Annotated in this window: 44 protein-coding genes and 1 riboswitch; of the genes, 7 read left to right on the plus strand and 37 right to left on the minus strand. The window is 57.3% G+C overall.

What is annotated here, in order from left to right:
* From BUA65_RS11830 to nifV, 5 genes are all read right to left on the minus strand, one after another.
* A partial coding sequence (locus BUA65_RS11830) for a transposase zinc-binding domain-containing protein (protein ID WP_207543896.1) occupies positions 1-225 on the minus strand: 225 nt, incomplete at its 3' end.
* Between the two features lie 164 nt (positions 226-389).
* Entirely contained in the window at positions 390-1,394 is a 1,005-nt protein-coding gene (locus tag BUA65_RS11835) for an isocitrate dehydrogenase (NAD(+)) (RefSeq protein ID WP_072869918.1), read from the minus strand.
* Between the two features lie 32 nt (positions 1,395-1,426).
* The gene (locus BUA65_RS11840) at positions 1,427-1,927 is read right to left on the minus strand and encodes a 3-isopropylmalate dehydratase small subunit (protein ID WP_072869919.1); all 501 of its coding nucleotides are present in this window, start codon (positions 1,925-1,927) and stop codon (positions 1,427-1,429) included.
* A gap of 24 nt (positions 1,928-1,951) precedes the next feature.
* The gene (locus BUA65_RS11845; RefSeq protein ID WP_072869921.1) at positions 1,952-3,208 is read right to left on the minus strand and encodes a 3-isopropylmalate dehydratase large subunit; all 1,257 of its coding nucleotides are present in this window, start codon (positions 3,206-3,208) and stop codon (positions 1,952-1,954) included.
* 7 nt (positions 3,209-3,215) lie between these two features.
* On the minus strand, positions 3,216-4,382 hold the full coding sequence (nifV, locus tag BUA65_RS11850) for a homocitrate synthase (protein WP_072869922.1): 1,167 nt from the start codon (positions 4,380-4,382) through the stop codon (positions 3,216-3,218).
* Positions 4,383-4,819: 437 nt separating this feature from the next.
* On the opposite strand from nifV, the gene BUA65_RS11855 reads away from it, so the two are divergent.
* Positions 4,820-6,070: an L-lactate MFS transporter gene (locus BUA65_RS11855; RefSeq protein WP_072869924.1), complete on the plus strand. Its 1,251-nt coding sequence runs from the start codon at positions 4,820-4,822 to the stop codon at positions 6,068-6,070.
* Here the strand turns inward: BUA65_RS11855 and BUA65_RS19020 are convergent.
* The 4 genes from BUA65_RS19020 to BUA65_RS11875 form a co-directional block, all read right to left on the minus strand.
* A complete protein-coding gene (locus BUA65_RS19020; RefSeq protein WP_341349620.1) occupies positions 6,018-6,227 on the minus strand; it encodes a type II toxin-antitoxin system PemK/MazF family toxin in 210 nt (69 codons plus the stop codon). The two genes, BUA65_RS11855 and BUA65_RS19020, sit on opposite strands and share 53 nt — an antisense overlap.
* Positions 6,224-6,472: a toxin-antitoxin system protein gene (locus BUA65_RS11865; RefSeq protein WP_072869925.1), complete on the minus strand. Its 249-nt coding sequence runs from the start codon at positions 6,470-6,472 to the stop codon at positions 6,224-6,226. Before BUA65_RS11865 ends, BUA65_RS19020 begins: the two co-directional genes overlap by 4 nt.
* Before the next feature lie 244 nt (positions 6,473-6,716).
* Positions 6,717-7,673 (minus strand): Rpn family recombination-promoting nuclease/putative transposase, encoded by a 957-nt coding sequence (locus tag BUA65_RS11870; protein WP_072869927.1) that lies wholly within the window; start codon positions 7,671-7,673, stop codon positions 6,717-6,719.
* A 33-nt stretch (positions 7,674-7,706) separates the two neighbouring features.
* Positions 7,707-7,955: a hypothetical protein gene (locus tag BUA65_RS11875; RefSeq protein ID WP_072869928.1), complete on the minus strand. Its 249-nt coding sequence runs from the start codon at positions 7,953-7,955 to the stop codon at positions 7,707-7,709.
* A gap of 55 nt (positions 7,956-8,010) precedes the next feature.
* On the opposite strand from BUA65_RS11875, the gene BUA65_RS11880 reads away from it, so the two are divergent.
* Positions 8,011-8,394: a hypothetical protein gene (locus BUA65_RS11880; protein ID WP_131821492.1), complete on the plus strand. Its 384-nt coding sequence runs from the start codon at positions 8,011-8,013 to the stop codon at positions 8,392-8,394.
* A 126-nt stretch (positions 8,395-8,520) separates the two neighbouring features.
* Positions 8,521-8,880 (plus strand): winged helix-turn-helix domain-containing protein, encoded by a 360-nt coding sequence (locus BUA65_RS11885; RefSeq protein ID WP_072869931.1) that lies wholly within the window; start codon positions 8,521-8,523, stop codon positions 8,878-8,880.
* Positions 8,881-8,999: 119 nt separating this feature from the next.
* Here BUA65_RS11885 and gatB read toward each other — a convergent pair whose 3' ends face one another.
* The 26 genes from gatB to BUA65_RS12015 all read right to left on the minus strand — a co-directional run bounded on the left by gatB (position 9,000) and on the right by BUA65_RS12015 (position 37,433).
* Positions 9,000-10,445 (minus strand): Asp-tRNA(Asn)/Glu-tRNA(Gln) amidotransferase subunit GatB, encoded by a 1,446-nt coding sequence (gatB, locus tag BUA65_RS11890; RefSeq protein ID WP_072869933.1) that lies wholly within the window; start codon positions 10,443-10,445, stop codon positions 9,000-9,002.
* A gap of 15 nt (positions 10,446-10,460) precedes the next feature.
* Positions 10,461-11,918, minus strand: a complete 1,458-nt coding sequence (gene gatA / locus BUA65_RS11895; RefSeq protein WP_072869934.1) for an Asp-tRNA(Asn)/Glu-tRNA(Gln) amidotransferase subunit GatA — start codon at positions 11,916-11,918, stop codon at positions 10,461-10,463.
* 13 nt (positions 11,919-11,931) lie between these two features.
* The gene (gatC, locus tag BUA65_RS11900; protein ID WP_072869936.1) at positions 11,932-12,213 is read right to left on the minus strand and encodes an Asp-tRNA(Asn)/Glu-tRNA(Gln) amidotransferase subunit GatC; all 282 of its coding nucleotides are present in this window, start codon (positions 12,211-12,213) and stop codon (positions 11,932-11,934) included.
* Positions 12,214-12,283: 70 nt separating this feature from the next.
* Positions 12,284-14,290: an NAD-dependent DNA ligase LigA gene (ligA, locus tag BUA65_RS11905; protein ID WP_072869937.1), complete on the minus strand. Its 2,007-nt coding sequence runs from the start codon at positions 14,288-14,290 to the stop codon at positions 12,284-12,286.
* Positions 14,291-14,313: 23 nt separating this feature from the next.
* On the minus strand, positions 14,314-15,174 hold the full coding sequence (locus BUA65_RS11910) for a lipid II flippase Amj family protein (RefSeq protein ID WP_072869938.1): 861 nt from the start codon (positions 15,172-15,174) through the stop codon (positions 14,314-14,316).
* A gap of 84 nt (positions 15,175-15,258) precedes the next feature.
* On the minus strand, positions 15,259-17,463 hold the full coding sequence (gene pcrA / locus BUA65_RS11915; protein WP_072869975.1) for a DNA helicase PcrA: 2,205 nt from the start codon (positions 17,461-17,463) through the stop codon (positions 15,259-15,261).
* A gap of 119 nt (positions 17,464-17,582) precedes the next feature.
* Entirely contained in the window at positions 17,583-18,335 is a 753-nt protein-coding gene (hisI, locus tag BUA65_RS11920) for a phosphoribosyl-AMP cyclohydrolase (RefSeq protein WP_072869940.1), read from the minus strand.
* A 58-nt stretch (positions 18,336-18,393) separates the two neighbouring features.
* The gene (gene hisF, locus BUA65_RS11925; protein ID WP_072869941.1) at positions 18,394-19,158 is read right to left on the minus strand and encodes an imidazole glycerol phosphate synthase subunit HisF; all 765 of its coding nucleotides are present in this window, start codon (positions 19,156-19,158) and stop codon (positions 18,394-18,396) included.
* Positions 19,152-19,898, minus strand: coding sequence for a 1-(5-phosphoribosyl)-5-[(5-phosphoribosylamino)methylideneamino]imidazole-4-carboxamide isomerase (gene hisA, locus BUA65_RS11930; protein WP_072869943.1), 747 nt, complete (start codon positions 19,896-19,898; stop codon positions 19,152-19,154). Before hisA ends, hisF begins: the two co-directional genes overlap by 7 nt.
* A complete protein-coding gene (gene hisH / locus BUA65_RS11935; RefSeq protein WP_072869944.1) occupies positions 19,892-20,503 on the minus strand; it encodes an imidazole glycerol phosphate synthase subunit HisH in 612 nt (203 codons plus the stop codon). Before hisH ends, hisA begins: the two co-directional genes overlap by 7 nt.
* Positions 20,504-20,531: 28 nt before the next feature.
* Entirely contained in the window at positions 20,532-21,110 is a 579-nt protein-coding gene (hisB, locus tag BUA65_RS11940) for an imidazoleglycerol-phosphate dehydratase HisB (protein ID WP_165613246.1), read from the minus strand.
* Positions 21,111-21,137: 27 nt separating this feature from the next.
* Complete coding sequence (hisC, locus tag BUA65_RS11945) at positions 21,138-22,211, minus strand: histidinol-phosphate transaminase (protein WP_072869947.1); 1,074 nt, start codon at positions 22,209-22,211, stop codon at positions 21,138-21,140.
* Entirely contained in the window at positions 22,208-23,515 is a 1,308-nt protein-coding gene (gene hisD / locus BUA65_RS11950) for a histidinol dehydrogenase (protein ID WP_072869949.1), read from the minus strand. The genes hisC and hisD overlap by 4 nt, the downstream gene beginning before the upstream one ends.
* Positions 23,516-23,639: 124 nt before the next feature.
* On the minus strand, positions 23,640-23,951 hold the full coding sequence (locus BUA65_RS11955) for a YerC/YecD family TrpR-related protein (RefSeq protein WP_072869951.1): 312 nt from the start codon (positions 23,949-23,951) through the stop codon (positions 23,640-23,642).
* A 202-nt stretch (positions 23,952-24,153) separates the two neighbouring features.
* The gene (gene purD, locus BUA65_RS11960; RefSeq protein WP_072869953.1) at positions 24,154-25,431 is read right to left on the minus strand and encodes a phosphoribosylamine--glycine ligase; all 1,278 of its coding nucleotides are present in this window, start codon (positions 25,429-25,431) and stop codon (positions 24,154-24,156) included.
* A gap of 21 nt (positions 25,432-25,452) precedes the next feature.
* Complete coding sequence (gene purH / locus BUA65_RS11965) at positions 25,453-26,985, minus strand: bifunctional phosphoribosylaminoimidazolecarboxamide formyltransferase/IMP cyclohydrolase (protein WP_072869955.1); 1,533 nt, start codon at positions 26,983-26,985, stop codon at positions 25,453-25,455.
* A gap of 12 nt (positions 26,986-26,997) precedes the next feature.
* Positions 26,998-27,612, minus strand: a complete 615-nt coding sequence (purN, locus tag BUA65_RS11970) for a phosphoribosylglycinamide formyltransferase (RefSeq protein WP_072869956.1) — start codon at positions 27,610-27,612, stop codon at positions 26,998-27,000.
* Positions 27,613-27,629: 17 nt separating this feature from the next.
* Positions 27,630-28,676 carry a phosphoribosylformylglycinamidine cyclo-ligase gene (purM, locus tag BUA65_RS11975; protein ID WP_072869958.1) on the minus strand — a complete coding sequence of 349 codons (1,047 nt, stop codon included), beginning with the start codon at positions 28,674-28,676 and terminating at the stop codon, positions 27,630-27,632.
* Positions 28,677-28,689: 13 nt separating this feature from the next.
* A complete protein-coding gene (purF, locus tag BUA65_RS11980) occupies positions 28,690-30,111 on the minus strand; it encodes an amidophosphoribosyltransferase (RefSeq protein ID WP_072869959.1) in 1,422 nt (473 codons plus the stop codon).
* Between the two features lie 21 nt (positions 30,112-30,132).
* A complete protein-coding gene (purC, locus tag BUA65_RS11985; RefSeq protein ID WP_072869961.1) occupies positions 30,133-30,837 on the minus strand; it encodes a phosphoribosylaminoimidazolesuccinocarboxamide synthase in 705 nt (234 codons plus the stop codon).
* Between the two features lie 25 nt (positions 30,838-30,862).
* Positions 30,863-32,155: an adenylosuccinate lyase gene (gene purB / locus BUA65_RS11990; RefSeq protein ID WP_072869962.1), complete on the minus strand. Its 1,293-nt coding sequence runs from the start codon at positions 32,153-32,155 to the stop codon at positions 30,863-30,865.
* The gene (gene purE, locus BUA65_RS11995) at positions 32,152-32,685 is read right to left on the minus strand and encodes a 5-(carboxyamino)imidazole ribonucleotide mutase (RefSeq protein ID WP_072869963.1); all 534 of its coding nucleotides are present in this window, start codon (positions 32,683-32,685) and stop codon (positions 32,152-32,154) included. Before purE ends, purB begins: the two co-directional genes overlap by 4 nt.
* Positions 32,686-32,707: 22 nt before the next feature.
* Entirely contained in the window at positions 32,708-34,084 is a 1,377-nt protein-coding gene (locus BUA65_RS12000; RefSeq protein ID WP_072869964.1) for an NCS2 family permease, read from the minus strand.
* A 136-nt stretch (positions 34,085-34,220) separates the two neighbouring features.
* Positions 34,221-34,334: riboswitch (guanidine-I (ykkC/yxkD leader) on the minus strand.
* Between the two features lie 86 nt (positions 34,335-34,420).
* A complete protein-coding gene (guaA, locus tag BUA65_RS12005; RefSeq protein WP_072869965.1) occupies positions 34,421-35,965 on the minus strand; it encodes a glutamine-hydrolyzing GMP synthase in 1,545 nt (514 codons plus the stop codon).
* Between the two features lie 100 nt (positions 35,966-36,065).
* Positions 36,066-36,623 carry a hypoxanthine phosphoribosyltransferase gene (gene hpt, locus BUA65_RS12010; RefSeq protein WP_072869966.1) on the minus strand — a complete coding sequence of 186 codons (558 nt, stop codon included), beginning with the start codon at positions 36,621-36,623 and terminating at the stop codon, positions 36,066-36,068.
* A 108-nt stretch (positions 36,624-36,731) separates the two neighbouring features.
* A complete protein-coding gene (locus BUA65_RS12015) occupies positions 36,732-37,433 on the minus strand; it encodes a hypothetical protein (protein WP_084062347.1) in 702 nt (233 codons plus the stop codon).
* Positions 37,434-37,485: 52 nt separating this feature from the next.
* Between BUA65_RS12015 and BUA65_RS18300 the strand changes: the two genes are divergently transcribed.
* The 3 genes from BUA65_RS18300 to BUA65_RS12025 are packed head-to-tail and all read left to right on the plus strand — an operon-like array spanning position 37,486 to position 39,370.
* The gene (locus tag BUA65_RS18300) at positions 37,486-37,653 is read left to right on the plus strand and encodes a hypothetical protein (protein WP_165613247.1); all 168 of its coding nucleotides are present in this window, start codon (positions 37,486-37,488) and stop codon (positions 37,651-37,653) included.
* Between the two features lie 18 nt (positions 37,654-37,671).
* The gene (locus BUA65_RS12020) at positions 37,672-38,019 is read left to right on the plus strand and encodes a nucleotide pyrophosphohydrolase (RefSeq protein WP_072869968.1); all 348 of its coding nucleotides are present in this window, start codon (positions 37,672-37,674) and stop codon (positions 38,017-38,019) included.
* Positions 38,003-39,370, plus strand: a complete 1,368-nt coding sequence (locus BUA65_RS12025; protein WP_341349621.1) for a DUF1015 domain-containing protein — start codon at positions 38,003-38,005, stop codon at positions 39,368-39,370. Before BUA65_RS12020 ends, BUA65_RS12025 begins: the two co-directional genes overlap by 17 nt.
* A gap of 122 nt (positions 39,371-39,492) precedes the next feature.
* Here the strand turns inward: BUA65_RS12025 and BUA65_RS12030 are convergent, their stop codons facing one another.
* Positions 39,493-40,815 carry a YecA family protein gene (locus BUA65_RS12030; RefSeq protein WP_072869971.1) on the minus strand — a complete coding sequence of 441 codons (1,323 nt, stop codon included), beginning with the start codon at positions 40,813-40,815 and terminating at the stop codon, positions 39,493-39,495.
* A gap of 200 nt (positions 40,816-41,015) precedes the next feature.
* Positions 41,016-42,647, minus strand: a complete 1,632-nt coding sequence (gene murJ / locus BUA65_RS12035; protein WP_341349622.1) for a murein biosynthesis integral membrane protein MurJ — start codon at positions 42,645-42,647, stop codon at positions 41,016-41,018.
* A gap of 554 nt (positions 42,648-43,201) precedes the next feature.
* Between murJ and tnpA the strand changes: the two genes are divergently transcribed.
* The gene (tnpA, locus tag BUA65_RS18600) at positions 43,202-44,116 is read left to right on the plus strand and encodes an IS200/IS605 family transposase (RefSeq protein ID WP_242656321.1); all 915 of its coding nucleotides are present in this window, start codon (positions 43,202-43,204) and stop codon (positions 44,114-44,116) included.
* Positions 44,117-44,142: the final 26 nt, after the last annotated feature.

The following is a 44,142-nucleotide window of genomic DNA, read 5'->3' on the forward strand; positions in this document are numbered from 1 at the left end:
ACATGAGGGACAAAATCTGCTTTTGCAAGTAAATGGAACGATCTTTTTTTCTTTGCCCCCGCAATCTAAACACCAGTATTCAGCAAACCCGTTTTGGGGGTCCCCACATCCAAGGACCTTAGTGACAGCTTCCTTTTCGCATTCACGGATAGCCGCTGAATACTTCGCTTCAAACTCAGGCCATTTTAACTTCAGTATTTCTTTAATTTTCGACGAGTACCTCATGTCTAAATATTACCATAATATGGGCTCATTGGGTACCCCTATAAGAGCCCCCCAAAAAGTATACTTTCCTTAACAATAAAAAAAGCCCGCCAGGGGCCAGTGTTTCCGGCTCCGGCGGGTTTTTTCAGCTTCCTTAATGTCCTTAAAGTGCAGGACCCTGCGTTTTAAGCATGCATTTTACTTATAATTGCATCGGCCATATCACTGGTACCGGCATTGCCTCCCAGGTCGTAGGTCAGGGCACTGCCCTCCCGCAGTACGGCCAGCACGGCCTCGTATATGCGGTTGGCCGCCTCATCTTCGCCCAGGTGCTGCAGCATCATTATGCCGGACAGAATCATGGCCAGGGGGTTAATGCGGTTCTTACCGGCATGTTTGGGGGCACTGCCGTGGACCGGTTCAAAGACCGCTACCTCGTGGCCGATGTTTGCTCCCGGGGCGACACCCAGGCCGCCCACCAGGCCGGCGCAGAGGTCGCTGACGATATCACCGTACAGGTTGGGGAGCACCAGGACATCATAGTTTTCCGGGGCCTGTACCAGCTTCATGCACATGGCGTCGACAATCATGTCTTCAAAGATAATATCCGGGTATTCCCGGGCCACCTGCCGGGCGCATTCCAAAAACAGGCCATCGGTGAGTTTCATGATATTGGCCTTATGTACGGCGGTGACTTTTTTGCGCCCCTGTTTCCTGGCCAGCTCGAAGGCAAAGCGTGCAATGCGCTCCGAGGCCTGGCGGGTGATAATTTTAATGCTTTCGGCTGCATCCGTGCCCACCCGGTGTTCAATGCCCGCATACAGGTCTTCCGTATTCTCCCTTACCACCACCAGGTCCACGTTCTGGTAACGGGTAACTATCCCCGGCAGGTTGCGGGCCGGGCGCACGTTGGCGTAAAGATTTAATTCCTGGCGCAGGGTAACGTTTACGCTGCGGAAGCCACTGCCCACCGGGGTGGTGATGGGTCCCTTCAAAGCCACCCGGTTCCGGCGGATGGAGTCCAGTACATACTCGGGTAAAGGAGTGCCGTACCGGGGGATCAGAGCTTCCCCGGCTTCCACCACTTCCCATTCAATATTTGCACCGCTGGCGTCGATAACCCGGCGAGCGGCCTGGGCGATCTCCGGGCCCACGCCATCACCGGGGATCAGGGTTACTTTATGTGCCACCGCTTAGTACCTCCTAGTGCCTTACCTAATACCTAATCGAATTTAAATCCGCCGTATTTCCGGAAGTGGGCCACCAGGCCGCCGTCGTTGAGAATTTTAATCATTACCGGAGGAAGGGGTTTGGCCGCAATGGTTAGCCCTTTCGTTTTGTTGGTAATCACTCCGGTGCTTAGGTCTACCACCAGCTCATCCTCTGGCTCGATCCGGTCGGTGTCGCATTCCACGACGGGCAGCCCCGTATTGATGGCGTTGCGGAAGAAAATGCGGGCAAAGGATTTGGCCAGCACGGCGGAAATCCCGGCGTACTTGATGGCCAGGGGTGCTTGCTCCCGGGATGAGCCGCAACCGAAATTACGGCCGGCTACGATAAAATCGCCCGCGTTGATCTTCTGGTAAAAGTCGGGGTCCAGGTCCTCCATGACATGTTTGGCCAGCTCCCGCATGTCCAGGGTTTTAAATTTATATTTACCCGAAATAATGTAGTCGGTATTTACGTCATCGCCAAATTTATGGGCTTTTCCCTGTAAAAGCATCCCGTCACCTACTTTATGCTCAAGTTAACACAAAAACTCCCGGGGGTCGGTGATCCGTCCGGTGAGGGCCGAGGCCGCCACCGTGGCCGGGGAAGCCAGGTAAATAAAGGCTTTGCTGTTGCCCATGCGGCCTTTAAAGTTGCGGTTGGCGGTGGAAATTACATTTTCTCCGTCGGAAGGTACGCCGTTATGGGTGCCCACGCAGGGCCCGCAGCCAGGGGTGACTATAGCGGCACCGCTTTCCACCAGGGTTTGGATAACCCCTTCCTGCATGGCCTGCAAGTAAATGCGCTTGGAGGCAGGCGCGACAATCAGGCGCACGTCCCGGTGGATGCGCCTTCCGGCCAGAATTTGGGCGGCAATGCGCAGGTCCTCCAGCCGCCCGTTGGTGCAGGTGCCGATCACCGCCTGCTGGATGGGAGTTCCGGCCACCTCCGCTACCGGGCAGACGTTATCCACCCGGTGGGGCCGGGCCACCTGGGGTTCCAGGTTTGATACGTCATATTCCTTGATCTGCGCATAACGGGCGTCGGGATCCGAACTTACGGAGATGAACTGCCGGCGGGTGAACTGGGCCAGCCAGGCAAAAGTCTTTTCGTCAGCTTCCATTATGCCCGCCTTGGCACCCATTTCAATGGCCATGTTGGCCATGGTAAAACGCCCGTCCATGGACAGGTTGGCAATGGCTTCACCGGTGTATTCCGCCGCCATGTAAGTGGCGCCGTCGGCCGTTACATCACCGATGAGATACAGAATAAGATCTTTGGCGTAGACACCCCGGGGCAGGGTGCCGTGACAGACAAACTTGAAGGTTTCGGGCACTTTAAACCACATCTGCCCCGAGATCAGGGCACCGGCCAGATCGGTGGAACCCACGCCCGTGGAAAAGGCATTGAGCGCCCCGTAGGTGCAGGTATGGGAATCGGCGCCAATAACCAGGGTTCCGGGACCTACCCGCCCGCTCTCCGGCACTACCTGGTGGCAGACACCTTCTCCGATGTCGTAAAGATGAATGCCCTTTTCCCGAGCGAACTGGCGCATCAGCTGGTGCAAAGCCGATACCCCTTCATTGGGGCTGGGAGCGCTATGATCGATTACAAAGGCCACCCGTTCGGGATCAAAAACCCGTGTGCCCTCCATTTCCTGAAAGGCCCGGATGGCTAAGGGGGAGGTACCATCCTGACCCATGACGAAGTCAACCCGGGCTACCACAATATCGTTGGCATAGGCCTCCTGACCGCTGTGGCTGGAAAGAATTTTTTCAATGATGGTCTGGCCCAAGGCAAAATCACTTCTTTCCAAAGTAATCTTCGTAAATGTACATGAGCTCTTTGTCGAAGAGCGGTCGCTTTAAGGCCACACAATAAGAACGAACCTTGGCCAGCAATTCCTGGGCGCGGAATTCGCTCAAATGGATCCCGTACTCGGCAAACTTGGCCTTTAGGGCGGCGGTACCGGAGTGCTTGCCGATCACGATCTGGCGCTCCAGGCCCACCTCTTCCGGATGGAAGGCCTCGTAAGTCTTCGGGTTTTTTAGGGCGCCGTCGGCGTGGATGCCCGATTCATGGGCAAACATATTGGAGCCCACAATGGCCTTCCAGGCCGGCAGCTCCCGGCCGGAAGCCCGGGACACGTACTCGGCAATTTCGCGGAACATCTCAGTTTTGAATCCTAGATCAATGCCCATCAAATGTTTCAAGGCCATGACCACTTCCTCCAGGGCGGCGTTTCCTGCCCGCTCACCCAGCCCAATCACGGTCACCCCCACGTGAGTAGCACCGGCCTTGACACCGGCGAGGGCGTTGGCTGTGGCCATGCCGAAGTCGTTATGGGTATGCATCTCAATATCTATATCCACGTTTTTAAGTATGGTCTGGATACGTTCGTAGGTGGTAAAGGGATCTAGAATTCCCACGGTGTCGCAGTAGCGCAACCGGTCGGCGCCAGCCTCCTTGGCTGCCCTGGCAAACTGGATCAAGAAATCCATGTCGGTGCGGGAGGCGTCTTCGGCGTTAACCGAAATGTACATGCCTTCCTTCTTGGCGAACTCCACGGCCTTGACCATTTGCTCCAGCACCCATTCCCGGCTGGTTTGCAGCTTGTATTTAATGTGGATATCCGAGGTAGAGATAGAAATGGCCACGGCATCTACACCACAGGCCAGGGAGGCTTCGATATCTTTGATTACCGGGCGGTTCCACCCCATAATGCTGGCTTTAAGGCCCGCCCTGCAAATTTCCTTAATGGCTTCCATCTCATCGCCGCCCATTACGGGGATGCCTGCTTCGATTTGGTGCACGCCAATTTCATCTAAAAACTTGGCTATACGCACCTTTTCCCGGTTGGCAAAGACCACTCCTGCCGTCTGCTCGCCATCCCGCAGGGTGGTATCCACAATAATAATGTTCCTTTGCTCCGTTTTTCCGGTCGTAATTTCGGTTAGCTTTTCACTCATTTTTTCACCCCTTGTTATACCCTGTTTCCGAATAGCTTCGTAGCAAAATGCGACACAAAATTATACAGCTTTAATAATACCATGAAATTGATTAACTGAAAAGTATTATTTGGGACGGTCCACGCTATAACCCGGGTGCTTCCTCCGGTGGCTATTCTGTGGCACCCAGCGGTCAAAATCCGGCCGTGGGTAGAAAATCCGCGGGCAGTTGGGGGGGCTTTTGCTTTCTTTGAGTAAAGCGAAACCATTTAGTTGGTGGTTTTGTCTATTGCCGGAAAATTTATATTCTCGTCTGGTCAAACAAAATACAATAAAAGAAAAAGGCGGAGGGGTGCCCCGGGGAGGGATGCTATGATCAGCAGAAAGCCCCATGGTCTTTAAAAGAGAGTGCAGCAACAAGCCAGGCATTTAACCAAATATGACCGGAGGTGTATCCCATGAATCAGCCCAACCAGCCCAGTTTGGCCCGGGCATGGTCGGTTCCCCTTGCCGGCATGGGTATAAATCTGGCCCTGGGTGTGCTCTACACCTGGAGTGTTTTTGCCGCAGCCCTTATAGATCAGTTGCATTGGACCAAAACCCAGTCCCAGTTTCCCTATACCCTGGCCTGTGTGATGTTTGCCCTGTTCATGGTTCCGGCGGGGCGTATGGTGGATAAATTTGGTCCCCGGTTGGTGGCTACCATTGGCGGTATCCTGGCCGGTGCGGGTATGATCATTTCGGGAGTTACCCAATCCCTGGCAGGTATAACCATTGGTTTTGGGCTTATCGTTGGTGCGGCCCTGGGGTTTGGATATGGCGCCCCCACGCCGGCGGCGGTGAAATGGTTCCAGCCCCATAAAAAGGGACTAATTGCCGGTCTGGTGGTGGCCGGATTCGGTCTGGCTTCGGTTTATACCGCTCCCATGACCAAGTACTTCCTGGCTAATTACGGTATTTCCAAAACCTTTATCTATGAGGGAATTATTTTCTTAGCCGTTATCGTTATCCTGGCCCAGGTGCTTGCCTTCCCGCCTCCGGGTTATGTGCCTTACGGAGGTCCGCCTCCCGCCACCAGGGCGGCTACCGCGGCCAGCTCCAAGCATGACTTCAGCCCCCGCGAGATGCTGGCCACACCCCAGTTTTACCTGCTCTGGTTGATGTTCTGTTTCGCCGCTTCGGCAGGGCTATTGGTCATCGGTCACCTGGCCAAGATAGCCCAGATTCAAGGGGGGATCAACTGGGGCTTCGTGTTTGTGGCGGTGCTGGCCGTAGCCAATGCCGGCGGGCGCGTACTGGCCGGATGGTTAAGCGACCGGCTGGGCAGGACCAATACCATGCTTTTGGTGTTTGCCATTCAAGCGGCCAACATGCTCCTGTTTGCCTCCTACAAGAGTGCGGCAACCCTGTTTATTGGTTCGGTTCTCACCGGGATAGCTTACGGGGCCAACCTTTCCCTCTTCCCGTCGGCTACTTACGACTACTTCGGGTTGAAAAATGCCGGTATCAACTACGGCCTGGTCTTTACTGCCTGGGGTGCCGGTGCCCTTATCGGGCCAATCATTGCAGGGCGGGCGGCGGACCTTACCGGCGGCTATAATGCCAGCTACCTGATCTCCGCCGCCCTGCTGGTGGTGGCCGCCATCCTAAGCTTTGTCACCAAGCCACCCACGAAGCCGGTATCGGACGGGCAGGCAGTAAAAGTCTAGATTGGGGCGGGTTTTCCACCCGCCCCTTGCCATCGGGGTGAGCCTTGAACAGGTCGATCGAAATCACCAGGGCGGGGCGCTTGCCCGCCTGTTCGTGCCCGCGGACAGGGTTTAGGTCGACAAGCCATATCTCCCCACGCTTCGGTTTAACCATCATTCATCACTACCCAGACCATCGCCCAAAACCACGTCCCACTCCTTACGCTCGGCAATTTCTTCCTGCCACTTGTCCCGGTCGTTCCTTAAGCCGGCGTAGGCTTTGTTGGCCCTTTTCAGCAGCCACTGCCTGCGGTACGCCCCGATAGCCCGGTCAAGGACGGCCTGCATCGTTTCACCCGCGCAGTCAGCTATTTCTTTTAAAGCTTTCCATGAGTTCGGGCTGATCCTTACGCTTGCTGGCATTCTTCACCCACCTCTCCCGCTCTGACAGAAAAGCCGCAGAATCATCTGCGGCTTTTAAATTTGACCAAAATTAACCGGTTCGCTTACCAGTATAGGCGGGACAACCCCGCTGTTCATTTACCACCCGGGCCACGCCCTTTTCCCATTCCACTCACGGCACGGCATCCACGAAGTTCTTGCCGCCCTGCGGCTACGACCGGACAATACCGGTTCTCTCCTCTTGACATGATTCGGAAGTGAACAGTTACCTTTCAGAAAGGAATTTTCCAGCACCGTCGTTGATGATAGTTCGGGCCTCTTCTAACGTAGTGGCGGCAAAAAGCTCCTCCAGGACATAATCCAGCTCCTCCAGGCTGGTCATCTCCTGGACCTTTTGTTGCAAATCGGCCGATTTCTTACCAAACTTACGAGCCAGATATTTGCAAATGATTTCCCGGGTTCTTTCCACCCGGCCTTCCGCGCGGCCTTCCGCGCGGCCTTTCTCATGCCAGCTGGTGGTTATCTGCATAATCGCGCCAACCTCCTTACTATCCAGTTTTCCCAGTTCCCGGTTATATTGTTCTTCTTCCTCCCGATTCAGTTTAAGGTAGGTCTCGAAAAAACCGGCCAACAGTTCCATCCGGGCCGGGTCCAATTTCATCCGGGCCACCATGCGCATGAATTCCAGCTTCACCTTTACTTTTTCTTCCGGCTTAAAGCCCATTTTGCTTAAAAGGGCGGCGGCTACGGGATTGTCACTTTGTATGTATTCCCGCCAGTTCAGTTTCTTCAATTCCAGCTTATAAAACCGAAAATTTAGAACATCCAGAAAAGGAAACGTTAGTTCAAAACTATCCGGTTCATCCCGTACCCAGTCATAACTGAATACGGCCACGGGTAGTATTTTGCGCCGGAATTTTTCATACAGCCGGCTGAAATAGATAAACATACGCTCGTTGAAATTCCTTTGTACATATGCTTGCGGCTCTACATGGACCAGGATCAAACCGGGTGCCCCTTTGAGCCGGGTCTCCACCAAAATGTCCACTTTGCGCTTTTCCCCGGCCGTTACGTCGGTAAATACTTCTTGCTGCAAGAATTTGAGCTGTGTCAGGTCAATGGCCCGGCTGGCTTCCGGAAAGAAAAGCTCCATGAATTCGGCAAAAAACGTCTCCAGCAATTCTTTAAACAGGCGGTCGTGGTCGATCTGATTTTCGTTCATGGCGCCGGCTCCTTTATCTTTTCTGGCTATAGTTTACATCAGGTCCGGCAGGGTTTCAATAAGGTTACTCCACCCTTCAACACGTCCGCCATCACCAAAAACCGCACGCTGGATCGTGGTTTGGAAAATTGCCCAGAAGGGGCGGCCGGCAGACAGTCCATACAAACCCTTATATAGTTTGCTTAAGCCGGAAAAGGGCGAAACCCGGCCGGCACTGGTGTATGTGCCCACATCCATGGCCACCATCGCTGCCTTGACGGGAAAGCCCCTGGCAGAATTCATGCCCTCCTTTCCCCAGCCCCAGCCCCTCACCCTGAAGGGGGAGGGCCAGCAACTGATGGCCAGGACACCGAAAGAAGCCGGCAAGTTGCTAGCCGAAGTGTTTGGCATTGATATGACGGGAATGCAGTTTCAAGGCGCCAGCGATTTGCAGTCTTTCCCAGATCGGGGGATCAAACAGAAAAGTTATACCTGGAGCACTATACCGCCAAAGGTAACTGAGGGCAAACCGGGCTACGATTACCGCCAGATGCGCTTTGTGCACCTGACCACCATCACCGGCACCGGACAGGTGATTAGCTACAATTACCAGGACGTCCGGGCGCGGCCAAAAGGGTACTGTTTCCAGAGAAGCCGCTCAGGACACGGCGGTGAAGTTTCTGCAAAAAATACTTACAAACAGGTCTTTACCGGGAAAACAATGACGCGGGCTAATAACTAACCGTTCAATTATTGGGCAACAACACGGACCGGCAGAAAGACCGGCAGGCATACTCTGAATGTCATCAAGGGACTGGATACAGGTGCTGACGACTATGTTGTTAAGACTTTCGACTTAAGGGAGCTTATGGCTCGGGTAAGAGCGACACTGCGCCGCACAGTGCCTGCCGATCAACAAAATGTTATCACATTTAATAATATTGAAATTTTCCCTGCCGCACGGCAGGTAAAAAAGAATGGCCGGTCTATTAAATTGTCGCCGCGCGAATATGAGTTGTTACTTTTATTTGCTCAAAACCCCAATCGGGTATTTAGCCGGGATGAAATACTGGATCACTTATGTGGTCAAAATTTTTTCGGTGGGCGCAAAACGGTGGATATCTACGTCAGCAGGTTGAGAGCACGACTGGCAGATGAATCGGGTAAGCCCCGTCTAATTAAAACTGTACGTGGTACAGGTTACATTTTTAATTTTGACCCGGAATAACTTGTCTGCCGGGATCCTGAAATCGTCGGATTTTACTCCAGCAAAGGCTATCTGTGTAGATGGCGGAGGTTTAAAAGGAGGGAGCTGGCCGCCCCCTCCTGCCCGATTGCCCGATTTTATTAGCTGGAATGAAGTTTTTCTTTGAGCAGGCGGTTGACCAGCTCCGGGTTGGCTTTGCCCCGGGTGGCCTTCATTACCTGGCCCACTAAGAAGCCGAAGGCCCTGTCCTTTCCTTTCAGATAGTCCTCCACCACTTTGGCGTTGCCGGCCAGCACTTCCTCCACTACAGCGGCAATGGCCCCCTCATCGGTAATCTGCACGAGCCCCTTTTCCTGCACAATCTGTTCCGGATCCTTGCCGGTGGCAAACATCTCTTCGAAGACCGTTTTGGCAATCTTTCCGCTGATGGTGCCCTTGTCCATCAGCTTGAGCATGTCGGTCAGCTGCCGGGGCGATACCTTGCACTGGGTAATGTCCATGTTATGGGCATTTAACAAGCGCGAGAGATCCCCCATCATCCAGTTGCTGACCGCCTTGGCGTTGGGATAAAGGGCTACACACTCCTCAAAGTAATCGGCCATTTCCTTGGTGGCCGTAAGCACGGTGGCGTCGTAGGCCGGGAGATCGTAGCGTTTGATGTAGCGGTTGCGCCGTTCGTCAGGAAGCTCGGGGAGTGTGGCCCGGATTTCCTCCACCCACCGCCGATCAATCACCAGGGGTACCAGGTCCGGCTCGGGGAAGTAGCGGTAATCGTGGGCTTCCTCCTTGCTGCGCATGGGCAGGGTTACCCCTTTGTTTTCATCCCAGGTGCGGGTCTCCTGGACGATGCGGCCGCCTTCCTGGAGCACGGCAATTTGCCGCTCTACTTCGTAGGCCAGGGCCCGCTGCAGCGCTTTAAAGGAGTTCATGTTTTTAATTTCCGTTTTCGTACCGAATTCCCGGCTCCCCCTGGGGCGTACGGAAACGTTGGCATCGCAGCGTAGAGATCCTTCCTCCATTTTGCAGTCGGAAACTCCGGTGTACTGGATGATGGCCTTCAATTTTTCCAGGTAAGCCCGGGCCTCCTCGGGGGAACGCATATCCGGCTCGGAGACAATTTCAATGAGCGGTACCCCGGTGCGGTTGTAGTCTACCAGGGAATAGGGGGAGGTGGCAATGGTGCCCTGGTGGATCAGCTTGCCCGCATCCTCCTCCATGTGTATGCGGGTGATCCCGATGCGTTTGGTTTGCCCGTTCACTTCAATGTTCAGGAACCCGTTTCTGGCCAGCGGCAGGTCATACTGGGATATCTGGTAATTCTTAGGCAGATCTGGGTAATAGTAGTTTTTGCGGTCGAACTTGGAGTATTCAGCAATTTCGCAGTTCAGGGCCAGAGCAGCCCGGATGGCGTATTCCAGCACCTTTTTATTTAAAACCGGCAGCACTCCCGGCAACCCCAGGCAAACGGGGCAAACGTGGGTATTGGGATCTCCCCCGAATTCCGTGGTGGACGGGCAAAAAATCTTGCTTTTGGTTTTTAATTCCACGTGTACTTCCAGGCCGATGATGGTTTCGTATTCAGTCAAAGCTTGCTTCCCTCCCTATAAAGACGGCCGGCGCCGGTGATAATCCGTGTGTTGCTCAAAGGTGTAGGCTACCCGCAAGAGGGTGCCCTCGCCAAAGGGCTTACCGATTAACTGCATGCCTACGGGTAAGCCGTCCACAAATCCCGCCGGGATGGATATTCCGGGTATGCCGGCCAGGTTTACCGCCAGGGTGCAGATGTCGGACATGTACATCTGAAGGGGGTCGCCGGTCTTCTCTCCCCGCTTGAAAGCCGGGGACGGGGCGGTGGGAGCCAGGAGCACATCAAATTTTTCGAAGGCCCGGTCAAAATCCTGCTTGATTAAGGTGCGCACTTTCAAGGCCTTTAAATAATAGGCGTCGTAGTAGCCCGCGGACAGGGCGTACGTACCCAACATAATGCGCCGTTTTACTTCCGGGCCGAAGCCCTGGCTGCGTGTCTTCATGAACATGTCCACCACATCCCGGGCATCCTCCGCCCGGTAGCCGTAACGGACGCCGTCATAGCGGGCCAGGTTGGAGCTGGCTTCTGCCGGGGCAATTAAATAATAAGTGGGCAGGGCGTAACGGCTGTGGGGCAGAGTAGTTTCGTCGATTTCCGCCCCCAGGGAGGCCAATAACTTTATGGCCTGTCCAATGATCTCCTTTACGGCGGGGTCAATGCCCTCCCCCATGTATTCCCGGGGTACGCCGATTTTCAGGCCCTTCACGTCATTCCTCAAGTAGGATGTGAAGTCGGGGATATCCCGGGGTGCCGAGGTGGAATCCAGGGGATCGTGCCCGCAGATGGCGTTTAACATGAGGGCACAGTCGGTGACATCCCGGGTAAAGGGCCCGATCTGATCCAGGGAGGAGGCAAAGGCCACCAGACCGTAGCGGGAGACGGCCCCGTAGGTGGGTTTTAATCCCACCACCCCGCAAAACGCCGCGGGTTGGCGGATGGAGCCACCCGTATCGGAACCCAGGGCGGTAATGGCTTCCCCTGCCGCTACCGCCGCGGCGGAGCCGCCGCTTGACCCGCCGGGTACCCTATCCGGATCCCAGGGGTTGGCGGTTACAAAAAAGCCCGAGTTTTCCGTGGAAGAACCCATGGCAAACTCGTCCATGTTTGTCTTGCCCATCATTACCGTGCCGGCGGCCTCCAGCTTTTCCACCACCGTGGCGTTGTAGGGGGGCACAAAGTTGTAGAGAATTTTCGAGGAGCAGGTGGTGCGTACTCCGCAGGTGCACATGTTGTCCTTAATGGCCACCGGGATGCCGGCCAGGGGCGGGACTTCTTCCCCGGCGGCAATTTTACGGTCGATCTCCCGTGCCCGGGCAAAGGCCTTGTCCCTGGTCAGGGTGACATAGGCTTTGATTTTGTCCTCTACGGCATCAATGCGATCAAAGACGGCGCGGCAAATTTCCTCGGCGCTGATTTCCTTTTTGACGAGCAAATCGTGCAGTTCGTGGGCGGTGAGGTAGTACAGTTCCAACAAAATTCCCTCCTTAAACTATCCGCGGCACTTTGAAGAATTGGCCTTCCGTTTCCGGGGCGTTGGCCAGTACCTCTTCGGGCGGCAGGTGTTCGCCCACTTCATCTTCCCGCCAGACGTTTTTCAGGGGCAGCACGTGGGCGGTGGGCGGAATGTCGTCGGTGTTCAGTTCGTTGAGCATCTGGGCGTATTCCAGGATGGCGTTCAACTGTTTCGCGTACATTTGCTTTTCTTCGTCGCTCAATTCCAGGCGGGCCAGAAGGGCCACATGCTCCACGTCCTTGATGGTTATCATACCAGCACCTTCCTTACTTCAAGACTTTAAATGACAACATTATAGCGCTCCATGGGGGAGGTTGCAACTTTCACTGTTCCACCAGGCGGCGAAAGTCTTCTTCCCGCAGGGTGGGGATGCCCAGGGCCAGGGCCTTGTCGTATTTGCTGCCGGGATTCTCCCCTACCACCACATAATCGGTTTTCCTGCTCACACTGGAGCTCACGCGCCCGCCCAGGCGCTCGATCAGTTCCTGGGCCTCCTGCCGGGTGAAATGCTCCAAGGTACCGGTGAGGACGAAAACTTTGCCCGCCAGGGGTTTGTCGCCGGGTTCTTCTTCTGGCTCTTGGCGGGTATTTACTCCGGCGGCGGCCAGTTTTTCCAGCACCCGGCGGTTTTGTTCCTGGGCAAAAAAGGTTATCACGCTTTCGGCAATCTTGGGGCCGATTTCCGGAATGGTCACCAGTTCTTCATATGTGGCCCGGGAGAGCCGGTCCAGGGAACCGAAGCGCTGGGCTAAAATGCGCGCGGCCCTTTCCCCCACGTGCCGGATGCCCAGGGCAAAAATCAGGCGGTACAGGGGGTTGGACTTGCTTCTTTCAATGGCCTCCAGGAGGTTCTGGGCCGATTTTTTGCCCAGGCGCTCCAGGGGCACCAGGTCCTCCAGGCGCAAGGTGTAAAGATCCGCCGGGTCCTGCACCAGCCCCGCTGCCAGCAGTTGGCCGATTACCGCCGGCCCCAGGCCGGCAATATCCATGGCATTGCGGGAAGCAAAGTGGATCAATCCCTCCCGCAGCCGGGCCGGGCAGGCGATGTTGGTGCAGCGGGTTCCCGCTTCTCCCGGGGGACGGACGGCCTCCGCGCCGCATTCGGGACAGCGGCGGGGCATGACAAAGGGTTTTTCGTCTCCGGTGCGCTCTTCCGGGATTACCGCGACCACTTCCGGAATAACATCGCCGGCCTTTTGTACAATTACCGTGTCCCCGATCCGGATGTCCTTCTCCTTGATTATGTCCTCGTTGTGTAGCGTGGCCCGGCTGACAGTGGTGCCGGCCAGGCGGACCGGTTCTAAAATGGCGGTGGGGGTCAGGACTCCGGTACGCCCCACCCGCAGGATAATGTCCCGCACTTTGGTTTTGGCCTGTTCGGCCGGAAACTTGAAGGCAATGGCCCAGCGGGGGCTCTTCATGGTGGCACCGAGCCGGGCCTGCTGATCCAGGGAGTTGACTTTAATGACCAGGCCGTCAATGACATAGGGGAGGTTAAAGCGCTCTTCCTGCCACCGGTTACAGTAATCAATCACCGCCTGGATATCGGGCAAAAGGCGGTGATGGGGATTAACGGGAAAACCCAGCTCTTTGAGCAGGGCCAGGGTTTCGGCGTGGGTATTTACACTAACCCCCTCGATCTCCCCGGTCCCGTAGACAAAGATGCTCAGCTGTCGGGAGGCTGTTACGGCCGGGTCCAGCTGGCGCAGGCTGCCCGCAGCGGCGTTGCGCGGGTTGGCAAAGAGGGGCTCGCCCGCTTCTTCCCGGGTTTCATTTAGACGCATAAAGGCCTCCTTGGACATGTAGACCTCCCCCCGCACTTCCAGCAGGGGAACGGGGCGGAGCAGGCGCAAAGGGACGGCCCGGATGGTTTTCAAGTTGGCGGTAATGTCCTCGCCGGTCTCCCCATCTCCCCGGGTGGCCCCGGTAACCAGCAGGCCGTTTTCATAGCGCAGGGAAACGGCCAACCCGTCTATTTTCAGCTCCACCACATACTCCACCGGCTCCCCGGGCAGGGCGGAACGCACCCGGCGGTCAAAATCCCGCAACTCTCCCTCGTCGAAAGCGTTGGCCAGGCTGAGCATGGGGATGCGGTGGCGCACGGTGGCAAAACCTTCCCGGGGTTGTCCCCCCACCCGCTGGCTGGGTGAATTCGGAGTGACCAGGGACGGGTATTTGCTTTCCAGTTTGATCAGTTCCCGCATCAAAGCGTCGTAGCGCTCGTCGGAAATTACCGGGTCGTCCAGCACATAGTAACGGTAATTGTGGTATTCAATTTCCCGGCGCAGCTCCTCAATCCGCTGGCGGGCTCTTTCCAAAGCGTTGTCCAAAAGGTACACCCCCAAGAACTGGATCAGGTAATCAGTTCGGCCACAAAGCGGATCACCAGTGCCCCGGGAACAAAGAGGGCCTGGGCCAAAAGGGTACCCGCAAGTCTGGTCAGGGCAAGGAAGACGGCCATTTGCTTCACATCTTCCTCCGGGCGCACCCCACGCATGGCCTGGTCGGTGATCATAGCTGCCGTGGGATCCACCACGGTGGCCGCCAGAACGGCGGCAACGCCGTTGACAATTCCCGAAGTAAGGGTGGCCGTGGACCGGAACTGGGGTATCAACGCCCCCGCATACAGGGCCGAGAGCACACCAGTGGTCCAGATGCCGGTGATTAAAATATTGGCCACCAGGAAGTGCCGGGGTATGTTAAGCGGCCCCCGCAGGGCGTCCCGGAAACGGCCCACTCCCGGTAGTTTAACCTTTTTGGCCATGGCTAAAAGCTGCCGGGGGGAGAGGATCATTTTTAAGATCATCCGGGGTACCGAACCCAAATCCTCCAGGAGCATTATCCCCCGGGTGAAAACCCGGACAAAGGTAGGGATTAAAAGACCCCCCAGGATGGTTCCCCCGGTGGCGGCCAGGATGACCAGGCGGATTTCCATGTTTAACCTGGCAAGCTGGGCCTGGTAGTAGGGATCGGCCAGGATGTCCCCGCCGCCGGCGTGCCTTAAGCCGGCGTTAATGGCGTGTTCCACAATGGAGGACATCAGGGGGGCCTGAATCAGGTTGGCCGTGCTGGCAATGAGAAAGATCACCTGGAAAAGGGACAGGGCCGTGGCCAGGCGCTGGGTGCGTACCCCGGCCAGGCGCACGGAATAAATCAGGGTATTGATCATGTGAATGATGGCCGTCAACAGGGCCACAATCAACAGACGGGTCATATGAGCCTCCGCAGGACACGACGCAAATCTAACCGGGCTGGTTTCCCTTGTCTCTATTATTGCCAGGAAAATTATGGATCAGGCTTAGACCCGTTCCAGGGGAGCGTAGCGGGCCAGAAGGATTTTGGTGCCCAGGTTGGGGAACTCCACCTGTAATTCGGCGTTTTCCCCCTGTCCCCTTACGTTGATCACCGTACCCTGGCCCCATTTACGATGCCTGACCCGATCACCGGGGCTGAAGGCGTACACTGGTACCTGCTCCCGGATGGGCGGGAGCGTGCCGGGTTCCGTTTCTTTGGCCGCTCCCCGGAGCAGTCCGGTACCGCCGGAGGCGGGTCTTGGCCGCCTTTCCCCATTCCCGCTATCGAGGGGGTCATCGACTGTAACCAGGTGGGGCGGTATCTCTTCCAGAAAACGGGACGGGTCGTTGTGCCGGGTGGCCCCGTACAGGGTGCGCTGCCAGCAGTGGGTTAAATAAAGCCGTTCCCTGGCCCGGGTAATGCCTACGTAGCAGAGGCGCCTTTCCTCCTCCAGTTCCGCCGGTTCCACCAGGGAACGGGAGTGCGGGAAAACCCCCTCCTCCATCCCCACCAGAAAGACCACCGGGAACTCCAGCCCCTTGGCGCTGTGCAAGGTCATCAGCACCACCTGGTCGGCTTCCTCGTCGTAGCGGTCTATGTCACTCACCAGGGAAAGCTCGGCCAGAAAGGCGCTCAAGGTTCGTTCCCCGGCCTGGCGGTCGAAGTCCTGGGTCACCGAGAGAAATTCCTTCAGGTTCTCCTGCCGGGTGCGGGATTCCACCGTATTTTCGGCCAGGAGCTCCTGCCAGTATCCCGATCGCTGGAGCACTTCCCAGGCCAGACCGGTTACGGTTAACTCGCCCTGGTGTTCATAAAGCCAGCCAAAGAGGCGGGCCAGTTCCATGCAGGCCGCCCGTACGCTTTTGGTCAGGCCGGGTATTTCTTCCACCCGGGCCAGGGCTTCCAGTACCGGAATTTCTCTGGCCGTACTGAAGGCAAGCAGTCTATTAAAGGAAGCCTCCCCGATGCCCCGCCGTGGTACGTTAATAATACGCCTTAAACTTACCGTATCTGACGGATTAACCACCAGCCGGAGGTAGGCCAGCAGGTCCTTGATTTCCTTACGGTCGTAGAAGCGCAGGCCGCCCACAATGGTGTAGGGAATACCCCGGTGCAGCAGGATTTCTTCCAGCACCCGGGACATGGCGTGGGTGCGGTAAAGCACCGCCATATCCCGGTAGGGTACTCCCAGGCGGTGGAGCCGGGTAATGCGGTCGGCCACGAAATTGGCCTCGGCCCGCTCGTCGTGGGCCAGGTAAACCACCACCGGGTTCCCCGCACCGGCGGCCGTCCAGAGCCTTTTTTCCCTGCGCCCCCGGTTACGCCGGATGACGTGATTGGCGGCATCCAGAATGGTCTGGGTGGAGCGGTAGTTTTGCTCCAGTTTGACCACCTTTGCATCGGGGTAATCTTTTTCAAAGTCGAGGATGTTCTGGATATTCGCCCCACGCCAGCTGTAAATACCCTGGTCCGGGTCGCCCACCACGCAGAGGTTGCGGTGTTCCCGGGCCAAGAGGTTCACCAGCACGTACTGGGCGTAGTTGGTGTCCTGGTATTCGTCCACCAGGATATAATAAAAACGGTTCTGGTAATAGCGTAAGACCGCGGGGTTTTCCCGGAACAGGCGCACTGTGAGCATGATCAGGTCGTCAAAATCCAGGGCGTTGTTGCGGAATAGCTTGTCCTGGTACAGGGCATAAATACGGGCCACATGCCGGGAATAGAAATCAAAGGCCTCGTCCTGGTAAGCATTGGGTCCTAACAGTTTATTTTTCGCTCCGGAAATGACCGCGGCCACGGCCCGGGGCGGAAACTTTTTCTCATCCAGGTTTAATTCTTTCAGGCAATCTTTCAGAACAGTTTGCTGGTCGTGCTCATCGTAAATCACAAAATTCTCGGAGTAGCCCAGAAAACGGGCTTGCTTGCGCAGGATGCGCAGGCAGGCCGAATGGAAGGTGGAAACCCACAGGTCCCGCGCTACATGGGGAACCATGGTCTGGACCCGCTCCTTCATTTCCCGGGCCGCCTTGTTGGTAAAGGTGATGGCCAGGATATGGTACGGGTCCACCCCCTGCTGCAGAAGATAGGCAATACGGGTGGTCAGTACCCGGGTTTTGCCGCTACCCGCGCCCGCCAGCACTAAAAGGGGCCCGTCTTTGTGCTGCACTGCTTCTTTTTGGGCTTCATTGAGGTTTTTCAACAGGTCCATTTGCCGATCACTTCCCATCCAGGGTGCATTATACCACAGGCCCTGGCCTTTCGGTACCATTGCAAAAGAAAAACCCGGCATATTTAACAACAAGACCGGGTGAATTTTATAATTTTATGCTAATCATCCTTTCTCCGTTCGGCCAGTTCAGCAAACACCTCTGCTGGTGTAATCCCCTGTTCGGTCAGGATTACCAGCAGGTGGTAAAGAACATCGGCGCTTTCTTCGATAACCTCTTCCCGGTCCCGGTTCTTGGCCTCGATGATCAGCTCGGTGGTCTCTTCTCCCAGTTTTTCGAGCATTTTGTCCAGGCCCTTGTTGAAAAGTTTGGCGGTATAGGAACCGGGGGGGCGCTTTTCCTGCCGTTCCTTGATTACCTGGTAGAGCTCCTCCAATATCAGGGCATTGACTGCGGGGGCGGCACCAGGGGCCGGTGCGTTGCCGGAAACGTCTGCTGCTGGCGGTTTATCCTCCGGTTGGCATTTGGGGCCGTAGACCTCTTCCGGGTTAAACTGCCGCTCCCCAATCACTTCCGTTTGCCCCGTTTCCGGGTTGATGCGGTAGTGGAAGCAGGTGTAATAACCCTCGTGGCAGGCGGCCCCTGTTTGCTTTACCTTGACCAGCAGGGTGTCCCGGTCGCAATCATAGGTTATCTCCTGCACCTTTTGTACGTTGCCGGAGGTTTCCCCTTTGTGCCACAATTTTTGCCGGCTGCGGCTCCAGAACCAGGTTTCCCCGGTGGCCAGGGTTTTTTCCAGCGCTTCCTTGTTCATGTAGGCCATCATCAGTACGATATTGGTATCGGCGTCCTGGATGATGGCCGGGATTAGACCGGCACTGTCGTATTTTAAACAGCCAGGTTCAAAAGTCATGGAATTATCCTCCTGTTTTTTTAATATTGTATGCCGCGTAAGTGCCGTATGCCTTTACTTAACAGGGCAGCCGTACGGGGACACCCCGTTCCTTGAGGTATTCCTTTACCTGGCGGATGGAGTATTCACCAAAATGAAAGATGGAAGCCGCCAGAGCCGCATCGGCCTCGCCGGTGGTCAGCCCCTGGGCAATATGTTCTAAAGTGCCCACTCCACCGGAAGCAATTACCGGTATGTTTACCGCCCGGGCCACAGTACGGGTTAGCTCCAGGTCGTAGCCGTCTTTGGTGCCGTCCCTGTCCATACTGGTAAGCAGGATCTCCCCTGCCCCCAGTTCTTCCACCTGCCTGGCCCACTCCACAGCGTCGATGCCGGTGGGGGTGCGTCCGCCGTGTATGTACACTTCCCATTTTCCTTCCCCTGCCCGGCGGGCATCAATGGCCACCACAATGCACTGACTGCCGAATCGCTGGGCCGCCTCCGCCACCAGCCGGGGGTTTTTTACCGCCGCAGTGTTGATGGACACCTTGTCCGCCCCTGCAGACAGAATGGCCCGGATGTCCTCCAGGGAGCCAATCCCACCCCCCACGGTAAAAGGGATGAATACTTCTCCCGCCGTGCGGTAAACCATGTCCAGGACCGTTTTGCGGCCCCGGGCCGAGGCGGTGATGTCCAAGAAGACCAGTTCGTCGGCTCCTTCCCGGTCATAAAGGGCGGCCAGCTCCACGGGATCCCCGGCGTCCCGCAGGTTTAAAAAATTGGTTCCCTTCACCACCCGGCCATCGGTAACGTCTAAACAGGGGATGATGCGTTTGGTCAGCACACTTGTTCCTCCAATTCCTCCCGGGCGATTTCCAGGGCATCCCGCAGATTTATGGTGCCCGCATAAAGGGCCTTGCCGATAATCACCGCTTCCACCCCCAGGGGTTCCATGGCCTTCAGTGCTCGCAGGTCGGCCAGACTGGAAACCCCCCCGGAAGCAATGATCTTTAACTGCGTGGACCGGGCCACTTCCTCCACCACAGCCAGGTTCGGGCCTTTCAGTGTACCGTCCCGCCAAATGTCGGTAAACACCACCCGTTTGACACCCAGGCCTTTCATCTCGGCGGCCAGTTCCAGGGCATTCTTTTCAGCCGTCACTCCCCAGCCTTCAATAGCCACTTTACCGTTGCGGGCGTCGATGCCAACCACGATGGACTCGCCGTAACGGGCGCAGGCCTCGGCCACCATGCCGGGATTGATAATGGCCACCGTGCCCAGGATCACCCGGGCAGCCCCCAGTTCCAAGAGTTGTTCAATTACCGCCATGTCCCGGATGCCCCCTCCCACCTGCACGGGTATGCGGACGGCGGAAAGAATGCCCCGGATCATGTCCCAGTTCTTGGGTTCGCCGGTAAAGGCTCCATCCAGATCCACCACGTGCAGCCAGCGGGCGCCCTGGTCTTCCCAGAGGCGGGCTACGGCGACGGGATCATCGGAATAAACCGTTTCCCTATCCAGCCGGCCCTCTACCAGGCGCACACATTTGCCTGCCCGCAGGTCAATTGCCGGGATAATTAACATTTGGCCACCAACTCCCCAAAGTTTTGCAGAATTTTTAGCCCCAGGGTGCTGCTCTTTTCCGGGTGAAACTGGATGCCAAAAACGTTACCCCGATTGACCATGGAGGTAAAGGGCTGACCGTAGGTGGTTACCCCCGCCACCAGGTCCTGGTCCCCCGGGTCTACATAATATGAATGAACGAAATAAAAAGTTGCTCCGTCAGGAATTCCCCGGGTCAGGGAAATCTCCTTCTGGAAAAATACCTGGTTCCACCCCATGTGGGGGATTTTAACCTCCCAGTGAATGCGGCGCACCCGTCCGGGGAAAATACCCAGCCCCGGTGTGGAACCAAACTCCTCACTCACTTCAAACAGGAGCTGCAGTCCCAGGCAGATGCCCAAGAAGGGTTTGCCTGTGGCAATGGCCTCTTTAACTGCCCGGTCCAGGCCGGCAGCTATAAGATTGTCCATGGCATCCCGGAAGGCTCCCACTCCCGGCAGGACCACCCCCCGGGCCTGTCCCATGCGGGCCGGGTCCCGCACCACCTCGGCCCTGAAACCCACCCTTTCAAAAGCTTTCTGTACACTGCGTAGGTTCCCCATCCCGTAATCAATGATGGCAATCAAAACTTTCGCCCCCTCCCCCGCCAAAACACTACAACAACCCTTTAGTGGAGGGCACCCCCGACGTCCGGGGATCTGGGGCCATGGCAGATTTCAGCGCCCGGCCCAGACCCTTGAAAATGGCTTCAATGATATGGTGGGTGTTCCGCCCGGCCAAAAGGCGTACGTGCAGGGTAAACTCCCCGTTTAAGGCCAGCGCCCGCAGGAACTCTTCCACCAGCTCGGTATCGAAATTCCCCACCCGGGGTGACGGCAGGGAAACTTCGTAGGCTAGAAAGCCCCGGCCGCTCAGGTCCACCGCTACGAGCACTAAAGCATCATCCATGGGCAAAAGAGCGTGGCCGTAACGGTTGATACCTTCTTTATTGCCCAGGGCCTCCTTCAAGGCCCGCCCCAGGCAAATGGCCGTATCTTCCACCGTATGGTGATCATCCACTTCCAGGTCGCCCCGGGCGTTCAGCTCCAGGTCAAAACAGGCGTGCCGGGTGAATAGGCAAAGCATGTGATCCAGAAAGCCGATGCCCGTTTTGATCTGGTAATTGCCCGCCCCATCCAGGTTCAGGTGCACCCGGATTTCCGTTTCACCGGTGCGGCGCTTTATACCGGCCACCCTCTTTGAACTTATTTTCCCCACCCCCTACAGCCCCAAAATCATTTTTAGCTTTTCCAGGAAAAGCCGGTTTTCATCCTTTTTCCCCACCGTTACCCGCAGGCACTGTTCCAGCCCGGGGCTGTGCATGTTGCGGATTAAAATACCGTTCGCCAGCAATTCCCGGTATACCTGCTCTGCCGGCAACGGGGTACGGAAAAGAATAAAATTGGCCACGGTAGGGAAAACCTCGACCCCCGGCAGGGCGGCCAGTTCCCGGTATAGTTCCTCCCGGTCCTGCAGGATCTGGTTGATCAACTGGCCGAATTCTTCCCGGCGGGCCATTACCGTGCGGGCGGCGAGCTGGGAAAAGGCATTCAAATTAAAGGGCTGTTTGATACGCAGCAGTTGTTGAACCACTGCCGGATCGGCCAGCAAATAGCCCACCCGCAGGCCGGCTAACCCGAAAGCTTTGGAAAAGGTGCGCAGGACCACCAGGTTGGAGTATTCCTCCAACAGGGGTACACAGCTTTCCCCGCCAAATTCCTGGTAGGCCTCGTCCACCACTACCAGGGCGCGGCTGTTCTTTAGTATTTCGGCCACTTCCTCCGGCGGGGTGGCGTTCCCCGTGGGGTTGTTGGGTGAACACAGGAAGATCACCCGAGTTTCGGGATGCCGGGCCGCCGCGATCACGCCCGGTGTGTCCAGGATAAAGTTTTGCCTGCGGGGTACGTTTACCGGCCGGGCCCCCGCTATGCGGGCATGTACCTCGTACATGGAAAAGGTGGGAGGGGTGATGACCACCCGCCCTCCGGTGCCAAAGGTTAATAGCAGGGTAAGGATCAGCTCGTCGGAGCCGTTGCCTGCCAGGATGCCGCCGGCCGGCACGCCGGTGTAATCAGAAAGCCGGTCGACCAGATCACCGGCCACGGGGTCGGGATAGCGGGTGAAGGTATGATTCCCCAGTTCCCGCCAAATTTCCTCCCGGATTGACGGTGGAAAATCGTAAGGATTTTCGTTGGCGTCCAATTTAATTACGTTGTGATGGATATGGACCTGGTAGGGTACCAGCCCGTCCAGGTCCGGACGCACCAGCGCTGCGGGATCAAAGGCAGCATTCATGATTTTTCACTCTCCCGGCATGACTTGTCCAGCCTTATCTCTACGGCCCTGGCATGGGCGTCCAGGCCTTCCACCCGGGCCAGCCGGATAATGTGGGGAGCCATTTCCAGGAACGCTTCCCGGGAGCAGGAGATAACGCTGATTCTTTTTAAAAAGGTATCCACGCCCAGGGGGGAATAAAAACGAGCGGTGCCCCCGGTGGGCAGAACATGGCTCGGGCCGGCCAGGTAATCCCCGAGGGGTTCCGGGGCATGGGGCCCCAGGAAAACGGCTCCCGCCGCAGTAATGCGCCCCAGCCAGGAGAAAGGATCACGCACCACCAGTTCCAGATGTTCCGGGGCGAAGCGGTTGGCCAGGTCCACGGCCTGGGCAATGTCCCGGGTCAGGATAATGGCTCCGTAGCTGGCTAGAGAACCGGCGGCAATTTCCCGCCGCGGCAAATCGTTCAGCTGGCGCTCCAGTTCCTCCTTGACGGCCTGTGCCAGCCGGCTGTCCGGAGTGAGAAGCAGGGCCCGGGCCAGGGGATCGTGTTCGGCCTGGGAAAGCATGTCGGCAGCCACATGCCGGGGATCGGCCGAATCATCGGCGATTACCAGCACTTCGCTGGGTCCCGCCAGCATGTCGATATCCACCAGGCCGAAGACCTGCTGCTTGGCCAGGGTAACGTAAAGATTGCCCGGCCCGACGATTTTGTCTACCGGCCGGATGGTTTGCGTTCCATAGGCCAGGGCGGCAATGGCCTGTGCCCCGCCCACCTTGTAAATTTCCGTTACTCCCGCCAGGTCGGCAGCTACCAGCGTGTGGGGATTAATTTTTCCCTCGCGGTCGGGAGGGGTGACCATAGCGATTTCCTTTACCCCGGCCACCCGGGCGGGAAGGGCGTTCATCAACACCGAGGAGGGATAGGCTGCCGTGCCTCCCGGCACGTAAACACCAACCCGGGCCAGGGGACGCACCAGCTGTCCCACCAAAAGGCCCCGGGCGCCGGGTTCAATCCAGGAGTTGGTCAACTGGTGCCGGTGATAGGCGGTGATGTTCTCGGCCGCTAGCGCCAGGGCGGCTAAAAAGTCTTCTTTAACCTGCTTCTTTGCTTCGGAGATTTCTTCCGGCTTTACCTTCAGTTCTTCCGGGGTCAGGTTAATTCCATCGAAGCGGGCCGTATACCGGCAGAGGGCCTGGTCCCCTCCGTCCCGCACGCCGGCAAGGATCTCCCTTACCCTGGCGGCAGCCTCCTCCCGGCCGGCCGGGTGGCGGGCCAGGAGTTGCTCCAGGGCCAGGTCGCCCGCACAAATAATTCTAATCAAACGGGTGCCCTCCTTATATATCATGGCCCGGAAGGATCACCGGACCGGCTACTTCTTTAACTAGTTAAATTGCTATAATGATATCATAATAAACTACGGTGGGAGTAATGTCAACACCGTACCTTTACTGGGCGGATTTTGCTTTCCCGGCCAGCCGGGCCAGGACCAGTTTATAACCGTCGGCACCGTAATTAAGGCAACGCTTAACCCGGCTGATGGTAGCCGTACTGGCCCCCGTTTGGGCGGCAATTTCCGTGTAGGTGCGGTTTTCCTGCAGCATTTTGGCTACGGCCAGGCGCTGGGCCATGGCTTTGAGTTCGGCCACGGTACAGATGTCTTCGAAGAACTGGTAGCATTCGTCTATATCCCGCAGTGTGAGCACCGCTTCAAATAATTCGTCCAATAAGGGATCCTTCAGTTTGCCCGTGTATGCCATTGGCCACTCCCCCTGGTCTTATCCTAATTATTCCCAAAGGGAACAGGGTTCTTTCCAATGGACTTCGACACGCGGGGAAAAAATCCTTTTCTTCTTTACAAAAGTAAAGGGGCACCTCACCTCTTGGATGCCCTGAAAATAGCGTGCAAAACGGCGGCCATTTTCATCCTCTGCTGGTGGCGCTTAAAGTGTCATGGGTGTGTTACCTAATTTTGCTTGCACTCAAAGCCTTGCGGCCGATGTCCCGGCGGTAGTGCATGCCTTCAAAGTGGATTTGTTCCACGGCGGCATAGGCCTTTTCTATGGCCGCGGCAATGGTTCCGGCCGCAGCGGTTACGCCCAGGACCCGGCCGCCGGCGGTAACCACCCGGCCGTCTTCCAGGGCCGTGCCGGCATGAAAGACCATCACATCAGGAGGTACCCGGTCCAGGCCGGAAATGGGGTAACCCTTGCGGTAAGGGCCGGGGTAGCCGGCCGAGGCCAGCACCACACACACAGCTGCTCCCGGCCGCCAGCGGATTTCCTTTTCCGCCAGACGACCGGACAATACCGCTTCGATGATCTCCACCAGGTCGGTTTCCAGGAGCATGAGCACCGGCTGGGCCTCCGGATCGCCGAAGCGGGCGTTGAATTCCAGGACCTTGGCGCCTTCATCGGTGACCATTAATCCGGCGTAGAGAACTCCCCGGTAAGGCCGCCCTTCGGCAGCCATGGCCCGCACGGTGGGGATAAGGATCTTCTCCAGGGCGGTCTGGTAAACCTCCGGTGTGCAGACGGGAGCGGGCGCATAGGCCCCCATCCCGCCGGTGTTGGGGCCCTGGTCGCCGTCATAAACCTGTTTGTGGTCCTGGGCGGGTAGCATGGGAATAACCGTCTTTCCATCAGTAAAAGCCAGAATGCTCACTTCCTGGCCGGTGAGGTATTCCTCCACCACCACCCGGCTGCCGGCGGCACCAAACACGCCCTTCACCATGATGTCTCCCACTGCCTCCAGGGCCTCTTCCACCGTCCGGCAGACAACCACTCCTTTGCCGGCGGCCAGGCCGTCGGCCTTCACCACGCAGGGAGCGTTTAATTGCCGTATATAAGCAACTGCTTCCCCGGCATCGCTAAAGGTGGCAAACCGTGCCGTGGGAATGCCGTATTTGGCCATGAGCTCCTTGGCCAGTACCTTGCTGCCCTCAATGGCGGCGGCGCGGGCATTAGGCCCGAAAATGGCCAGCCCCGCTTCGTTGAAGGAATCCACAATGCCCATGGTTAGGGGGCCTTCCGGTCCCACCACGGTCAGGTCAATTTTTTCCTGCCGGGCGAAGGCCACCAGGCCGGAGATGTCCTCCGCCCCGATGGGCACACAGCGGGCCAGGGAAGCAATGCCGGCGTTGCCCGGGGCGCAAAAGATTTCCTTCACCCGGGGGCTTTGCTTTAGTTTCCACACCAGGGCGTGTTCCCGGCCGCCGCCGCCCACCACCAGCACTTTCATGTGATCAGTCCTCCCATTACACTAGTGTTTGAAATGGCGCATGCCGGTGAAGACCATGGCAATACCGTACTCATTGCAGGCAGCGATGGATTCTTCATCCCGTAAAGAGCCTCCGGGTTGAATAATGGCCGCAATACCGGCTTTAGCCGCTTCGTCCACCGTGTCCCGGAAGGGGAAAAAGGCGTCGGAAGCCAGCACCGCGCCCCTGGCCTTTTCGCCGGCCTGCTCCAGGGCAATCCGGGCCGCTCCCACCCGGTTCATCTGCCCCGCCCCCACACCGATCAGCTGGCGGTTCCTGGTGACCACAATGGCGTTGGACTTCACGTGCTTGACCACGGCCATGGCAAAGGCCATCTCGGCCAGCTGTTCTTCAGAGGGTTGCTTTTCGGTGACCACCCTCACCTCATCGGGGCAGGTTAGTTCCAGGTCGGCCTCCTGAATGAGCAACCCGCCGTTAACTTTACGGATGTCCAGCCGGTCGGTGGACGGGCCGGTCAGGGGACCGGTTTTTAAAAGGCGCAGGTTGGCCTTTTGGGTCAGTATTTCCAGGGCCTCGGGGGTAAAGTCGGGAGCAATTACGGCTTCCAGGAATATGGCGGCCATTTGCTCTGCCGTTTCCTTATCCACGGTGCGGTTGCAGGCCACTATGCCGCCAAAGGCCGATACGGGGTCGCCTTCGTAGGCCAGGCGGTAGGCTGTGGCCAGGTCGCCGGCACTGGCTGCTCCGCAGGGGTTGTTGTGCTTGATAATTACCACCGAAGGATCGATGAATTCTCGCACCAGTTCCAGGGCGGCATTTAAGTCAAGGATATTATTAAAGGAAAGCTCTTTGCCGGCCAGCTGCACGGCATTGCCCATACAGGGGCCGGTAACGGTGGGGTCCCGGTAAAAGGCGGCCCGCTGGTGGGGGTTCTCCCCGTAACGCAGGGGCTGGGCCAGCTCAACGGAAATGTGCCAGGCCGGCGGGAAAGGTTCATCCCCCTGGATCTGTTTCTGCAGGTAGGCGGCAATGGCGGTGTCATAGGCGGCGGTATGGGCAAAGGCCTCCCGGGCCAGTTCCAGGCGCAAATCATCGCTGACTTTTCCTTCCGCGAGGGCTTTGAGCACCTGGGGGTAGCGGGCCGGGTTCACCACTACCAGCACATGACGGTGGTTTTTCGCCGCCGCCCGCACCATGGCCGGGCCGCCGATATCAATGTTTTCAATGGCTTCTTCCAGGGTTACGCCGGGACGGGCAATGGTTTCCCGGAACGGGTACAGGTTAACGGCCACTATATCGATGGGGGTGATGTGGTGCGCTTGCAGCTGCTTCAAGTGATCCGGGGTGCGCAGGGCCAGAATACCCCCGTGGACGGCGGGGTGCAGCGTTTTCACCCGGCCGTCTAAAATTTCGGGGAAGCCGGTGACCTCTGAGATGTATGTAACGGGTAGGCCAGCTTCTTTCAGGGTACGGGCGGTCCCCCCGGTGGAGACGATCTCTACCCCCAGTTCCACCAGGCCCCGGGCGAAGTCCACCAGTCCCGTTTTATCCGAAACGCTGATCAGGGCGCGCATATAAAACCTCCTTTATGCTTCCTTAATAGATACCCGTTTGCCCCGCAATTCCAGCCGGCCGGCGGCAAAGAGGGCAATGGCTTCGGGATAAATGCGGTGCTCCTGTTCTAAAATGCGGTCGGCCAGGGTTTCGGGGGTGTCGTCGGGCAAAACCGGAACCACGGCCTGTAAAATGATGGGGCCGGTGTCCATTCCCTCATCCACAAAGTGCACCGTGCAGCCACTGTAGCGGACACCGTATTCCAGAGCGCGCTGCTGGGCGTGCAGCCCGGGAAAGGCCGGCAAAAGGGCCGGGTGGATGTTCATGATGCGGTTGGGGAAAGATTCCAGCATAACTCTGCCTACCAGGCGCATGTATCCGGCCAGGCACACAAGTTCAACCTGGTGTTGTTTTAGGGTTTCCACAATGGCTTCCTCATACGTATGTTTGTCGGGAAATTGGGCCGGGTTAATATGAATGGCCGGTATACCGCGGAGGCGGGCCCGTTCCAGAGCTTTTGCCTCCCCGTTGTCACTGATCACCACCACTACCTCAGCCGCAAGGCGCCCCTCGTCGATGGCATCCAGGATGGCCTGCAGGTTGGAGCCCCGTCCCGAGGCCAGGACGCCCAAACGCAATTTTTTCATATATCCTCCCCCCCGACTCAAACGTATTTTACTTCCCGCTCGCCTCCGGCTATTTCGCCCACAAGGTAGGCTTTTTCGCCCAGTTGGGACAGGTGTGTTAAGAGGGCATCGGTTTGTTCTGCCGGAACCACCATTACCAGACCCAGGCCCATATTAAAGGTGCGCAACATTTCCTCCTCCGCCACCTGGCCGATGGACTGGATGAGGGAGAAGACCGGGGGTACGGGCCAGGACCGGTGTTCCACAACCGCGGTCGTACCCCGGGGCAAAATGCGGGGTATGTTTTCGGTAAGACCACCGCCGGTAATATGGGCCATGCCCCGGATGTCGAATTGTTCCAGCAGCGGCAGTACCGTGCGAACGTAAATGCGGGTGGGTTCCAGCATTTCCTCGCCCACGGTGCGTCCCAGGTCTTCCTGGTAGGTGTCTACCCCGTATCCGGCTACCTCCAGCAGCACCCGCCGGGCCAGGGAATAACCGTTGCTGTGCAGGCCGGAGGAAGGGAGGCCGACCAGCCGGTCGCCGGGGCGAATGGACGAGCCGTCGATGATCCGCTCCCTTTCCACCACGCCCACTGCAAACCCCGCCAGGTCATATTCTCCGGGGCCGTAAAAGCCGGGCATTTCTGCCGTTTCTCCGCCAATCAGGGCGCAGCCGGCCTGCCGGCAACCCTCGGCCACCCCGGACACAATGGCCGCTACCTTTTCCGGCACCAGTTTGCCTACGGCCAGATAATCCAGGAAAAAGAGAGGTTCCGCTCCCTGAACCAGGATGTCGTTCACGCACATGGCCACGGCATCTATGCCGATGGTGTCATGGCGGTCCATGAGCATGGCTATTTTCAACTTGGTGCCCACACCGTCGGTGCCGGATACTAGCACAGGCTGGCGGTAGCGGGCAGCATCCAGGGCGAAGAGCCCCCCGAATCCCCCGATTTCCGTAAGCACTTCCGGGCGGAAGGTGCTGCGCACGCTGTCTCTGATCAGTTCCACCGCCCGGTTGCCCGCGGCGATATCCACTCCCGCATCGGCATAGGTGAGCCCTTTCTTTTTTTCCAGGGTCACAGTTCCCTTCCCCCTACTCCAGACTGAATTTTCCCGCTTTTTCTGGTTGTGGTATGGTTACCGGGTAGTCTCCCGTAAAACAGGCGGTGCAGAAATCATTGCGGCGTTCGCCGAAGACGGAAAGCAGGCCTTCGATGCTCAAATAATACAAGCCGTCGGCGTCGATCATGCGGCGAATTTCTTCCAGGGGCATCCGGGCAGCAATCAGCTCCTCCTCGTTGGAGGTATCAATGCCGTAAAAGCAGGAGTGCACCACCGGCGGGGAAGAGAGGCACAGGTGCACCTCTTTTACCCCGCAGTCCCGCAACATGGCGATCAGTTTGCTGCTGGTGGTACCCCTGACCAGGGAGTCGTCCACCATAATCACCCGCTTACCGGCCAGCACCTCCCGGATGGGGTTGAGCTTCAGCCGTACTCCCAGGTCTCGCAGGTCCTGGCTGGGCTGGATGAAGGTTCGTCCGATATAGCGGTTTTTCATTAACCCTTCTTCAAATGGGACCCCCGAGGCTTCGGCGTAACCGCGGGCGGCAGCCGTGCCCGAGTCGGGGACGGGAATGACCAGGTCGGCTTCCACCGCGTATTCCCGGGCCAGCTGGCGTCCCATTTCCCGGCGCACCCGGTTGACGTTGAAGCCGTCCATCAGGCTGTCGGCCCGGGCAAAGTAGATGTATTCAAAGATGCAGTGGGCCCGCCGGCGGGGGAGCATTCCCTGCAGGCTGGTCAACCCGTTTTCGTTGATGATGATTATTTCCCCCGGAGCCACATCCCGGACCCAGTGGGCACCCACGGTGTCCAGGGCGCAGGATTCCGAGGCTACCACATAGCCCCCGCCCGGGAGAGTGCCCAGGCAAAGGGGGCGAAAGGCATGGGGATCCCGCACCGCCAGCAGTTTTTTTTCGGTGAGGATGACCAGGGAATAGGCGCCCTTCAGGTCGATCATGCACTTCATGATGGCATCGACCAGGCTCGCCTGTCCGTAGCGGGCGATCAGGTTGACAATTACCTCGCTGTCGGTGGAGGACTGGAAGACAGAACCCGTGGAGGCCAACCTGGCCCTTAATTCGTTGACGTTGGTCAGGTTGCCGTTATGGGCCAGACCCAGCATGCCGCCGGTATAACGGAAGACCAGGGGTTGGGCATTAATGGGGGAACTGGCTCCCGTCGTGGAATAACGCACGTGGCCGATGGCTACGTGGCCCTTCAGTTCATCCAGGTCCCTCTGCTGAAAAACCTCCGGCACCAGCCCCATGGCCTTATGCAGCTGCACATGCCTGCCATCACCCACGGCAATGCCGGCGCTTTCCTGTCCCCGGTGCTGCAGGGCGTACAAACCGTAATAGGTGAGCCGGGCCACATCTTTCCCGGGGGCGTAGACCCCAAAAACCCCGCACTCTTCCTTTGGCTTATCCGTCAACCAGTCGTTGGCGGCTCCCACCGTTCTCCCCCCTCATTTTGATTAACCAACCAGCCGGCGCCAGACCTCCTGGTAGGCCTCCTCCACGCCGCCCAAATCCCGGCGGAAGCGGTCCTTATCCAGTTTTTCCTTTGTTTGGGCATCCCAGAAACGGCAGGTGTCGGGAGAAATCTCATCTCCCAGGAGGATCTCCCCGTCACTGCGGCCGAATTCCAGCTTGAAATCTACCAGTTCCAGATTGCGTTCGCTCAGGTATTCCCGCAGGATCTCGTTGACCACGAGGGCCATCTTTCTTATGACGTTCATCTCCTCCGCACTGGCCAGCTCAAGAACGGCGATGTGGTCGTCGTTAATCAGGGGATCTCCCAGTTCATCGCTTTTATAGTAATATTCCACCACCGGGCGGGGGAGGGCCGTGCCCTCGGCCAGGCCCAAACGTTTGGCCAGGCTGCCGGCGGCAATGTTGCGCACCACCACTTCCACCGGGATTATTTCCAGCGCCCGGACCAGCATCTCCCGGTCGCCCACCTGTTCCAAAAAGTGGGTGGCAATGCCTCTGTGTTCCAGAAGGCGGAAGAAGTGGGCCGAGATCTTGTTGTTTAATTCACCTTTGCCGGAAATGGTGCCTTTTTTTAACCCGTTAAAGGCGGTGGCGTCGTCCTTGTATTCTACCAGGTACACACCGGGTTCGCCGGTGCGGTAAATCTTCTTGGCCTTACCTTCGTAAAGCATTTCTCCCTTTTGCAAGTTAATCCTTCCCTTCTGGCAAAATTTAGAGACCGAAACGCTGGTATATGTCGTCAACATGGCGCAGGTGATAGTCGTAGTTAAAGAGGGATTTAATTTCTTGAGGGGAGAGAACGGAGGTAATGTCCGCATCTTCCTTTAATAGCGTCTCAAAGCTGGTACCCTCCCGCCAGGAGCGCATGGCATTGCGCTGTACCAGTTCGTAGGCCCGTTCCCGGGACAGACCCTTTTCCACCAGGGCCAGGAGCACCCGCTGGGAGAACAGCAAGCCGTGGGTACGTTCCAGGTTTTTACGCATGTTTTCCGGGTAAACCAGGAGATTTTTCATGATGGCCGTCATCTTGTAGAGCATGTAATCGAGGATAATGGTGCTGTCGGGAATGATCACCCGTTCCACCGAGGAATGGGAGATATCCCGCTCGTGCCACAGGGCCACGTTTTCCAGGGCGGCCAGGGCGTTGCCCCGCAGGATCCGGGCCAGACCGCTGATGCGCTCAGCGGTGATGGGGTTGCGCTTGTGGGGCATGGCCGAGGAGCCCTTCTGCCCCTGAGCGAAGTATTCCTCTACTTCGAGAATATCCGTGCGCTGCAGGTTGCGGATCTCCGTAGCAAACTTGTCCAGGGAGCTGCCGATGACGGCCAGGGTGGCCATAAATTCGGCGTGGCGGTCCCGCTGGAGCACCTGGGTGGAAATCCGGGCCGGGTGCAGGTCCAGGCGGCGGCAGACATGGGCTTCCACCCGGGGATCGATGTTGGCGTAGGTACCCACCGCCCCGGAAATTTTACCCACGCTGATCACATCGATGGCCCGCTTCATACGGTTTATATTCCGTTCCGTCTCGGCCACCCAGAGGAGCATTTTCAAGCCGAAGGTGATGGGTTCCGCATGCACCCCGTGGGTGCGGCCAATCATCAAGGTGTAGCGGTGCTCCCTGGCCCGCTCCAAAAGCACCTCCCGCAGTTCCTCCAGGCGTCTCAAAATCTGCTGACCGGCCTCCTTCATCAGCACGGCCAGGGCCGTATCCAGCACATCGGAGGAGGTGAGGCCCATGTGGATGTATTTGGCCGCGTCGCCCACATATTCCCCCACACATGTAAGAAAGGCAATGACGTCGTGGTTGACTACGGCCTCAATTTCTTCAATCCGCTGCACGTTGAAATCGGCCCGCTCCCGGATCTGCCTGAAGGCCTCTTCGGGTATCAGCCCCATTTCGGCCATGGCCTCGCAGGCGTAAATCTCCACCTCGAGCCATTTGCGGAACTTGTTTTCCTGGGACCAGATGGCTTTCATTTCCGGCAGGGTGTAACGTTCGATCATCCTTTAGCTCCTCCCATTTGCTCAAGATAACCCGCCACACCCAGTTCCTGCAGCCGCCGGGCCTTTTCTTCCACCGCCCGGGCCAGTTCTTCCTTGTAGCGCAGGACCTTCTCCCGCACCTCCGGGTTGGTAGCGCCGATGATCTGGGCCGCCAGGATGGCCGCATTACGGGCACCGTTAATGGCCACGGTGGCCACGGGAATGCCCGGGGGCATCTGCACCATGGAGTACAGGGCGTCCACTCCGCTTAAGGGACCGCTTTTGATGGGTACGCCAATCACGGGTAGGGGTGTCTGGGCGGCGATGACCCCCGGCAGGTGGGCGGCCACGCCGGCGGCGGCGATGATCACCGCCAACCCCCGTTCCACCGCCGACCGGGCGTATTCGGCGGTGAGCTCCGGCGCCCGGTGGGCGGAGGAAATGCTCACTTCGTAGGACAGGCCGAATTTCTCCAGCATATCTACGGCCTCTTTCATTACGGGCAGATCCGAGTCGCTGCCCATAACAATGCCAACCAGCGGTTTGGTCATGATTTCACCCCGTTTTTTGCGTTTAGTGTTCCGCCAGGAACAGGTAGCGGGCAAGTACCAGGACGGTCAGGATCCACATCAGCCAGTGCACTTCCCGGGTCCGGCCGCTGATTAATTTGAGCAGGGTGTAAAAGATGATCCCGGCGGCAATGCCGTTGGCGATGCTGCCGGTGAAAGGCATCAAAACTATGGTCAGGAAGGCCGGCATCCCTTCGGTGAAGTCCTCGAAGTCAATGCCCTTGATGGCCTGGGCCATGAGCAGGCCGACGATGATCAGCGCCGGGGCGGTGGCTGCTCCCGGAATCAAGCCGGCAATGGGTGCCAGAATCAAGGCCAGGAGGAACAAAACCCCCGTGGTTACGGCTGTAAGGCCGGTACGGCCACCTTCAGAAATACCGGCGGCACTTTCAATGTAGGCGGTAACGGTACTGGTGCCCATTAAGGCGCCGAAAGCCACCCCGCAGGCATCTACCAGCATGGCCCGGCCCAGGCGAGGAGACTGGCCGTTTTCGTCAAGAAGCCCCGCCTTGCCGGCAGTACCCACCAGAGTGCCGAACGTATCAAAGAGTTCCACAAAGGTAAAGGTGAAGACTACCGTCCAGATGCCCATGTTCAACGCCCCGGCCAGATCTAGCTTGCCCACCGCCAGCCGGGAAAAATCAGGCAGGGCAAAGGGCTGGAAGTTGGCAGGAATTTGGGTGACGCCCAGGGGGATGCCAATGAGGGTGGTGAGGATAATGCCCAGCAGCAGGGCTCCCTTGATCCTTTTGGCCATCAACAGGGCTGAAATGACCAGGCCGGTCAGGGCTAGCAGGGTGGTCGGGTTGGCAAAGCTGCCCAGGAAAATGTTCCATTCAAAGAAACGCAAGGTGGCAATGCCGCCGGGTTGGGAGAGCGCCTCCATGGTGGGCGGGATTACCGGACCGGCTTTGATGACCATGAATTCGGCCATTTTCAGGCCCAACATGGTGATGAACAGCCCAATGCCGACAATAATGGCCCGCTTGATGGAGTTGGGCACGGCCACCACCAGCAGTTGGCGGATCCGGGTGACGGTAAGGAGAATAAATAAGATACCGGAGATGAATACCGCACCCAGGGCTACCTGCCAGGGCATACCCACGTGCTGGGCGGCCACGGTGGCAAAGTAGGCGTTGAGACCCATGCCCGGCGCCAGGGCGATGGGATAGTTCACCAGGAGACCCATAGCGATGGTAACCAGGCCCGCGCTAACGGCAGTGGCAAAAAAGACGGCGTTTTTGTCCATACCGGTAGCGGCCAGGATGTTGGGATTGAGGAACAGGATGTAGGCCATGGTCATAAAGGTGGTCAGTCCGGCAATAACCTCTGTGCGCGCATTGGTGTGGTACTGGCGCAGTTGAAAAAGTTTTTCCAGCAATTTTTACCCTCCTCCTTGTTGGATGCGGTGCTGTCCTCGCTCACTCCAGTGCTTCGCGACGACAGCGCCGCATCCTTGTCATAAAGGTTAAACAATTAGCCCAGGCGGGCAGGTTTCCATTACATGTGAGAAACCTACCGCCTGGGCTTTTCTCCCTGCCGGTGTAACCCAGAAAACTGCTATTCCGGGCCTGTACCGCTCGGACCGAGCCACCCTGAAAACCGGGTGTGGAACCCTAGGTACACTTTCTCGAAAATTTTATCTTGAAATCGGGAAAAATAGCCATCCTTACAAGTGTATCTTAGCAAGGCGGGAGTAGGCTTGTCAATAACCATTTCACTCCCATTCGATGGTGGCCGGTGGTTTGGAGGTGATGTCGTAAACCACCCGATTCACGCCCGCCACTTCGTTGACAATGCGGCTGGATATGCGTTCCAGCACTTCGTAGGGCAGGCGTACCCAGTCCGCCGTCATGCCGTCGTGGCTGTGCACCGCCCGTACGGCCACGGTATAGGCATAGGTGCGCCCGTCGCCCATCACTCCCACGCTGCGCAGGTTGGGCAGCACGGCAAAATACTGCCAGATTTGCCGGTGCAGGCCGGCCCGGCGGATTTCCTCCGTGACAATGGCATCGGCATGGCGCACGATTTCCAGTTTTTCCGGGGTTACTTCCCCCAGGATGCGCACAGCCAGTCCCGGTCCAGGGAAGGGCTGGCGCCAGAGCACTTCTTCCGGCAGGCCCAGCTCTTTGCCCAGTTCCCGCACCTCGTCCTTAAAAAGCCAGCGCAAGGGTTCAATCAGTTCCAGTTGCATGTCCTCGGGCAGGCCCCCCACGTTGTGGTGGGACTTGATTACTGCCGCCGTGGCCGTACCGCTTTCCACCACGTCGGGGTAAAGGGTTCCCTGCACCAGGAAGTCCACCTGTCCCAGTCTGGCGGCTTCCTCTTCAAAGACCCGGATGAATTCCTCTCCGATGATTTTGCGCTTTTGTTCCGGGTCGGTTACTCCCGCCAGGCGGTTCAGGAAGCGCCGGCTGGCGTCCACGTGGATCAGCGGGATGTGAAACTGCTCGCGGATGATCCTGACCACTTGCCCGGCCTCGCCCTGGCGCAACAGGCCGTGGTCCACAAAAATGCAGGTCAACTGGTCACCGATAGCCCGGTGGACCAGTACGGCGGCCACCGAGGAATCCACGCCGCCGCTTATGGCACAGAGGGCGCGCCTATTCCCCACCCGGGCGCGGATTTCCTTGATGGATTCTTCAATAAAGGAACCCATGGTCCAGCGGCCCTGGCAGCCGCAAACATCGTAAAGGAAATGGCGCAGGATGTCCTGGCCCTTCGGAGTATGTATAACTTCCGGGTGGAACTGCACGGCGTAAAGCCTGCGCTCCCGGTTGGCCATGGCGGCCACGGGAGCCAGTTTCGTGCGGGCGATGACCGTAAACCCCGGAGGCGGGGCCTCAACCCGGTCGCCGTGGCTCATCCAGCATTGTTCAATAGGCTCAAAGCCACAGAAGAGGTCGTGGGTGTCAAGTATTTCCAGGGCCGTTTTGCCGTACTCGTGGTGTTCCGCCCGGGTAACCACTCCTCCCAGTTGCCTGGTCATTAGCTGCATGCCGTAGCAAATGCCCAGGATGGGGATGCCCAGATCATAAATGGCCGGGTCCACGGTGGGTGCTCCGGGCTGGTAGACGCTGGCCGGCCCGCCGGAAAAAACGATGCCCCGGGGATGATGTCTTTTGATTTCATCAAGGGGCGTGGTGTAGGGCAGCATTTCACAGAAAACTTTTAACTCCCGGATACGGCGGGCGATGAGATGGCTGTACTGGCCCCCGAAGTCCAGGACAATGACCATCTCCTGTTGGTCTTGAACGGACATGGTGCGGATAACCTCCCGGTTTTTCTGCCTTAAAAAATGTCCAGTCAACCCGCTTAAGGCACGGCGTTGTCCCGCTTACTCATCTGAAACATTTACAAGTTCAATTTTCCCTCTGCTCCTTGCCGCTATAGACTTCCCGTTTCAGGATCAGAATATCCCGCAGGTGGCGGTAGCGGCCGTCATAATCCAGGCCGTAGCCGACCACGAATTCATCGGGGATGACGAAACCGTTGTAGTCCACCTGCACGTTTACTTTGCGCCGGCTGGGCTTGTCCAGGAGGGTGCAAATTTTTAAACTGGCCGGACCCCGGGTGAGCAGGTTTTCCCGCAGGTAGTTCAACGTCAGGCCGGTATCGACAATATCCTCGACGATTAAAACGTCCAGGCCCTCGATGTTTTGCTCCAGGTCCTTTAAAATGCGCACTACCCCTGAGGACTCGCTGGAGGCACCGTAACTGGAGACGGCCATAAAGTCCAGGCGTACCGGGATGTTCAGGCAGCGTACTAGGTCGGCCATAAAGATGACCGCGCCTTTTAATATGCCGACCACCAGCAGTTCCTTCCCGGCATAGTCCTGAGAAATCTCCGCCCCCAGTTCGCGCACCCGCCGGGCAATCTCCTCTTCAGTAATTAAAACTCTTTCCATATCCTCGTGCAAAGAAACACCACTCCTGAAAACAAAAAATGCAGCAGCAACGCCGCGTTCTTTAAAGTCCTTAATTTATAATAAAAGAAAAAACGGGTAACGTCAATTATTTGTCGAAAGTCATACCGGCGGGTTGATGTTCATTTCCCGATTAAAATCCCACAGCTTCAGACCCACCGAAAGGCCCGTTATATTTCCCGGTCCTTTGGCCTCCAGAACGGCCTGGCAAATGCGGTGGTTCTGCGGATCAATCCACAACTTGCAGTCGTAGTCTGTGTACTTCAACTCCAGGTAGGAATTGTCCAAAAGGGGCTGGCATTCCAGCACCAGCATCTGCCCTTCCTTTAGCTTTTCTTTGCCCAGGTAACGGACACCAAGAGCATCCTTAAATTTTAAAAACCCCAGGGGGTTAAATTCGGCCACAAAGAGTTCCGACTGGGCCAGCCGGTTTCCTTCCATAGTAAGCCACTTTTTGGTCCACAGATCCCGCATATAGGTGGTATCCCCCACCTGGATGAACTCCACGGGGTTGTTGTACATGGTGCCCTTAATGTGTATGCGGTCGGGAGCCTGCCGTTCCCCTTCCACCCGGCTGAGTACGCCGTCCTGGCCCAGCCTGGCTTCCACCCGGTAACGAAAGCTTTTGCTGGTGGCCGTTTTTTCCAGGGCTTCCGCCAGCAGCTGTTCGGGAGCTATCTCCGGTTCGGGAACCAGTCCCCCTGATAATCCCCAAAGGGCCAGGAGGAAAAGGAGCAGACCCAGAATGGCCAGCAGGTATTTCTTGCGCAAAATCAACCAGTGCGGCCCGCGCATTGGTTCCATGGCTCTTCCCTCCTTCCTGCTGTGAAAACAATATGTTCCGGCGGGGGAAAATATGACCATTAAGTGGAAAGATGTGGCCATCTCCAAGGGGAATCCGGAAATAGATCTTTTCACCTTGTATTTAGCAGGGTATAATGGCAAAGGTAAGGCCCTCAATTGCCTGCCTGCCTTTTGCACGCGTTCTCCGGTGATCCTCGCAGGCGCTTGGGAAGCATTTTAACAACGGGAGAGGTTTGGCGTGGAAATCAGGGAAATGCAGCAGGAAGTGGACCGCTGGATCAGCCAATTTGAAGAGGGTTACTGGCACCCGCTGGCCATGCTGGCCCGCCTGACCGAAGAGGTGGGTGAGCTGGCCCGGGAGGTCAACCATCTCTACGGTCAGAAACCGAAAAAACCCGGGGAACCACCGGGAGATCTGGCCCTGGAACTGGCCGACGTGCTTTTTATAATCGTCTGTTATGCCAACTCCCTGGGCATTGACCTGGAAGAGGCCTTCTGCCGCATGATGCAAAAATACCGGCAGCGGGACAGCGACCGCTGGACGAAGAAAAAGAGCGATAGCAAGGAGTGTGAAGAGATTGGCTGAAATCAAACCCTTCAGAGGACTGCGCTACGCTTCCGGTGTGGGGCCCCTGGCCGACCTGGTGACCCCGCCTTACGATGTCATTGATGCAAAAGCCCAGGACGACTACTACCGGCGCCACCCCTACAATATCATCCGCCTGGAGTACGGCAAGGTCTATCCCGGGGATGATGAAAGCAATAACCGTTACACCCGGGCGGCAGCCGATTTTACCGCCTGGCGGGAAAAAGGTGTGCTGGTGCCGGAAGAATCACCGGCATTATATCTTTACGAGCAGGAATTTAGCGCCGGTGGAAAACGTCTGGTACGCAGCGGAATGATCTGCGCGGTTAAGTTGGAACCCTACGAGAAGGGCGTGGTTCTGCCCCACGAGGAGACCCTGCCCAAGCACAAGGAAGATCGCCTGGCGTTGATGCGGGCCTGCCGGGCCAATTTCAGCCCCATTTTCGGTCTTTATGCCGATGAGGAAATGACCGTGGACAACCTTTTGCGGCCACGAGCCGGCCGGTCGCCGGACCTGGACTTTACCGATGAAAACGGCCATGCCCACCGCCTGTGGGTGATCACGGACCCCGCCGTTATCGAGCAGGTGCGGCAGGCCATGGCCGGCAGTCGCATTTTCATTGCCGACGGCCACCACCGCTACGAAACGGCCCTGGCTTACAGCCGGGAAAGGCGGCAGGAGGAGGGCAACCCCGCTGGACCGGGGCCTTATGATTACGTAATGATGACCCTGGTCAACCTGTACGATCCCGGTCTGGTGGTGTTGCCGACCCACCGCCTGGTGCGCAACGTTGAGGGCCTGGATGTGGAGGAACTCTTGGGTAAGATACAGGAGCATTTTGAGATAGAGGTCTTCCCTCTTGCCCCCGGCTACGGCAACTTTTACGATTTCATCAAAGAACTGGCTACCCGGGGGGGCTTCACGGGAGATGCCCGGCCCGGCGCGGGCCCCCTTTCCCACCGTCACTCCTTCGGCCTGTACTGCGGCAGTGGGCGCCTGTATCTCTTGACCCTGCGGGATGAAGGGGCGTTGCCCCGCCTGATGCCCGCCGGCCATTCCGCCGCCTGGCAGGGGCTGGATGTTTCGGTGCTGCACCACCTGATCCTGGACCGCCTTCTGGGCATCGGCGGTGCGGAGCGGGCCAGGGAGAGCCACCTCACCTACACCCGGGAAGAGGCGGGAGCACTGAAAGCCGTGGACGAAGGCGAATACCAGCTGGCCTTCTTCCTGAACCCCACCCTGGTGGAGGAGGTCACGGCGGTGGCCGCCAACGGCGAGAAAATGCCCCAGAAATCCACTTTCTTTTACCCCAAGCTGATAACGGGTCTGGTTATCAATCCGCTTTTTTGATGTTAACTCATTGTTAAACTGATTGGGCGGCGGCCGTCCCCCGTGGACCGGAGGAACGTCCGCCGCCCGTTGTTGTCAGGGAGCGCCCATGGGATAAAATCAGGTTAAATCAGGATGGGATGTCACGCCAGGGCACCCGGTTCCGCCGCTGCCAGGGCCGCAGCAGCCTCCCGGACACGGGCCGCTGCCTCCCCATTTCCTTCCCGTTCGAGATACATGGCGTAGGCGTTCAGGTCCTCCGGTGTCAGCTCTAAAAGGTTGATCACCTTTTCTTTTCCTTCAAGATCCTGAAAACGGAAAGTTCCTTCGGTTATAAAACGGGTAAACACACGCAGGTACAGCACCCTGTAGATCAGTTCATTTACAGTTAGACCCGGGCAAATAATGACACCGAGAAGGTTTTCCACGCCTTCCCGGAGGGAAGGTTCTAAATTATCTTCCTCTATCTTTGAGGCAAGGATTCTGGCTAATTCTTCCATGAAAAAGGGATAATCTTTCGACAGTACGTCCTCATTTACCACTTTAAGTAAATCAATATGGGTACCATAATTCTCGGGGGCATATTTCAGGTGTGCCGGTGGGACTTTTATTTCCTTAATGAACCTATTTAATGATATTAGGCTTTCCAGTATGGTATGCAAGGGTAAGGTAAGCGGGATCTCTCCTTCCGCCAGCTTGAGCAGCACTGGTCTGGCCTTTTCGTAGAGGTTTTTGGATATATCCTTTTCAATAAAGGGGAATCTTTCCATGAGCTCCGCTACCGCGCGTGCTTTTTCCTCTTCCGGACCGGCCTCGATTTCCGCTAACTTTTCCCTGTATTCATTCATGTCCTGCAGCGTGGCCCGCAGCACGGCCATGCCTACAGTTTCCGCGTCGCCGGCCTCCAGGAGAAGACAAAGCATGGCGATAATCAGTTCAATGTCCTGCTCCGTGTGCTCGCCCGCACCCAGGATGTCCTGCAGGGTGGCAATAATATGTTCGCCAAATTCCCGCGTAAAGAGTTCACGGGTCACATCCTGGTAAAAGTCTTCGTCTTCAGAGGCTTCTTTTCCAGCGGAAGCCAGCTTTTGCAGTTCGGATACGGGAAAGCGCAGGTGGCGAAGGTGCCCGTGGCGGCGCAAAAGTTCGGTAAATTGTCCTTCCAATGTATCCAGGTAGGTTTGAAAGGCTTCTTCATCCTGTTCGGCAATTTTATTTAAAAAAGCGGCCAGCGTGCGCCCAATTGTTTCCCCGCCGGGCGAGTCGACTTCCCTGCTCCGGATGCCGGCCGCCAGCCCCAGCGCTTCGACAAGGTGAGGGAAGCGCTTTGCCGCTTCTCCGGCCGTTTTGCGGATGGCCTCCGTTTCCTCTTGAACGCTTCTCAGGCAGCATTTTTTGTACTTGCGGTTGCTGCCGCAAAGGCAAGGCTCGTTGCGATCGGGCTTGTAAAAAGAAAACCTGGCCATGTAATTGCTCCTTTCAGTAATATGTTTCCTTTGAGCTTCAACCGTAAGCAAAGCTAATTTCCCGGTGCTTGTATAGTAGAGCTTTGATCTTGTCGAGAATCTGTTTCTTTGATTCAACTGGTAGATTGTACCGTTTCATGGTTCTTCCTTCCCTTGCTGTGCAAGCTACCTACAAAAACGCTTGTGTTTTAGTGCATTCTTTACCGGGCCGCCGGGCGGAGGCGGTGGAGGATGTTCCGGGCCAGGTTCAGGGCATAGCTCATCTCTCCCACCCGCAATAGCCAGCAGCTTAAGAAATAAAAGCACCCGCCGGCGGTGATCAGCACTCCCAGGCGCAGCCCCTGCAGCACAAAACCGGCCAGGCTCCCGCCGCCCGGGGAATTCCCCGCCAGGCCCTCCAGGAAGGGCCAGCCCATTAACGCCAGCCCCCGTACATCAAGCCACCATACTAAAAACCCCATTAACAGGGAGGCCGCGAGAATGCGCCCCGTTTCCCGTAGCAGGGCCGTCCCGCCAATATGCCCCAGCCGGCGGCGCAGCAGCCAGAACAAGAGCATGCAGCCAACCCCCGCGGCCGTGGAGGTAGCCAGGGCCAGCCCCGCCAGGCCGGTGTACCGGACCAGGATCAGGTTTAAAACGACGTTTACGGCCACGGCCACCAGGCCCGTAACCATGGGAGTCCAGGTATCCTGCAGGGCATAAAAGGCCCGGTTGAGGAACTCCCGCCACATCAGGAAAAGCAGGCCCGGAGTGTAAAAGAGGAGTGCTACGGCAGTCATGCCGGCATCCCGGGCGTCAAAGGCGCCCCGCTGAAAGATAAACTGCACCAGGTCCTTCCGGAGAACCATCAATCCCACTGTCAGGGGAATCAAAACAAAAGCCAGCACCCGTAAACCCCTGCTTAAACCCGCCAAAAAGCCGGTGGAATCCTCCAGGGCCGTCCGTTCCGTCAGGGTGGGGTAAAGCACGGTAATCAGGGGAATGGCAAAAAGGCCCTGGGGCAGGTTTAAAATCCGCTGGGCGTAATTAAGGGCGGAAATGCTGCCTTCGGCCAGGCTTGAGGCCAGCATGCGGTCTACAATCACGTTTAACTGGTTGGCCCCCACGCCAATCAACACCGGCCCGGCCAGCCAGAGCATTTTCTTTAAGGCCGGGTGGCGCCAGTTAAAGACCGGGCGGTAGCTGATGCGCCGCCGGTAAAAGGCCGGCACCTGGATGAGAAACTGGCTAACCGTGGCCGGCACCGTGGCCCAGGCCACCCCGGCAATGCCCCCGTAAGCCCCGGCCAGCAAAATGCCCCCGATCATGATGATGTTATAGGGAATGCCCATAAAAGCCGGGGCGGCGAAGTGCTGGTGGGCATTGAGCACCCCCTGAGCCCAGCCCACCATGCCCATGATCACCACCATGGGCAGCAGCACCCGCACCAGCTGGGTGGTAAGCGCCGCCTGCTCCGGGGTGAATCCCGGGGCCAGGATGCGCACCAGCCAGGGAGCCGCCGGCAGCCCCAGCAGGGCAATGACTAAAAGGGCGCCGGTGACGGCGTGAAAACTGGTCCAGATCAATACCGGCAGCTCGGACCTTTTATCCGGCCGGTGGATGTACTCGCTGAAAAAGGGAATACCCACGGTGGTAATGGTAGTACCCACCAGGCCAAATAACAGTGCCGGAATGATCATGGCCACCAGGTAGGCATCGGTGGCAGCGCTGGCCCCGAAGGCCGCCGCTAAGACCGCCTCCCGGCCAAACCCCATGATTTTGCTTAAAATGGTGGCGCCCATGACCAGCGCCGTGGCCCGGGCGATCCGTCCCTGGTTGGTCAGTTTGTAAATTCACCTCGATTTCCGGCAACATCTAGTCATATCCAAATAATAACACGCCCGGCACGGAACGGACAAGTGGTCCCACTTTTCACTTGTTCCGCCTCCGCAAAGTGATTTACACTTTAATCAGTCAAGGTTATTATCAAATAACAGTTTTCGCATTTTCTCTTATGAAGGTAGTAAGATCCCGTTTGAATAAGGCCGAAATTTCCCCGTTTTAACCGGCGCCTGGAAATGGAGATTGCCCCTCGATGGCCGATTCCGGCAGCGGCGGGCCGCGATTCCAAAGCCCAGGCAGGGCTAAATTGCCTCCCCTGGCTGGAAATGTTATAATTTTTATAGAGACTCGCCCTTGAAAACCCACCCTCTTGTGGGGTGGATCGAGCGGGGCATCGCCCGTTAGGGCGACAAATGTATTCACAAACACCCGTTCTAGTGCTATAATCATGCTATGAATGGAAAAACGAACCACTGCGTTATAACATCAATTACCATATCGTGTTTTCCCAAAATACCGGCATAAGGTAATTACCGGCAGGGTAGAAGACGTTGTAAAACTGACAATCCAAGAAATCTGCAACGCTTACGGATACACACTCATCCAGATGGAAACCATGCCGGATCACCTGCACATTTTCCTATCGGCTCCGCCCACGGTGGCTCCTACCGATATTGTCCGGAAACTCGAAAGCATCACCGCCAACAAAATATTCTCTGCTTTCTCCGGCCTTAAGAGCGGGTTTTGGAGTAGAAGCTACTATATCGGCACCGCCGTTAATGTAAGCGCTGAAACTATCCGCAAATACATCGAAGCGGCCATCGACCCGGGCGAAGTGCATGCCCTGACCATCACCGACGGCGATGATGCTTTGGTGATCAGCGGCAGGCTGCTCCGTTCGCTCAACCGCTTGAGAAACAAGGTGCTGCGGCAGTTGCAACGGGCCATCTCCAAAACGAAGGAAGGTTCCAGGAAGCGCAGGAAACTCCTGGCTAAAAAGTACCGTTTCCTCAACTGGATCGAACGGCGGATAGAACATATTCTGCACACCATTTCCGCCCGGGCCGTTCGCTGGTGCCTGAAAAGGAGCGTTAAAACGGTTTACATCGGCAACCCGGAAGGTGTGCGCGAAAGGGACTGCGGCAGACACCACAACCAGCGCATGGGCCAGTGGGCCTTCGGCAAGCTGCGCGATTTGCTGGCATACAAGCTCAAGCGTCACGGCATAGAGCTGATTCCGGTGGATGAGCGTGGCACCTCCGGCACCTGCCCGGTATGCGGGGAGTACACCAGACAGACCGGGCGCGTATACCGGTGCGGCAATGCTTCCTGCGGGTTCACCGGGATTCACCGGGACGTGCTGGGAGCCAGCGGCATCCTTGACAAAGCTTTGGACGGGAGTTTCACCAGGGGCCGCAGGCTGCCCGGGAAAGTGGAATACCTGCGGCCGCAAGTGCTGGCGCCGCAAAAAGCAGCCTGACGTATCTACGATGAGTAGTAGACGCC

It is taken from the genome of Desulfofundulus thermosubterraneus DSM 16057 (genome assembly GCF_900142025.1).
Taxonomy (GTDB): domain Bacteria; phylum Bacillota; class Desulfotomaculia; order Desulfotomaculales; family Desulfovirgulaceae; genus Desulfofundulus; species Desulfofundulus thermosubterraneus.

Excerpts from the sequence above, each read along its gene's own strand:
- BUA65_RS19020 (WP_341349620.1), bottom strand. The coding sequence starts at position 6,227 with ATGATGGTTAAACCGAAGCGTGGGGAGATATGGCTTGTCGACCTAAAC.
- BUA65_RS12015 (WP_084062347.1), bottom strand. The coding sequence starts at position 37,433 with ATGGAACCAATGCGCGGGCCGCACTGGTTGATTTTGCGCAAGAAATAC.
- gatC (WP_072869936.1), bottom strand. The coding sequence starts at position 12,213 with ATGATAACCATCAAGGACGTGGAGCATGTGGCCCTTCTGGCCCGCCTG.
- purB (WP_072869962.1), bottom strand. The coding sequence starts at position 32,155 with ATGATCGAACGTTACACCCTGCCGGAAATGAAAGCCATCTGGTCCCAG.
- hisA (WP_072869943.1), bottom strand. The coding sequence starts at position 19,898 with ATGTTAATTATCCCGGCAATTGACCTGCGGGCAGGCAAATGTGTGCGC.
- BUA65_RS11855 (WP_072869924.1), top strand. The coding sequence starts at position 4,820 with ATGAATCAGCCCAACCAGCCCAGTTTGGCCCGGGCATGGTCGGTTCCC.
- purN (WP_072869956.1), bottom strand. The coding sequence starts at position 27,612 with ATGAAAAAATTGCGTTTGGGCGTCCTGGCCTCGGGACGGGGCTCCAAC.
- hisC (WP_072869947.1), bottom strand. The coding sequence starts at position 22,211 with ATGAATGCTGCCTTTGATCCCGCAGCGCTGGTGCGTCCGGACCTGGAC.
- BUA65_RS11840 (WP_072869919.1), bottom strand. The coding sequence starts at position 1,927 with ATGCTTTTACAGGGAAAAGCCCATAAATTTGGCGATGACGTAAATACC.
- BUA65_RS11865 (WP_072869925.1), bottom strand. The coding sequence starts at position 6,472 with ATGCCAGCAAGCGTAAGGATCAGCCCGAACTCATGGAAAGCTTTAAAA.
- nifV (WP_072869922.1), bottom strand. The coding sequence starts at position 4,382 with ATGAGTGAAAAGCTAACCGAAATTACGACCGGAAAAACGGAGCAAAGG.
- BUA65_RS12030 (WP_072869971.1), bottom strand. The coding sequence starts at position 40,815 with ATGGCCAGGTTTTCTTTTTACAAGCCCGATCGCAACGAGCCTTGCCTT.
- BUA65_RS11870 (WP_072869927.1), bottom strand. The coding sequence starts at position 7,673 with ATGAACGAAAATCAGATCGACCACGACCGCCTGTTTAAAGAATTGCTG.
- hisI (WP_072869940.1), bottom strand. The coding sequence starts at position 18,335 with ATGACTTTTGAACCTGGCTGTTTAAAATACGACAGTGCCGGTCTAATC.
- pcrA (WP_072869975.1), bottom strand. The coding sequence starts at position 17,463 with ATGGACCTGTTGAAAAACCTCAATGAAGCCCAAAAAGAAGCAGTGCAG.
- BUA65_RS11875 (WP_072869928.1), bottom strand. The coding sequence starts at position 7,955 with ATGAATTCTGCCAGGGGCTTTCCCGTCAAGGCAGCGATGGTGGCCATG.
- purE (WP_072869963.1), bottom strand. The coding sequence starts at position 32,685 with ATGACCAAACCGCTGGTTGGCATTGTTATGGGCAGCGACTCGGATCTG.
- BUA65_RS11880 (WP_131821492.1), top strand. The coding sequence starts at position 8,011 with ATGGCCAGGACACCGAAAGAAGCCGGCAAGTTGCTAGCCGAAGTGTTT.
- BUA65_RS18300 (WP_165613247.1), top strand. The coding sequence starts at position 37,486 with ATGACCATTAAGTGGAAAGATGTGGCCATCTCCAAGGGGAATCCGGAA.
- BUA65_RS11955 (WP_072869951.1), bottom strand. The coding sequence starts at position 23,951 with ATGGCATACACGGGCAAACTGAAGGATCCCTTATTGGACGAATTATTT.
- BUA65_RS11910 (WP_072869938.1), bottom strand. The coding sequence starts at position 15,174 with ATGACCCGTCTGTTGATTGTGGCCCTGTTGACGGCCATCATTCACATG.
- purH (WP_072869955.1), bottom strand. The coding sequence starts at position 26,985 with ATGCGCGCCCTGATCAGCGTTTCGGATAAAACGGGACTGGTGGACTTC.
- purD (WP_072869953.1), bottom strand. The coding sequence starts at position 25,431 with ATGAAAGTGCTGGTGGTGGGCGGCGGCGGCCGGGAACACGCCCTGGTG.
- guaA (WP_072869965.1), bottom strand. The coding sequence starts at position 35,965 with ATGTCCGTTCAAGACCAACAGGAGATGGTCATTGTCCTGGACTTCGGG.
- BUA65_RS11885 (WP_072869931.1), top strand. The coding sequence starts at position 8,521 with ATGGCTCGGGTAAGAGCGACACTGCGCCGCACAGTGCCTGCCGATCAA.